Origin of the sequence: Dactylosporangium sp. NPDC005555 (assembly GCF_040605635.1) — a bacterium.
In the GTDB taxonomy this organism is placed as follows: domain Bacteria; phylum Actinomycetota; class Actinomycetes; order Mycobacteriales; family Micromonosporaceae; genus Dactylosporangium.
In genome coordinates this window covers 1-42,527 of sequence record NZ_JBEXDG010000077.1, presented here as the reverse complement: position 1 = coordinate 42,527, position 42,527 = coordinate 1, and the positions used below count along the sequence as shown (strand labels likewise).

The 42,527-nt window shown below is 74.0% G+C and carries 45 protein-coding genes and 5 pseudogenes; 19 read left to right on the top strand and 31 right to left on the bottom strand.

What is annotated here, in order from left to right; translation table 11 throughout:
- Positions 1 to 355 precede the first annotated feature (355 nt).
- Complete coding sequence (locus ABZS58_RS45825; RefSeq protein ID WP_354790571.1) at positions 356 to 664, bottom strand: transposase; 309 nt, start codon at positions 662 to 664, stop codon at positions 356 to 358.
- 126 nt (positions 665 to 790) lie between these two features.
- On the opposite strand from ABZS58_RS45825, the gene ABZS58_RS45820 reads away from it, so the two are divergent.
- Positions 791 to 1,288 (top strand): DUF3995 domain-containing protein, encoded by a 498-nt coding sequence (locus ABZS58_RS45820; RefSeq protein ID WP_354790569.1) that lies wholly within the window; start codon positions 791 to 793, stop codon positions 1,286 to 1,288.
- A gap of 156 nt (positions 1,289 to 1,444) precedes the next feature.
- On the opposite strand, the gene ABZS58_RS45815 is transcribed toward ABZS58_RS45820, so the two are convergent.
- Positions 1,445 to 1,642: a site-specific integrase gene (locus ABZS58_RS45815; RefSeq protein WP_354790567.1), complete on the bottom strand. Its 198-nt coding sequence runs from the start codon at positions 1,640 to 1,642 to the stop codon at positions 1,445 to 1,447.
- On the opposite strand from ABZS58_RS45815, the gene ABZS58_RS45810 reads away from it, so the two are divergent.
- Positions 1,628 to 1,930 (top strand): hypothetical protein, encoded by a 303-nt coding sequence (locus ABZS58_RS45810; RefSeq protein WP_354790565.1) that lies wholly within the window; start codon positions 1,628 to 1,630, stop codon positions 1,928 to 1,930. The two genes, ABZS58_RS45815 and ABZS58_RS45810, sit on opposite strands and share 15 nt — an antisense overlap.
- Before the next feature lie 63 nt (positions 1,931 to 1,993).
- Here the strand turns inward: ABZS58_RS45810 and gap are convergent, their stop codons facing one another.
- Positions 1,994 to 3,013: a type I glyceraldehyde-3-phosphate dehydrogenase gene (gap, locus tag ABZS58_RS45805; RefSeq protein WP_354790563.1), complete on the bottom strand. Its 1,020-nt coding sequence runs from the start codon at positions 3,011 to 3,013 to the stop codon at positions 1,994 to 1,996.
- A gap of 223 nt (positions 3,014 to 3,236) precedes the next feature.
- Here gap and ABZS58_RS45800 point away from each other — a divergent pair, with 223 nt between their 5' ends.
- Positions 3,237 to 3,614, top strand: coding sequence for a hypothetical protein (locus ABZS58_RS45800; protein ID WP_354790562.1), 378 nt, complete (start codon positions 3,237 to 3,239; stop codon positions 3,612 to 3,614).
- On the top strand, positions 3,572 to 3,781 hold the full coding sequence (locus ABZS58_RS45795) for a hypothetical protein (protein WP_354790560.1): 210 nt from the start codon (positions 3,572 to 3,574) through the stop codon (positions 3,779 to 3,781). Before ABZS58_RS45800 ends, ABZS58_RS45795 begins: the two co-directional genes overlap by 43 nt.
- A gap of 243 nt (positions 3,782 to 4,024) precedes the next feature.
- Here the strand turns inward: ABZS58_RS45795 and ABZS58_RS45790 are convergent, their stop codons facing one another.
- Entirely contained in the window at positions 4,025 to 4,243 is a 219-nt protein-coding gene (locus ABZS58_RS45790; protein WP_354790559.1) for a three-helix bundle dimerization domain-containing protein, read from the bottom strand.
- Positions 4,244 to 4,481: 238 nt separating this feature from the next.
- Here ABZS58_RS45790 and ABZS58_RS45785 point away from each other — a divergent pair, with 238 nt between their 5' ends.
- Positions 4,482 to 5,120 (top strand): hypothetical protein, encoded by a 639-nt coding sequence (locus ABZS58_RS45785; RefSeq protein WP_354790558.1) that lies wholly within the window; start codon positions 4,482 to 4,484, stop codon positions 5,118 to 5,120.
- Positions 5,121 to 5,661: 541 nt separating this feature from the next.
- Positions 5,662 to 5,910, top strand: a complete 249-nt coding sequence (locus ABZS58_RS45780) for an SHOCT domain-containing protein (RefSeq protein ID WP_354790576.1) — start codon at positions 5,662 to 5,664, stop codon at positions 5,908 to 5,910.
- 1,021 nt (positions 5,911 to 6,931) lie between these two features.
- On the opposite strand, the pseudogene ABZS58_RS45775 reads toward ABZS58_RS45780, so the two are convergent.
- The 12 genes and pseudogenes from ABZS58_RS45775 to ABZS58_RS45720 form a co-directional block, all read right to left on the bottom strand.
- Positions 6,932 to 7,057, bottom strand: a pseudogene (locus ABZS58_RS45775) (DUF4389 domain-containing protein); the annotation flags it as partial.
- Positions 7,058 to 7,173: 116 nt separating this feature from the next.
- Positions 7,174 to 7,500, bottom strand: a pseudogene (locus ABZS58_RS45770) (polysaccharide deacetylase family protein); the annotation flags it as partial.
- A gap of 56 nt (positions 7,501 to 7,556) precedes the next feature.
- Complete coding sequence (locus tag ABZS58_RS45765; RefSeq protein ID WP_354790556.1) at positions 7,557 to 8,024, bottom strand: cyclic nucleotide-binding domain-containing protein; 468 nt, start codon at positions 8,022 to 8,024, stop codon at positions 7,557 to 7,559.
- A gap of 118 nt (positions 8,025 to 8,142) precedes the next feature.
- Positions 8,143 to 8,607, bottom strand: a complete 465-nt coding sequence (locus tag ABZS58_RS45760; protein ID WP_354790554.1) for a universal stress protein — start codon at positions 8,605 to 8,607, stop codon at positions 8,143 to 8,145.
- A 46-nt stretch (positions 8,608 to 8,653) separates the two neighbouring features.
- Positions 8,654 to 9,640: a nitroreductase family protein gene (locus tag ABZS58_RS45755; RefSeq protein ID WP_354790553.1), complete on the bottom strand. Its 987-nt coding sequence runs from the start codon at positions 9,638 to 9,640 to the stop codon at positions 8,654 to 8,656.
- On the bottom strand, positions 9,640 to 10,251 hold the full coding sequence (locus tag ABZS58_RS45750) for a V-type ATP synthase subunit D (protein WP_354790552.1): 612 nt from the start codon (positions 10,249 to 10,251) through the stop codon (positions 9,640 to 9,642). The genes ABZS58_RS45755 and ABZS58_RS45750 overlap by 1 nt, the downstream gene beginning before the upstream one ends.
- Entirely contained in the window at positions 10,248 to 11,150 is a 903-nt protein-coding gene (locus ABZS58_RS45745) for a universal stress protein (RefSeq protein WP_354790551.1), read from the bottom strand. Before ABZS58_RS45745 ends, ABZS58_RS45750 begins: the two co-directional genes overlap by 4 nt.
- Positions 11,151 to 11,176: 26 nt before the next feature.
- Positions 11,177 to 11,608, bottom strand: a complete 432-nt coding sequence (locus ABZS58_RS45740; protein WP_354790549.1) for a universal stress protein — start codon at positions 11,606 to 11,608, stop codon at positions 11,177 to 11,179.
- A 157-nt stretch (positions 11,609 to 11,765) separates the two neighbouring features.
- Positions 11,766 to 12,161, bottom strand: a complete 396-nt coding sequence (locus ABZS58_RS45735) for a nitroreductase/quinone reductase family protein (RefSeq protein ID WP_354790548.1) — start codon at positions 12,159 to 12,161, stop codon at positions 11,766 to 11,768.
- Positions 12,158 to 12,913 (bottom strand): SDR family NAD(P)-dependent oxidoreductase, encoded by a 756-nt coding sequence (locus ABZS58_RS45730; protein ID WP_354790547.1) that lies wholly within the window; start codon positions 12,911 to 12,913, stop codon positions 12,158 to 12,160. The genes ABZS58_RS45735 and ABZS58_RS45730 overlap by 4 nt, the downstream gene beginning before the upstream one ends.
- Before the next feature lie 304 nt (positions 12,914 to 13,217).
- Positions 13,218 to 13,643 carry an Hsp20/alpha crystallin family protein gene (locus ABZS58_RS45725; protein ID WP_354790545.1) on the bottom strand — a complete coding sequence of 142 codons (426 nt, stop codon included), beginning with the start codon at positions 13,641 to 13,643 and terminating at the stop codon, positions 13,218 to 13,220.
- A 26-nt stretch (positions 13,644 to 13,669) separates the two neighbouring features.
- Positions 13,670 to 14,047 carry a hypothetical protein gene (locus tag ABZS58_RS45720; protein ID WP_354790544.1) on the bottom strand — a complete coding sequence of 126 codons (378 nt, stop codon included), beginning with the start codon at positions 14,045 to 14,047 and terminating at the stop codon, positions 13,670 to 13,672.
- A gap of 186 nt (positions 14,048 to 14,233) precedes the next feature.
- Between ABZS58_RS45720 and ABZS58_RS45715 the strand changes: the two genes are divergently transcribed.
- The 3 genes and pseudogenes from ABZS58_RS45715 to ABZS58_RS45705 all read left to right on the top strand — a co-directional run bounded on the left by ABZS58_RS45715 (position 14,234) and on the right by ABZS58_RS45705 (position 15,702).
- Positions 14,234 to 14,554, top strand: coding sequence for an HPF/RaiA family ribosome-associated protein (locus tag ABZS58_RS45715; RefSeq protein ID WP_354790542.1), 321 nt, complete (start codon positions 14,234 to 14,236; stop codon positions 14,552 to 14,554).
- A 98-nt stretch (positions 14,555 to 14,652) separates the two neighbouring features.
- Complete coding sequence (locus ABZS58_RS45710; RefSeq protein WP_354790540.1) at positions 14,653 to 15,420, top strand: sigma 54 modulation/S30EA ribosomal C-terminal domain-containing protein; 768 nt, start codon at positions 14,653 to 14,655, stop codon at positions 15,418 to 15,420.
- A 28-nt stretch (positions 15,421 to 15,448) separates the two neighbouring features.
- Positions 15,449 to 15,702 (top strand): annotated as a pseudogene (locus tag ABZS58_RS45705) (cytochrome ubiquinol oxidase subunit I).
- Between the two features lie 202 nt (positions 15,703 to 15,904).
- On the opposite strand, the gene ABZS58_RS45700 reads toward ABZS58_RS45705, so the two are convergent.
- The 3 genes from ABZS58_RS45700 to ABZS58_RS45690 all read right to left on the bottom strand — a co-directional run bounded on the left by ABZS58_RS45700 (position 15,905) and on the right by ABZS58_RS45690 (position 18,398).
- Positions 15,905 to 16,180 (bottom strand): hypothetical protein, encoded by a 276-nt coding sequence (locus ABZS58_RS45700; protein WP_354790538.1) that lies wholly within the window; start codon positions 16,178 to 16,180, stop codon positions 15,905 to 15,907.
- A 17-nt stretch (positions 16,181 to 16,197) separates the two neighbouring features.
- Entirely contained in the window at positions 16,198 to 17,061 is an 864-nt protein-coding gene (locus ABZS58_RS45695) for a universal stress protein (RefSeq protein WP_354790536.1), read from the bottom strand.
- Positions 17,062 to 17,165: 104 nt separating this feature from the next.
- Positions 17,166 to 18,398 carry an acetyl-CoA hydrolase/transferase C-terminal domain-containing protein gene (locus ABZS58_RS45690; protein ID WP_354790535.1) on the bottom strand — a complete coding sequence of 411 codons (1,233 nt, stop codon included), beginning with the start codon at positions 18,396 to 18,398 and terminating at the stop codon, positions 17,166 to 17,168.
- A 204-nt stretch (positions 18,399 to 18,602) separates the two neighbouring features.
- Between ABZS58_RS45690 and ABZS58_RS45685 the strand changes: the two genes are divergently transcribed.
- Positions 18,603 to 19,007 (top strand): pyridoxamine 5'-phosphate oxidase family protein, encoded by a 405-nt coding sequence (locus tag ABZS58_RS45685; RefSeq protein ID WP_354790533.1) that lies wholly within the window; start codon positions 18,603 to 18,605, stop codon positions 19,005 to 19,007.
- On the opposite strand, the gene ABZS58_RS45680 is transcribed toward ABZS58_RS45685, so the two are convergent.
- The 3 genes from ABZS58_RS45680 to ABZS58_RS45670 all read right to left on the bottom strand — a co-directional run bounded on the left by ABZS58_RS45680 (position 18,979) and on the right by ABZS58_RS45670 (position 20,889).
- The gene (locus ABZS58_RS45680; RefSeq protein WP_354790532.1) at positions 18,979 to 19,899 is read right to left on the bottom strand and encodes a hypothetical protein; all 921 of its coding nucleotides are present in this window, start codon (positions 19,897 to 19,899) and stop codon (positions 18,979 to 18,981) included. The genes ABZS58_RS45685 and ABZS58_RS45680 overlap by 29 nt on opposite strands.
- Positions 19,900 to 20,245: 346 nt before the next feature.
- Positions 20,246 to 20,413: a hypothetical protein gene (locus tag ABZS58_RS45675; protein WP_354790531.1), complete on the bottom strand. Its 168-nt coding sequence runs from the start codon at positions 20,411 to 20,413 to the stop codon at positions 20,246 to 20,248.
- Between the two features lie 8 nt (positions 20,414 to 20,421).
- A complete protein-coding gene (locus ABZS58_RS45670) occupies positions 20,422 to 20,889 on the bottom strand; it encodes a hemerythrin domain-containing protein (protein ID WP_354790530.1) in 468 nt (155 codons plus the stop codon).
- 304 nt (positions 20,890 to 21,193) lie between these two features.
- Between ABZS58_RS45670 and ABZS58_RS45665 the strand changes: the two genes are divergently transcribed.
- The 7 genes from ABZS58_RS45665 to ABZS58_RS45635 all read left to right on the top strand — a co-directional run bounded on the left by ABZS58_RS45665 (position 21,194) and on the right by ABZS58_RS45635 (position 30,474).
- Positions 21,194 to 21,883 carry a CBS domain-containing protein gene (locus ABZS58_RS45665; RefSeq protein ID WP_354790528.1) on the top strand — a complete coding sequence of 230 codons (690 nt, stop codon included), beginning with the start codon at positions 21,194 to 21,196 and terminating at the stop codon, positions 21,881 to 21,883.
- Between the two features lie 49 nt (positions 21,884 to 21,932).
- Positions 21,933 to 22,874 (top strand): universal stress protein, encoded by a 942-nt coding sequence (locus tag ABZS58_RS45660; protein WP_354790526.1) that lies wholly within the window; start codon positions 21,933 to 21,935, stop codon positions 22,872 to 22,874.
- 50 nt (positions 22,875 to 22,924) lie between these two features.
- Positions 22,925 to 25,576: a bifunctional acetaldehyde-CoA/alcohol dehydrogenase gene (gene adhE, locus ABZS58_RS45655; protein WP_354790525.1), complete on the top strand. Its 2,652-nt coding sequence runs from the start codon at positions 22,925 to 22,927 to the stop codon at positions 25,574 to 25,576.
- On the top strand, positions 25,573 to 25,932 hold the full coding sequence (locus ABZS58_RS45650) for a hypothetical protein (protein ID WP_354790523.1): 360 nt from the start codon (positions 25,573 to 25,575) through the stop codon (positions 25,930 to 25,932). Before adhE ends, ABZS58_RS45650 begins: the two co-directional genes overlap by 4 nt.
- Positions 25,933 to 25,942: 10 nt before the next feature.
- Positions 25,943 to 26,926 (top strand): nitroreductase, encoded by a 984-nt coding sequence (locus ABZS58_RS45645; protein WP_354790521.1) that lies wholly within the window; start codon positions 25,943 to 25,945, stop codon positions 26,924 to 26,926.
- A 100-nt stretch (positions 26,927 to 27,026) separates the two neighbouring features.
- A complete protein-coding gene (locus ABZS58_RS45640) occupies positions 27,027 to 29,447 on the top strand; it encodes a phosphoketolase family protein (RefSeq protein ID WP_354790520.1) in 2,421 nt (806 codons plus the stop codon).
- A 67-nt stretch (positions 29,448 to 29,514) separates the two neighbouring features.
- Positions 29,515 to 30,474 (top strand): nitroreductase, encoded by a 960-nt coding sequence (locus ABZS58_RS45635; RefSeq protein WP_354790519.1) that lies wholly within the window; start codon positions 29,515 to 29,517, stop codon positions 30,472 to 30,474.
- A gap of 175 nt (positions 30,475 to 30,649) precedes the next feature.
- Here ABZS58_RS45635 and ABZS58_RS45630 read toward each other — a convergent pair whose 3' ends face one another.
- From ABZS58_RS45630 to ppdK, 5 genes and pseudogenes are all read right to left on the bottom strand, one after another.
- Positions 30,650 to 30,937 carry a hypothetical protein gene (locus ABZS58_RS45630; protein ID WP_354790518.1) on the bottom strand — a complete coding sequence of 96 codons (288 nt, stop codon included), beginning with the start codon at positions 30,935 to 30,937 and terminating at the stop codon, positions 30,650 to 30,652.
- Between the two features lie 56 nt (positions 30,938 to 30,993).
- Positions 30,994 to 33,492: a cation-translocating P-type ATPase gene (locus ABZS58_RS45625; RefSeq protein ID WP_354790517.1), complete on the bottom strand. Its 2,499-nt coding sequence runs from the start codon at positions 33,490 to 33,492 to the stop codon at positions 30,994 to 30,996.
- Between the two features lie 15 nt (positions 33,493 to 33,507).
- Positions 33,508 to 33,792 carry a universal stress protein gene (locus ABZS58_RS45620; protein ID WP_354790575.1) on the bottom strand — a complete coding sequence of 95 codons (285 nt, stop codon included), beginning with the start codon at positions 33,790 to 33,792 and terminating at the stop codon, positions 33,508 to 33,510.
- Between the two features lie 68 nt (positions 33,793 to 33,860).
- A pseudogene (locus tag ABZS58_RS45615) lies at positions 33,861 to 34,415 on the bottom strand (universal stress protein); the annotation flags it as partial.
- Positions 34,416 to 34,430: 15 nt separating this feature from the next.
- Positions 34,431 to 37,082 (bottom strand): annotated as a pseudogene (gene ppdK, locus ABZS58_RS45610) (pyruvate, phosphate dikinase); the annotation flags it as partial.
- Between the two features lie 215 nt (positions 37,083 to 37,297).
- Between ppdK and ABZS58_RS45605 the strand changes: the two are divergent.
- Positions 37,298 to 37,477, top strand: a complete 180-nt coding sequence (locus ABZS58_RS45605) for a hypothetical protein (protein WP_354790573.1) — start codon at positions 37,298 to 37,300, stop codon at positions 37,475 to 37,477.
- A gap of 104 nt (positions 37,478 to 37,581) precedes the next feature.
- On the opposite strand, the gene ABZS58_RS45600 is transcribed toward ABZS58_RS45605, so the two are convergent.
- The 4 genes from ABZS58_RS45600 to ABZS58_RS45585 form a co-directional block, all read right to left on the bottom strand.
- Positions 37,582 to 39,945, bottom strand: a complete 2,364-nt coding sequence (locus ABZS58_RS45600; protein WP_354790516.1) for a GNAT family N-acetyltransferase — start codon at positions 39,943 to 39,945, stop codon at positions 37,582 to 37,584.
- A 73-nt stretch (positions 39,946 to 40,018) separates the two neighbouring features.
- Complete coding sequence (locus ABZS58_RS45595) at positions 40,019 to 40,303, bottom strand: hypothetical protein (protein WP_354790515.1); 285 nt, start codon at positions 40,301 to 40,303, stop codon at positions 40,019 to 40,021.
- A gap of 16 nt (positions 40,304 to 40,319) precedes the next feature.
- On the bottom strand, positions 40,320 to 40,940 hold the full coding sequence (locus ABZS58_RS45590; RefSeq protein ID WP_354790514.1) for a vitamin K epoxide reductase family protein: 621 nt from the start codon (positions 40,938 to 40,940) through the stop codon (positions 40,320 to 40,322).
- Positions 40,937 to 41,689, bottom strand: coding sequence for a thioredoxin domain-containing protein (locus tag ABZS58_RS45585; protein ID WP_354790512.1), 753 nt, complete (start codon positions 41,687 to 41,689; stop codon positions 40,937 to 40,939). Before ABZS58_RS45585 ends, ABZS58_RS45590 begins: the two co-directional genes overlap by 4 nt.
- A 224-nt stretch (positions 41,690 to 41,913) precedes the next feature.
- Here ABZS58_RS45585 and ABZS58_RS45580 point away from each other — a divergent pair, with 224 nt between their 5' ends.
- Entirely contained in the window at positions 41,914 to 42,453 is a 540-nt protein-coding gene (locus ABZS58_RS45580) for a hypothetical protein (RefSeq protein WP_354790511.1), read from the top strand.
- Positions 42,454 to 42,527 lie beyond the last annotated feature (74 nt).

Sequence of the window (42,527 nt, the reverse complement as noted above, 5' to 3'; positions counted from 1 at the left end):
ATACGACCGACGCTTACCAGCAGGCACGACGGACATCCTCCCAGCAGAACCACAGTCCTGCTAACTCGGTGTCCACTCCCCGGGGGGAACCTCAGCCGAGGTCATCGACCGCGACGAGAGTATGTGTCTTCTTGTGAGCGTCGACGCCGACGACCGGCATGTCACCATCCCTACCTGCCCGAGGATCATTGACCGCGACCCGGACCAGGGGGCATGCCTTATTCGAGCGTGAGCAGGCTCCTATCAAGCCACTCCCGGTTCGGGCGCGGGCGTCCGGCAGGGCCGCACATCAAGGACAAGCCACCAGCCACCAGCCAGAGCAGCGAAGAAATGAGCGAACCCCACCGGACGTCGATCATCTTTGCAATAACGCGAAGAAAGCCGTGGCCCGTTTGAGGATCTCCACATCCTCGGTCAGGCGCCGGTTCTCCCGCCGCAACCGGGTCAACTCCTCGCGTTCCGCGCTGGTCAACCCGTCGGTGCGGGTTCCGGTGTCGAGGTCGGCCTGCTTGACCCAGTCCCGGACCGCGGTCTCGGTCAGGTCGAAGTCCCGTGCGACCTGCCGGACGCTGCGGTCCCCGCGTCGGCAGACCTCGACGATCTCGGCCTTGAACTCCGCCGTGAACGCTCGGCGAGGCCGCGGCTGTTTGCCCATGCCTTCCATGATGAACATCCTCTCGCGGGCACGCAGCCCACAGATCTTGGATGTCCGTCAAAACGGGTCAGGCCCACTGCCAGCCTCGTAACCTCGTCGGGGTCGAACCCCATATCACGTGCGTAGCATCGAGCCATGCCAGACAAGCCCGCGGAAGCCCGGCTCCTCATGGGAGCCGCAGCCGCGGGCCTCATACATGCCGGGTTCAGTCTCTACTGGGCGCTTGGTGGTCGCTGGCTGCTTCCAACGGTTGGCCAGTGGGCAGTGAGCGTTGCGCGGGAAGCGCCAGTCACTGCTGGCTTGTTGCTGGTCACCGTCGCTGCGGTGAAATGCATGGTCGTGGTCGTTCCCCTGGTAACCAGCAGAAGGCCGCTCCCTCGCCCGGGCGCGTGGCGAGCGTTCGCGTGGCTGGCCGCCATCGTGCTCACCGGATACGGGGCGTTGAATTCCATCGCGGCCTGGCTCGTTCTGGGTGGTGTGCTGCGACCGGAGGGTGGCTTCGATCGACAAGCGATGATCGGCCACGCTTACCTATGGGATCCGCTATTCCTCGTGTGGGGTCTGCTCCTCGGAGCTGGCCTGCTCATTGGTGGCAATGACCGGCGAAGTCGTGCGCGGCCAAGCGTGTGGTAGGCCTGCGGCTGTGCCACGGCACGTGGGCGCGAACGAGATCGTCTGCGCAACAGATGCAGGGACTGAGCGCCCGAGGCATTGGGTGATCCTGCTGGACGAGAGACGCAACCTGCCGCGCGTGGCCGCGCGGCTCATTGCCAGTGTCGAGCGCGTTGGCTACGTGCCGGATGCCATGTAGGCGGCGAGGATGTAGTTGGGGTGTCGGTCGAGGTTGTTGCGGGCTCGGTCGTAGCGCATGGTGGTTCGCGGGTCGGCGTGGCGGGCCGCGATCTGGACGTCGCGGAGGCTGACGCCGGCGTCAAGCATGGTGGTGACGAATGTGTGGCGCAGCATATGGGGGTGCGTCCGCGGCATCCGTATGCCGGCGGCCGCGGCCAGGTACTTGATCTGCTTACCGACGCCGGCCTGCCGGTCACACTGCGCGCGCCCGCCGCCGCGGCGCCGCGCCCGCTGCTGCTGATCGCGGCCGGCGACGTTCCCGACGAGCTGCACGCCGCCCGCCACATCCAGTGGGGCAACGCCTACGTGCAGGTGTGGCAGGTACCCGGCGCCGGGCACACCAGAGGGTTGAGCACGGCGCCGGAGCAGTGGGAGCGCCGGGTCGTCGCGTTCCTCACCGGCGCGCTCGGCACCGCCGGCTGACGCCCGCGTCGACGGACCCGGGGCGGGCGCGCCGACCCGGGGTCCGTCCGTGCCGGGCGCCGGTTAGCGGGCCTGCGCGAACATCGCCGCGAGGTCCACCAGCCGATTCGTGTAGCCCCACTCGTTGTCGTACCAGCCGAACACCTTCACCAGCCGCCCGTCCGCGGCGGTCAGGCCGGCGTCGAAGACGCACGAGGACGGGTCGCCGATGATGTCGCGGGAGACCAGCGGCGCCTCGCTGTACCGCAGGACACCGGCGAGCGGGCCGGCCGCGGCGGCGGCGAACGCCGCGTTGATCTGCTCGACCGTCGCCGGCTGCGCCAGCCGGACGGTCAGGTCGGTCATCGAGCCGTTCTCCACCGGCACCCGCAGCGCGACACCGCCGAGCTTGCCGGCCAGATCGGGCAGGACCAGCCCGATGGCCTTCGCCGCGCCGGTGCTGGTGGGGATGATGTTGACCGCTGCGGTGCGGGCGCGCCGAAGGTCCTTGTGCGGCGCGTCGAGGACCATCTGGTCGTTGGTGTACGCGTGCACGGTGGTGAGGTAGCCCTGCTCGATGCCGAACGCCTCGTGCAGCACTTGCGCCATGGGTGCGGCGCAGTTGGTGGTGCACGACGCGGCGGACACGACGTCGTGCTGCGCGGCGTCGTAGGCGCCGGTGTTGACGCCCAGGACGATGGTGGCGTCGACGTCCTTGCCCGGTGCCGAGATGAGGACCTTACGGGCGCCGGCCTTGAGGTGGGCCGCGGCGTCGTCGCGGGAGCGGAACCTGCCGGTTGCCTCGATGACGAGGTCGACGTCGAGGTCCGCCCAGGGCAGGAACAGCGGATCCCGCTGGCGGAAGACCTCGATGTACTGCCCGCCGACGGTCATGCCGCCACCGGACAGGTCGACGTCCACCGTGGCGCGCAGCCGGCCGAACGTCGAGTCGTGCTCCAGCAGATGGGCGAGCGTCGCCGCGTCGTACTGGTCGTTGACCGCCACGACGGTGGCGTTGCCACCGAGCATGCCGCGGTCGACGAGGCACCGGATGAAGTCCCGGCCGATCCGGCCGAACCCGTTGATGGCAATCCGGTATGTCATGGCGTCCTCCTGAGACCCCTGCCGTGAGGCCGCGTCAGCCCCATCCGTCCCACCATCACCCCTGGGCGGCGGGCCGGCACGGGCCGAATGTCATCACCCGGCAGGGCGATCGGCTCGACCCCGCCGGTCACCCCCTGAACAGGACTTTTGCCCCTGCCGTTCGGGCCGGTCCCTCAACGACCGTAGCGGCAGATGACACCGGACAATCGAGGAGCGCGCCCTGGTGGCGATCCACTACACCGGCCGTGGCGTCGCGACGGTCTCCGGAACGGCCAGCCGGTCGCTGACCCAGGCGACGTTCGCCGCGCTGAACGCGCCATCGGTGCAGCAGACGCAGCCGTGGCGGTGGCGCGTCGGCCGGGACCGCCTCGAGCTGTTCGCCGACTGGGACCGGCAGCTGGCCGACGTCGACCCCGACGGGCGGCTGCCCCTGATCAGCTGCGGCGCGGCGCTGCACCACGCCCGGGTGGCCCTCGCAGCCGCTGCCGTCGGCCACGGCGACGTCGCAGTGCACCTGACCCCGGACCATCCCCGGCCGGCGAGGTCCGGGCCGGCCTGGTGCTGCAGCACCTGCTGCTGCTCGCCGCCGACCTCGGGCTGACCGCGGCGATGTATTCGCAGCCGATCGAGGTCCCGGCCGTGCGGGAGGAGCTGCGCCTGGCCCTGCGCCGCGCGCACGACCCGCAGCTCGTGCTGCGCTTCGGATACGCACCAGCGACGTGCTTCACCAACCGCAGGCCGGTCGCCGACGTCATCGACGAGCGCTGACCGGCGCTGACCGGTGCCGCCGGGTGCCGCCGGGTGCAGTCAGAGCGGCACGTGCCAGCTGACCCTGGTGCCGGGCGAGGCCGGTTCGACGGTGCAGCGGAGGCCGAACCGCACGACCTCATGGTCGTCGAGCAGATACACCCGGATCACGCGTCCATTGCCGCCCCGGCCCGGCCGGCGCGGACGGGCCGAAGGCCCTGGAATGTCCGGGGCCTCGGCATCGTTGCCACCGCGGGCGGTGCCCTATTCGGCCGCCTCGTCCAGGATGCGCCGGGCGTCGCGCTCGACGAGCACCGGGACGAACGCGTACACCTCGGCGGTCGCGTACAGGTCGGTCACCTGGTTGACGGTCTGCCGGACCACTTCCGGGTCGTGGCGGCCGGCGTACCGGCGGATCAGCCGCTCGGTCGCGTGCTCGATGGCGTGCCGCTCAACCTTCGTCTTTGCCTCAGCGGCGAACATGGTCCCCGCTCCCTTCCGCGATGGTATCGATCCCGTGCCGACCCTCGCCGATCACCACCCCGCCGCGACAGAGACCTTCGTCCCGCATCCGTCACACCGTGCCGCCGCCGGAGGTCCCGCGGAGGGCCGGGACGTAGGTCCTGCGGGCAAGGGTGGTTGTCCTCTGCCCCGTCACGTGCCGGTGCCCGACGCTCATGGCATCACACAGCAACGCCAGCCAAGCCCCGGAGGGTATGCCATGAAGCGCAAGACGCTCGACATCCTGGTCGGTCTGGGCCTCGTGGTCCTGGCCGGGCTCCTGCTGGTCGCCGGGCTCGTCCTGACCAGCAACGCGAACTTCGCCAACAATTACGTCAAGGACCAGCTCGGGCAGCAGCAGATCTCGTTCAAACCCGCCGACAAGCTCACGGCCGAGGAGAAGCAGTCGGCGTGCCTGGTCAAGTACGCGGGGCAGCAGCTGACTACGGGCAAGCAGGCGGAGTGCTACGCGAACGAGTTCATCGGCCTGCACCTGAAGTCGACCGCCGGCGGCAAGACCTACGCGCAGCTCGGTGACGTGCAGACCGGTCTGCGGGCGCAGATCGAGGCGCTGCCGAAGGACGACCCGGCGGCGGCGGACCTGCAGAAGCAGCTGACGGACACGACCACCGCCCGGGAGACGGTGTTCAAGGGTGAGACGCTGCGAGGGCTGCTGCTGACCTCGTACGGGTTCAGCGAGTTCGGGGTGAAGGCCGGCCAGGCCGCGCTGGTCGCCTACGGCGCCGCTGGTCTGCTGCTCCTGCTGGGTGCCGCCGGCCTGATCCACGCCGCGGCCACCCCCGCCTCGAAGGGCTTCGCGGTCCCCGAGACCACCGGCAGGGAAACCGTCGACGCCTGACCCACCACCGCGACCCATCACCGCGCCACCGACCCGGCCCGGGCCTCGCAACGAGGCCCGGGCCGGGCGCGTGCACCTCGGCACGTCGGAGGCCCGTCAGGACGGGCCGACCGGCCCTGCCGGCGCGACCGGCCGGCGGCGCAGGGGCGGACCGGGACCCGTACACGGAAGGGACGACATCGTGGTGATCGACATGGAACAGCGCCGGGTGTGCACCCCGCGAGCCCCTACCAGCTGCGCGCGGTGGACCTGGACGCCCGGCCCGCGGCGGTGATCCGCGCGTGCCCACCGCCCGCGGGACTTGCCGCGTGGCTGCCCGCGGTGGTCCGGCGGCTCGACCGCGAGCTGGACCGGCAGCGGGTGGCCGCGATCAGGCCGCTCTTCGTCCGGCGCCGCACCACCGCGGCGGGTGCCCAGCTGGAGGTGGGCTACCTGGTGAGCGAGCCGATCGAGGACGGCGCCGAGGTCATCGCGTCCGGCCTGCCCGGCGGGCCCGCGATCATGGCGGTCGGCGTGCGGCCCGACGAGGTCGGCGCCGCCCGTGTGGTGCTGCGCGACTGGCTTTCCGCGCGCGGCTTCCGTCCCTCCGGCGCCGGCTGGCAGTGTGGTGCTGGTCCGGTCCGTCGACCGCGGCGGATCGCCGGTGCACGCGGCCGCACCGCAAGCCACGGCACCCCGGGCGGCCGCGCCGCAGGAGGTGCTCGCCGACCGGTTCGCCCGCGGCGAGATCGACGAGGAGGAGTACACGCGGTGCCTGCGGGTGCTGCACACGACCCCTGGCGGCACCTGACCGCACGACCGCGGCAGGCGGGCGAGTCGCCATGACCCGCCCGTCGGCCGCGACGTTGCGCCCGGCGCCCGCTCACGGACCCGCGCCCGGCGCGGCCTTCGCGGGTGCGCCGGGACTCGGTGCCGGCCGCCGTCATCGTGCCGGGCGCCGTCGTGCCGGGCGGGCCCACGGGTGGCGGGCCCACGGCAGACGGCCCGCCGTGGTGGCGGCCCAGGCCCGAGGCTCCGCCGTACACCAGCACAAACCCGACGAGGATCAGCACCGCCGCGGTGACCAGCAGGCCACCACCCAGCGGCACGAGCGCCGGAACGCTGACGCCCAGCCGGGTCCCGGCGGTGACCGACCGGGAGCCGTCGGCATTCGCCAGCACGACGACGTAGTCGCCGGTGGCGGCGAGCGCGTCCCACTCCAGCCGGATCGTGCCGGTGCCGCTGACGGCGGTCACCCAGAACGTCTCCCCGGCCGGTGCGCCCACGGTCCGCGCGTCCCCGCCGACCCGGCGGTACGTCGCGGCGCCGCCCTGGTCCCACGCCCCGACGAGCTCGTCGCGGGCGGTGCCGGCCAGCCAGCGGTGCACGTCCGCGGCGCGCGCGACGCCGAGGAACAGCGGGGTCTGACCCTGCCCGGTCGCGGTGACCCGGACCGTGCCGAAGTCGCCGCGGCGGCGCAGCCGCCACGTGTCGGTACCGTCGATGGTCATTGCCGGGCTCGTCACGGCCGCGGTCGGCGTGGACAGCGTCACCGTGCGGGTGGTGGCGTACCCGTCGGCGTCGCGGTTCGCGTCCACGGCGAGCAGGACACCACCGCCGAGGCCGGCGGCGAGGCCGGTCAGCAGCAGCGCCACGCCGGCGGCCAGCGCCACGACCCGCAGCACCGTGGCGCCCGGACCGGGCGGCGACGCGGGCGGTGGCAGCGGCGCGGCCGGCGAGATCCACGGCGCGACCGTGCCGGTCCCGGCCGGTGGCGGCGCGTCCGGGTCCACCGGCTCGTCGCCACCCTGGTCGAGGCGGAACGGCGGATATCGACCGGTCAGCAGCGCCACGTAGGCGATCACCCGCAGGCTCCAGCGGGCGACGCCGGTCAGCAGGTCGTACAGGCCGCGCGGGTACCTGCCCGTGACCGCCAGGCCGATGGCCGCGATGAGCACGATCTCGCCGGCCCGGGCGCCGGCGAGCGCCCGGTCGACGACCGTCTGCGCCGTGATGCCTGCGCTGGTGCCCTTCCAGCCGAGGTGTCGACGCTCCAGCGCACGGCGACGTACCCTGCCGCGTTGACCGCCGCGATGGTGCGCTCGTCGCGATCGCCGAACGGGAGCCGGAACCGCGGCCGGGGATCCGTGCCGCCCGCAGCGGCGATCCGGCGTTCGCCGCCGGCGAGCTCGGTGCCGATGGCGCCGGCCGGCAGCCGCGTGAAGTACGGATGCGTGGCCGAATGATTGCCCAGCCGGTGCCCGGCCGCCGCGATCTCGCGCCACGACGGTGAGCGTCGTGCCCAGCACGATGGCGAGCACGCCGGCGACGGGCCAGATCGGACCCATGACGACCTCCCGGTGCGGGCGCGCGGCCCGCGGGCGGCGCGCCGCTGCACCATCACGATGCCGCCGGTCGGGTGCGACACGGTAGGGCCGGACGGCACGTGCGGCCCGGTCAGTCCTCGGCGGGCGGCCGGTACAGGTCGAGCATGCGCATCCGGGTCGCCTGCATGCGCTCCACGACCACCTCGACGAAGCGCCGGGTCAGCTCGTAGCCGAGTTCCGGCTCCGCGGCGCACATTGCCCGGATGCCGGCGCCGTCGAAGCTGATCGCCAGGACGGAGGTGTCGGCGGTGGCGCCGAAGTGCCAGCGGTAGGGCGGGAACATCCAGGACCAGCCGAGCACCTGCCCGGGGCCGATGGTCTCGACGACGACGGTGCCGCGGCCGGGCAGGTGCGTGTCGAGGCTCACCAGGCCGTCGCGGATGAGCCAGAAGCGTTCCGCGCGGCCGTTCTCGCTGAACAGGCGGGTGCCGGGGTGGACCGTGACCCGGTGTGAGTAGTGCCCCATGCGGTTCAGGAAATGGTCCGGTACACCGGCCAAGAACGGATGCGCGACGAGCAGATCGTGTGCGGTGATCATTGATCTCACCTCAACCGTGGTGTGGTCCCTGCATCCAGAGAACCGGTCCTGGCCCGGGTACCGGTAGAGCCGCGGGGCCCGCTGGTGCGGGACCTACGGCCCTTCGCCCAGCGGTTTGTCAGGCGTCCCCGTGCGCCCCGGTGTCAGCGGGCGCCGGCCCGTGCACGATCAGCACCGGGCACTCGGCGTGGTGCATGAGCTGCTGGCCGACGGAGCCCAGCAGCAGCCCGGCGAAGCCACCGTGCCCGCGGCTGCCCACGACCACCAGCTGGCCGGTGCGGGTGGCGCCGACGAGCACCTGCGCCGTGCGGCCGTTCACCAGCAGGGTCTGCAGCCGCACGGTGGGGTACTTCTCCTTCCACCCGGCCACCGTCGCCTCCAGCAGCTGGCGTTCGGTCGTCTCGATCACCGAGTAGGGCAGCGCGGTGACGGCGGCCGGCACGTATGCCCGGATCGCCAGCACCCCGGTGCCGCGCAGCCGCGCGGCCTCGAACGCGACGCCCAGCGCGGCGTCGGAGCTCGGTGATCCGTCGGCGCCGACCACGACCGGGCCGCCGGCCGCGTCGTGCCGGCCGCGCACCACGACCGTCCACCGCCGGCGTCCCGGAAGGGCTGATGGTCCCGGACCGTCATGCCGCCGCGGCGGCCCGGCGTCGCTGCCACGGCTTGGGCACCAGGCAGGCGGACACCGGCCGGCGGGGACTGCCCGGCACCGGCACGCCGTAGCCGATGCGCAGGATCATCTGCGGCCACCACCCGCCGTCCGCGGCGGTGAGCTGCCGGCGCAGGTCCGGCACCTCCAGCGCCTGCGTCATCGGCTGGACCGCCACACCCCGCACGGTGGCCGTCAGCAGCACCCGCTGCAGCGCCTGCCCGGCGCGCAGCCACGCCGCCCGGTCGTCGCCCCGGCTGCACAGCATCAGCAGCTGCGGCTCGGCCTCGAAGCGGGCCGCCGCCCGCGCGTCCGGCGGCAGGCCCAGCCCGAAGTCGCGCACGGCGACCGCCGACATCGCCGGCCGCGGCCCGAACGTGTCCAGGGCCACGCCGTCGTACCGGAAACCGGTCGGCGCGGTCCACGCGAGGATCTCCCGCCGGTACGCCGGATCCATGCGCTGCAACGTGTCGGCCGTCCAGGTCAGCCCGAGCACGACCTTGCGCCGGACCGGGTCCAGCGCGGTGATTGCCGCGCCGGCGCCCGTCGCCGCCGCGCACAGCTCGCCGACGGTGCCGGCTGGGACCAGCGCCGCCCGGAACGGCCGCCGGTTGGTGTGCCGGCGGTGTATCGCCGCGGACAGCAGCCGGGTGCCCTCCGCGGGCATCCGGCGGGGACCGAACTCGACCCGCGCGACGTGGTCCGCACCGGCCGGCGCCAGCACCGGCGTGCGACCCGCCGCCGCCAGCACCAGCCGCAGGTTGAACACGGCCGCGCCGAGGCTCAGGTGCAGGGCCCGCCGCTGCGGATCGACGACGTCCAGCGCCTTGTCATGGTCCGCCAGGACGTCGAACCCACCGTCGCGGATCCGGAACCGCCACGGCTGCGTGTTGTGGATGGACGGCGCGGCGACCGCGGCGTTCAGACCGGCCGCGATCAACCGGTCCGTCAGTGGTCCGCTCATCAGGGACACTCCGACCTTTCGGGGGGCACGTTCGTGATCACCGTTGTCCAGCCAGCCGCCCGCGGGTAGGGCCGGAGGTCCCGTCGGCCCGGGAAGCGGCCGGGCCGTCCGCGCCGGCGTTCTGACCATGTGCGCGGGGAGTGCCGGTGGCGGCTCGCCCGTCCGCGCCGGCGTTGACCATGTGCGGCGGCAGCGCCGGCGGCGGCTCGCCCGCCAGGGCCGGCGGCGCCACCGGTGGCGCGGCGGCTCGCCGCCTCCCCGGCCTCCAGCTCGGCAAGTTGCAGGACCACCGCGGCGAGTGCCGCCTCGAGGCGCGGGACCCAGTGCCGTTCGACCGCCCGCACCCGCCGCCTGGTCCTGGCCAGCTCGTCCCCGACCGCGCGCAGTGCCGCCGCGGCGGCCGCATGGCGGGCCGCCGCGAGCGCCGCCGCACGGTAGGCCGCGGTCGCCTCGGCGAGCGCCGCGCCGCCGGTCGGCGCCCACCCCGGCGGCTGCAGGCGGACGTCGGGCGGCTGCGCGCAACGCACCCCCATCACCAGCGTCGTCAGCGCGTCGACCGCCGACACCCCGGTGATGACGGGGTCGGCCGGGCAACGGGCCGGTCGGTTCACCGCGACCGGCGGATCACGGCGACCGGGCAGTGCGCGTGGTGGAGCGCGGCCTGGCTGACCGAGCCGAGCAGCAGCCCGGTGAAGCCGCCGTGCCCGCGGGCGCCGACGACCAGCAGCTCCGCGCCGGCGGAGGCGTCGGCGAGCGCCCCGCCCGCGCGGCCGATGACGACGTCGGACCGCACGTCGACCTGGGGGTACTTCTCCCGCCACCCGGCGAGCGACTCGGCGAGCACCCGCCGCGCGCTGGCCTGTGTGTCCTGCTCGCCGTACACGGGTGGGGCGATGCCATCGGGCTGCCCGGCCACGTGCCACTGGGCGGCGGTGATCGCGGTGAGGCCGGTGGCCCGGAAGGCCGCCTGCTCGAACGCGAAGCCGAGGGCGAGTTCCGCGCCGTGCGAGCCGTCGACGCCGACCACGATCCGGCCGGCGTCCGGCCCGGCGGGACGGTCATCGTCCCGGACGATGACCACCGGGCAGCCGGCGTGCGCGGCGAGCTCGACCCCGGTCGCGCCGACCAGCAGGGCGGCGAAGCCGCCGAGCCCGCGGCTGCCGACCACGACGAGCGCCGCCTGCCGTGAGGCGGCCATCAGGGCGGGCACGCACAGCCGGGTCGAGGTCTCGGTGGTGATGTTCAGGGTGGCGCTGACCTCGCGGGCCAGCGCGGCGGCGTCGGTGAGGACCCGTTCCGCCGCCGCCCGGACATCGGTCTCGTAGGCGACCGGCAGTGCCATCCCCGCCGTCGGGTAGGCCAGCTCAGGCCAGTTGTGCGCGTGCAGCAGGTGCAGCGGCCGGTGCCGCCGGGCGGCGTCGGCCGCGGCCCAGCGCACCGCCAGCGTGCTGCCGGCGGAGCCGTCGACACCGACGACGACGGCGGTGGCTGCGATGGATGACGTGCTCATGACCACTCCTCGGACAGCTTCCGCGGTCAGCGGACCACCGCGACCGGGCAGGATGCGTGATGGATCATTGCCTGGCTCACCGAGCCGAGCAGCAGCCCGGTGAAGCCGCCGCGCCCGCGCGAGCCGACCACGACGACGTCGGCCCGCTCGGCGGCGCCGAGCAGCGCGGCCGCCGCCAGCTGAAACGGTTTCGCGGTTGTGACCGGCACCTGCGGCGCGACCGAGCGGGCGCGGGCCACGGCGTCGTCCACGATGGTCGTGGCGGCCTCCCGGACCAGCTTGTCCAGCGCGGCGGTGCGGTGGGTGCCCAGCGGCTGGTAGACCACGGGCCACGCGTAGGCGTGCACGATGTGCAGCCGGCGGTGCCGCCGGGCCGCGTCCGAGGCCGCCCATTCCACCGCCGACAGGCTCTCCGGTGAGCCGTCGACACCGACGACGACGTCGAACTGGTTGTCCATGACGGACTCCTTCCAAAGACGCTCCGGCGTCTTCAGCGTCCTGCGGCCGGACCCGCCGTGACCAGGGCCGAAGGGCACTGGCCGGGACCCGGGGGACGGGACCGGGCGGTCCGTCGTCGCGGCGACGCCAGCGGACCGCCCGATCGGCCGGTGCTGCTCAGGTGTCCAGCAGCCGGATCACCACCAGGCGGTGGTCCGGGTCCTGCGGTGCCTTGCGGTGGCGCTTGTACGAGGCCAGTTGCAGGGCGTAGCCCGGGTCGCCGGGGGCGATCGCGACGGCGTGCGCGTCGTGGACCCGCCGGCCCACGGTGACCGTCAGGGTGCGCCCGGCGCCGGTGAAGTTGCGCCACCAGCGTTTCGAGGCGGCCCGGGCGGCGAGGACGAGCAGCCGGTCGCCGTCGGCGGCGTACTCGACCGGCAGCGACCGGTGCACGCCGGTGACGGCGCCGGTGTATTCCAGCTTGCAGATGTGGCCGCTCAGCAGCGCGTGCAGCGGCGAGTCCAGGATCCGCAGGACCAGGTTGCCGCTGCGGGCAGGCGCGCCGGCGGTCATGCCGTCCACCCGCCGTCCGCGCTGATGACCGCGCCGTTGACGTTGATCGCCTCGGCGCAGCCGAGCCAGGCGATGAGCGCGGCGATCTCCTCGGGCTCCGCCGTGCGGGTGGCCCGCGCGAAGGAGTTCTCCAGCCGCTCGTACGCCCAGCGCGACCTGACGGCCGCGGTCCTGCCGATGTTGGTGCGCACGCCGCCGGGGCAGACGGCGTTGGTGCGCACGCCGTCCGGGCCGTACAGGTACGCCAGCGAGCGCGTCAGCCCGATCAGCCCGTGCTTGGCCGACGTGTACGCCGTGCCGGCCACGGAACCGGTCAGGCCGCCGATCGAGGAGACATTGACGACGGCGCCGCCGGCCGCGCGCATCGCGGGGATGACCGCCCGGCACAGCCGCATCGGGCCGGTCAGGTTCACCGCGATGACCCGGTCCCACACCGCGTCGTCGAGGTCGGTGACGGGCAGGAAGTGGTCCATGATGCCGGCCACGTTCGCCAGGAGGTCCACCGGCGCGCCCTGCAGCGCCGCGACGACCCGGTCGACGTCGGCCTGCTCGGTGATGTCGGCGGTGACCAGCTCGGCCTGGAGCCCTTCCACGGCGAGCAGCTTGCCCGTCGCCTCGAGGCCGGCCGCGTCGACGTCGCAGCCGACGATGATGGCGCCCTCGGCCGCCAGTCGCAGGACGGTCGCCTGCCCGATGCCGGAACCCGCACCGGTGATGAGGGCGACCCGCCCGGTGTACCGCTGATTCGTCATGTCGATCCTCCGGGAGTCGGGCGCGGCGGTCGCCACGCGGCTGATGCGCTCAGCGTCACCCGCCGGCACCGGCGTGAGCAGGGCCGAACGTCCCGGTGCGGCGGGCCGGGACGGCCGGGGCTGCCCGGCGTTCAGCCCACCAGCGACCGCACCGAGGCGATGATGTCGGTCAGCCCATGCTTGGCGTCGGCGAACAGCATGCCGGTGCGCGGGTCGTGGAGCTGCGCCGGGAGCACGGTGCGCTGGCCGCGGTCGACGGGATCAGCGGGCCCCGGCGCACTGCCGGGGCCCGCCGCCGATCGGTTCAGCCGCTCTTCTTGACCGGCTTTGCGGCCTCGACGACGACCGGGATGTGCCGGCCGGTCGGGTGTGCCTCACCGATCGCGACGCTGATCTCGAGGATGCCGTCCTTGTACACCGCCGACAGCGTCTCGTCCTTCGCGCCGAGCGGCAGCGCGATCGTGCGGTGGAACGTGCCGTACCGGAACTCCGAGTGCCCCTTGTCCCGCTGTGACTCGACCCGGGTGACCGACAGGCGCAGGGTCCCGTCGGCGTACGTGATGTCGACGTCCTTCGCAGGGTCGATGCCCGGCAGTTCCGCTCGCACCGTGTAGCGGTCCTCATCGAGGTCGTCCTCGATCCGGATCGCCGGCTCCGTGAACGGGAACCAGGACGGGCCGTTGAGGTCGAACGACATGAGTGGAGTAGCGCGCAGCCTGGTGGCCAGCATGGTGATCCTCCTCCTTCTCCTCCCGCTCAGCACAGCACGCCGTCGCGCGCGGCCTGTAGGGCGTTGGTCCCGTCCGGCCGGTGCGAAGGGCACGTGAGGAGCTCGGCGCGGTCACGGCGAGGGCTTGCCGGTGCGGGCATGCCGTAGCCGATCCGCAGAATCATCTGGGGCGACCAGGGGTCGGCCGGGTCGGTGACGGCGCGGCGCAGCCGGGGAATCTCCAGCAACTGGGTCATCGGCTGGGTGTCCACGCCGCGCACCGTGGCGCTGAGCAGGACCCGTTGCAGCGCCTGACCGGCCCGGACGCGGGCGGCGCGGCTGCTGAGCACGACGAGCTGTGGATGCGGCTCGAACACCGCGGCCGGCCGCCGCGGATCCCGCGACAGCAGGCCGAAGTCGCGCAAGGGCAGCCTGCCGTGGACGTCACGCGGACCGATGGGATGGGTCGTTGGTCCCGTGTAGCGGGGTGGCACCGGGACGGGACTTCAGGCCCTGTGGGGCGCGACGAACGGCCCTGGAGCGGCCGCGGCCGCGGAGATCGAATGAGCTCAGGCGGTCGCAACCCCGCCCGTGGCCGAGGGAAGGACGAGATGATGTCCCGCACGCACGACGAGGTCGAGGTCCAGATTCAGCTCCAGGCCGGCATGGATCCGCAGCTGCAGGTGTACGCCCGCGACAAGCTCACCGCGGTGCTGGGGCACACGGGACGCCCCGTGCTCTACGCCAGGGTCCGCCTCGACCGGATCGCGAACCCCGCCGCCACCCGGCCCGTCACCGCCCGGGCCGAGATCGACCTCAACGGCCGGGTGCTGCACGCCGAGGTGTCCGCCGACGGGCCGTACGAGGCGGTCGACCTCCTCCAGGACCGGCTGCTGGGCCGGCTGGAGCACGAGAAGGCCGGATACCGCTGACGCACACATGGGTCCCGCCGGGACGGGACTTTCGGCACTGTGTCCTCCCGCCCGCCGCGGGTGACACTGGCCCGCGTCGCGATCCAGGAGGTGTTCCGGTGGCGCAGCTCGACGTGCCGGCGATCGGCCCCGCGGGTGACGTGGACGTGCTCAGCCGCGGGTCGATCGATCCCGCCCTGCGGGAGGCCGCGCGGGCGGCCATCGCGGCCGTGGTCGCGCGGCACCGCACGGCGGGTGCGGCCCGGCTGCGGCTGACCGCCGGGCACCACGCGGCCTGCCCGGCGGTGGTGCAGGTGAACCTACGGGTCGGCGGGGCGTCGGCCCGCATCCAGGTCGACGGCCCGACGTTGCCGGCGGCCGTCGCGGCCGCCATCACCCGGCTGGACCGCCAGATCATCCGGCTGGCGACCGCGTGGGCGCCGTGGCCGTGGCCGGACCCGCAGCGGCGCACGCTCGCCGTGCCCGGCCCGGCCCGGATCACCCGCCGCAAGGCGGTGCCGCTGCGGCCGCGCAGAGTCTGTCAGGCCGCGTCGATGCTCGCCGCGATGGACTACGACGTGTGCCTGTTCACCGACGCCGACACGGGTGAGGACGCGGTCGTCTACCGCGCCGGGCCCAGCGGCCTGCGCGTCGCCCGGCAGCGCAGCATGCGACCGGCCGGCACGCCGGGCACGCCCGCACCGACGGTCAACTCCCGCCGCACGCCGGTCCTCGCGCCGGAGGCGGCCGCGGCCCGCCTCGCCGAGGGCTGGCTGCCCTTCCTCTTCTTCACCGACCAGGACAGCGGCCGCGGCGGCCTCGTCCACCGCCGCTACGACGGCGGCGTCGGCCTGCTGACCCCGGCCGGCGCGGCGCCCGTCGGCTGAGCCGCCGCCGGGCAACCTACGGGCCGGTTTGGGCCGGCTGCAGAAACGCGTCCACCTGGCGGCAATCTGGCTGGCGTCGATCGGCACGATGCTGTCGGCGCACTTCATCGTCGCCGCCAACTCGTGGATGCAACTCCCGTCGGGTACACGGTCAACACCGAACGTGGTCGCGCCGAACCGACCGGCATCTGCGCCGTGCTGACCAACTTCACGACCCTCGTGACGTTCCCGCACACCATCGCGGCGTGCTTCCTCACCGCCGGCGCGCTCATGCTGCCGTAAGCACCTGGCACCTGTGCCGCCGCAACCAAGGTCGAATTTGGCGGCGGGGCAGCGGCGCGGCGATGGCGGAGCAAGGGATGGCGGCGGAGCGGTGCCGGCGGAGCGTCCGCCGGCCGTGATCCGATGGTCAACCGCGAGCGAGGCAACCGAAGGTCGGTGCGTGCGGCGGCTGAGCGCGGCCGCCGGCGTGGGCCGGTGGTCGTCACTCCCGCGGCACGCGGACCGGGTGGTCGGCGGAGTCTTGCACGGCCATGGCGGCCATGGCCGCGCGGTAGGAGGCGCGGTCCATGGAACCGGCCATCAGCCGCTGGGTCGCGTCGCTCTCGGCGCGACCGCGGCGGCGTTCCTCTGAGGTGGCGAGCCATCTCGCGATTCGCGGCCGGCACCGTGTGCCGTCCGGGGCGTCGCCGCGGACGGCCAGGACGTGCAGGGTGATCAGCACGATGTAGGCGGCGGCGGCGACCGTGGCCACGAGCATGACTGCCACCATTCGACTCACCCCTGCTGGTCCGCCGGGTGGGCGATCAGGACCGGGCACTCGGCGTGGTGCATGAGCTGCTGGCCGACGGAGCCCAGCAGCAGCCCGGCGAAGCCGCCGTGGCCGCGGCTGCCGACGACGACGAGCTGCGCCGTGTGCGACACGCCGATGAGGACCTTCGCGGCCCGGCCCACGGCCAGGAGCGCCTCGAGCTTCACCGACGGGTACTTCTCCTGCCAACCCGCCAGCGACGTCTCCAGGTCGGTGCGTTCCGCGGCCTCGATGGCGCTCAGCGAGAGCACGGACGGCGGCGGTGGGACGTAGGCCCTGATGGCCACGACGTGGGTGCCGCGCGCGGCGGCGGCGTCGAAGGCGAGGCCGAGCGCGGCGTCGGTGGCCGGTGAGCCGTCGACGCCGACGACGACGGGGCCGGCGGCGGTCGTCTCGGTGCGGCCGCGCACGACGGCGACCGGCACCCGGGCGTGGGTGGCGACCTGCTGGCTGACCGAGCCCATGAGGAGGTTCGCGATGCCGCCGGCGCCGCGGTTGCCGACGACGAGCAGCCGCGCCCCGCCGTGGGCGAAGTCGAGCAGGGTCGGGGCGGGCGCGCCGTGGACCAGGGTCGCGACGGCGTCGACGCCGGTGCCGCGGGCGCGGACGGCGGCGGCCGCACCCGTTGCCAGCTCCTCGGCGCGGCCGCGGAGCTCCTCCGCCTCCTGGGCGGTCGGGTGGTAGTGACTGCCCGTGGGCCAGCTCACCTGATACGCGTGCACGATCTGCAGCGGCGCGCCGGTCCGCTCGGCCTCGTCGGCGGCCCAGTCCACCGCCCGGCGCGACTCGTCGGAACCGTCGTATCCGACGACGATCCTGGTCCTGTCCATGGTCTCCTCCTACGCGGTTCGTGCCTTCGGCACCAGCGTCGGCCGCCGCGCGCGGACCCGGCAGAGGCATACGGATCGGCCGGTGCGGGACGTTGGTCCCGCCGTCAGCGCAGGGGCAGGCCGAACGTGCGACCGGCCGCGCGCAGCTCGTCGCGGGCGGCCGGGTGCGCGGCCCGGTCGACGATCTCCTGCGCCTGCTCGACCGAGTCCCGGCCCCAGATCCTCGCGGTGCCCTGCTCGGTGACGATGTAGCTGTGCTGGAACGACGTGACCGGGCCGGACACCAGCGGCACGACCGATGACACGTCGGCCTTCGGGTGCCAGGAGCGCAGCGCGATGACGGCGTGCCCGCCGGGGGAGTGCATGGCGCCGACGATGAAGTCCGTCTGACCGCCGAAGCCGGAGTGGGTGCGGTTACCGACGCGGGTCGCGTTGGCCTGGGCGAACAGGTCGACCTGCAGGGCGCTGTTGACGCTCATGAGGTTGGGGTGTGCGGCGATCGTGCCCGGGTCGTTGGTCTTCTCGGTGCGGAGCATGCGGATCCGCGGGTTGTGGTCGACCCAGTCGTACAGCTCCGCCGAGCCGAAGCAGAAGGACGCGGTGACCGGCGTGTCCCGGTCCAGGCAGCCGGCCTTCTCCAGGGCGAGCGCGCCGTCGCTGAACATCTCCGACCAGATCCGCAGCTCGCGGCGCTCCAGCAGCGCGTCGAGGGTCGCGTCGGGGATGGCGCCGATGCCGAGCTGCAGCGTGGCCCGCTGCGGCACCAGCGCGGCGACCCGCCCGCCGATGGCGGCCGACATCGCGTCGGGTGCCGCGACGGCGTGGGTGGCCAGGGGCTCGTCGACCTCGAGGAGGTAGTCCACCGCTTCGAGAGGCACCATGGCGTCGCCGTGGGTGACGGGCATCGCCGCGTTTGCCTGGGCGACGACGATGCCGCCGCGGGCGCGGACCGCCTCGATCGCCGCGGGCAGGACGTTGACCTCGACGCCGAGGCTGACCGCGCCGTCCTCGGGCGGGGAGGTGTGCAGCAGCACGACGTCGGGCGCGAGCCGCTGCCGGAACAGCTGCGGCACCAGCGACAGCCGGCACGGGAAGTAGTGCAGGCGCGGGTGTCCGCGCATACCGGGGCCGACGAACGCGGACTCGTAGACGACGCCCTCCCGGTCGGGCAGGCCACGCTGGGCGTTGAGCATGAACAGGCGGAACTCCGCGACGGCGGCGTCGGCGACGGCGATCAGCCGGCGTGGGGCGGCGTAGTTGCCGCTCGCGACGATCCGCGGGATGCCCGGCAACGCGCTGAGAATCCGCGCGAGTTCCGGCTCTGTCACTGTTCGCATGCCGTGCTCCTCGTCGAAGGTTGCCCGTGGATCATGCTAGGCGGCCGCCGAGAGCCGGGGCAGGGCCGGACGGCACCGATCGTGGCGGCCCATCGGCCTGTCGCGCAGCGGGAAGCAGGACCGGTGCCGGCCGGGGAGAAGGGCCCGCCGAGGAGGGGCCGTTGTGCCCTGGCCGGGCCGGGCACCGCCGGGGAGAGTGGACCGATGGCATCGATGCGCGCCCTGAGCCGCGAGCACTGCCTCGAGCTACTGGCCTCGGTGCCAGTGGGCCGGGTCGTGTTCAGCATGCGGGCGCTGCCGGCGATCCGGCCGGTCAACCACCTCGTCGACGGCGACACCGTCGTCATCCGCAGCAACCTCGCGGGTGCCCTGGCCTCCGCCGCCACGCAGAGCGGCGCGGTCGTCGTCGCGTACGAGGCGGACACCCTCGACCTGGACAGCCACACCGGCTGGACCGTGATCGTCACCGGCACCGCCCGGCTGATCCTCGACGCGGCTCGCCAGGCCCGCTACGAAGGGCTGCTGCGCCCGTGGGTGGACGAGCCCATGAACTGCGTGATCGGCATCGACTGCGACCTCGTCACCGGGTACGAGCTGACACCCGCCTGAAATGCGGCTCAGCGTGCCGGCGGGCGGCCGGACGCGGCCGGGGTCGCTCCGGATCTCTCAGCGCCCCGATGAGGACCTGCGCGGCGAACCCGGCCAGCAGCGGGACGAGGACGGCGCCGAACCGGTCGGCGGCCGCGGCCGGGGATCCGGCGCGCAGCAGGGCCCACGCGTCGACGCAGAGTGCGATGAGCAGCCAGCCGCCCGCGGCGGCGATCGACCAGGTGGCGAACGACGACGGTGGCCGCTGCCCGGCGGTGCGTGCCGCGGTGGCGGCGGTGCGCAGGGCCGCGGCGGCGAAGACGGCGAGCCCGGCGGCGGCGAGCACCGGCCACCAGGCGAGCACCCCGGCGCCCGGCAGGGCCAGCCCGGTCACGGCCGTGGGCAGCGCGGTGCGGGCCGCGCGGGCGGCGCCGTCGACCATACGGGTGCGCAGCACCGTGGGCCACAGCGTGAGCAGAGTGCCCAGGACGGTAAACGTGACCCAGCCGAGCAGGTTGACGTGGGCGTGGAAGAGCAGCAGCCGCGGGCGCAGCGCGTCGTCGGTCACCAGCATCCACGCGCCGACGGGGACGCCGGTGAGAAGGGCGATGGACGCGGCGAGGTAGTAGTGCGCGGTGACGGCGAAGCGGGCCGGCAGCGCGGTGCGGACCTGCCGCGCCAGCCAGGCGAGGTGCGCGGCGCTGGCGGCGAAGACGGCGCCGGCCCCGGCGACGCCGACCCACGGCAGGTCGGCGGCGCCGCCGGCGTTGAGCAGGGCGAGCCGCGCCGCCTCGGCGCGGCGGTGGGCCGGGACCGGGGTGCGCAGGACCGCGGCGGTGAAGCGGGCGCTCCACACGACGATCGCGTTGGTGACGGCGCCGAGCAGGAGCAGGTGGATGGCAGCCACCGCCATTGCGGCAGCAACGGGTGCGCGACCCCGGTTGCGACGAGGCCGCCGAGGTGGACCAGGGGGAGCGCCCCGGCCCGGCGGTGCCAGGCAGCCCGGCCGGTGGGTGCCGCGGCGACGGCGGTCATGACAGGACCAGCCCCGCCGCGGGTGCGGGCCGCCGCAGGAGACGGGCCAGCGCGACGCAGAGCGCGAAGGCCGGCACGGCAACGACATTGGCGACGCCGGCCCAGCAGGAGCTTGCCCGCCAGGCTCGGGCCGGTCACGAGCAGCGTCAGCGCGCCGAGCCCGGAGCAGCCGGGCGCGAGCAGCGCCCACCGGGTGCCGAGCGTGACGGCCCGCTCCAGCGCGATCACCGGCCGGCGAAACCGAGGACCATCAGCGGCCCGTGCACCGCCTCGAGGGGCACCGGCGGCGCGGGCAGGGACGTGCCGAGCAGGAGCAGGGCGCCATACAGCCCGGCCAGCAGCGCGCACCCACCTGCGGGGCCCTGTATGGCATCCCAAGCTTCGCTGAGCACGGCGGCGGTCACGGCTGCGGCAGCAGCGTGCCCACCCTGGCCCGGACGGCCTCCACGGCGTCCCAGTCCGTGGCGTCCAGGGCGATCAGCGCCGCGGGGAACACCCCGTCCTGCTCCTTGAGGATGTGCTCACGCAACAGCTCCAGGGTGTCCATGAGCCGCGCGGGCCATCCCGGATCGGCCGGCGTGCCGTCGGCGGCCTGCGCGAGCACCGCCTCGATCGTGCGGTGCTCCGCCTCCAGCGCGGCCACCTGGCCGGGGAACTCGCCGGTCAGGAACGCGAACAGGCCGCGCTCCTCGACCTCGGTGTGCGGGCCGAGGATGGCGGCGATCCCGCGGGCCAGCTCGGCCATCCGCCCGGCGTCACCGATGGCGAGCGCGGCGCGGACCTCCCCGATCAGGTTCACCACCATGTCGTGCTCGCGGGTCAGCTCGTCGATCGTCGCCAGCGACTGGCAGCCGCAGTATTCACACATGTCCGTGCCTTTCGCCCGTGGCCGCGTCATGTGGCCCGTGCTCCAGCGTCCTGCAGCCCTGACCAGGCCTGACAGGGTCTTTCGTCCCGACCTTGGGGGAGCGGCACCGTGCCGCGGACCGCACCGGGCGGGCCCGTCACCGGAAGACCCGGGACCGCGGCAGCACCGCCGTGGTCCCGGGCCGGCCGCGTGCCCCGGTGGTGGGTCATGGGCCCGCGTTGTGGGGACTTTCGGCCCGTGCGCCGCGACCCGGCCCGGATCAGGGTGGGAAGGAGAGCAACGCCCCACGGAAGGGAGCAGGTCGATGCGTGCGCTGTTGGTACGTGACGTGATGAGCACCGGTGTGGTCACCGTCGCACCGGATCTCGGCTACAAACAGATCGTCGACCTCCTCGTGGAGTTCGGCGTCAGCGCCGTTCCGGTCGTCGACGACCGCCGGCGGGTGCTCGGTGTGGTGTCCGAGGCGGATCTGCTGCACAAGGTCGAGTTCAACGGTGCCGAGGTGCACGCCAGGCTGTTCGAGCGCCGCCGCCGGCGGCTGGCCAAGGAGAAGGCCGCCGGCGAGAACGCCGAGTCGCTGATGACCGCACCCGCGGTCATCGTCGCCGCGACGGCGACCCTCACCGACGCCGCCCGGCTCATGGAGCAGCGCAACGTGAAGCGGCTCCCCGTGGTGGACGACAGCGGCAACCTCGTCGGCATCGTCTCGCGCCGGGACCTGCTGCGGCGGTATCTGCGTGAGGACGCCACGATCAGGGTAGACGTCATCGAGTCCGTGCTGCGCGGCATCATGTGGATCGACCCGGTCGAGGTCGACGTCGCCGTCTCCGGCGGGCACGTCACGCTCGCCGGGAAGATCGACCGGCGCAGCAGCGCCCGGATCGCCGTCCGCCTGATCCGCGGCCTCGACGGTGTCGTCGGCGTCACCGACGACGACCTCAAATGGGGCTTCGACGACACGACGACCCGGCTCAGCCACACCTTCGACGCCTGATGCCCACCGGCGTCCGGTGCGGCACCGCTCAGCACTGACGGAGGACGACATGGCATCACGCATCCGGATCGTCGTGGGGTTCGACGGCTCCGCGGACTCGTGGACCGCGGCGCGGTTCGCGGTCGCGGAGGCCGCCGCCGACAACGGCGTGGTCCGTGTCCTGCACTCGCTGCTGGACCGGTTGGCGTACACCACGCTGCTGCCGCCCGACCTGACCGCCGACGAGCAGACCGTGGCGCACCGGCTGGTCGACGCCGCCCGCGACGAACTCGCGCGGGCGGCGCCCGGCGTCGACGTGCAGACGATGGTCGTGCAGCGGGCGCCCGCCGCCGCGCTGGTCCGCATCTCGCGATCGGCGGACCTCATCGTGCTCGGCCGGCACGGCCACGGCAGGGCACCCGCCGGCGGCGGGTTCCACCGGGTGCACGCCGGCGCCGTCGCGACCCACGTGATGGCCTACGCCTCGTGTCCGGTCGTCGCCGTCGGCCCCGGCCCGGCCGGCGATGCCGGTGGGCACGTGGTCCTGGGGCTGGACGCCGCGGCGCCGTCCGCGGCGGCGATCGCCTTCGCCTTCGAGGCGGCGCAGCGCCGCGGCACCGGCGTCCGTGTCTGCTCCGTCATGACGCTCGGCGGCCGGTTCGACGAGCCCCGCCACGACGCCGAGTCCCGCCTCGCCCTCAGCGAGGCCCTCGCCGGCTGGCGGGCCGCGTTCCCCGACGTGCCCGTCGCGCTGGACGTTCTGCACGGCGTCGACCCCGCGGCCCGCCTGCTCGACGCGGCCGGCGGGGCCGCGCTCGTCGTCGTCGGCGCCCGGGAACGCACGGGCCCGCCGCGTGGCGGTGCCGACGCCGTGCCCGACACGCTCGTGCGCAACGCGACCTGCCCGGTGGCGGTCGTGCGTACACAACGCCGGGACGCAGGCGCGGGACCTTGGTCATCTCCGGCCGGGCCGTCGGGCACTGGGCTCGACGTCGTGCCCGCCGAAGGATGAAGGTGTGGGCCGGCACGGTCCGCATCCGCCTCCGGAAGGAAGTGATGACGGTGACCGGGACCCTCGCCCCGCCGCTCGCCGAGCAGTTCGACGTGCCCGTCGAAGGCGCAGCACCAGCCGTTGACCGGCTGGTCGCCAGGGCGCAGCGGGCGCTTGCGGGCTACGCCGGACTGGGCCAGGAGCAGGTCGACCACATCGTGAAGAAGGCCTCCGTCGCGGCGCTCAGCCAGCACGGCCGCCTCGCCGAGCTGGCGATCGAGGAGACCGGGCGCGGCGTGTTCGAGGACAAGGCGGTCAAGAACGTCTTCGCGTCCGAGCACATCGCGCACAGCCTCGCCGGGCTGCGCAGCGTCGGGATCGTGGCCCGCGACGAGATCAACGGCATCGTCGAGATCGCCGAGCCGGTCGGCGTCGTGTGCGCCGTCACGCCGGTCACCAACCCGACGTCGACGACGGTGTTCAAGGCGCTGATCGCGCTGAAGACCCGCAACCCGGTCGTGTTCGCCTTCCACCCCGCCGCCCAGCGATGCAGCGCCGAGGCCGCCCGGGTCGTGCGCGACGCCGCGGTCGCCGCGGGTGCACCGCGCGACTGCATCCAGTGGGTCGAGGCGCCGTCGATCGAGGCGACCCAGACGCTCATGCAGCACCCCGGGGTGGCCGTCATCCTCGCCACCGGCGGCGGCGGCATGGTCCGCGCCGCCTACTCGGCCGGCAAGCCGGCACTGGGCGTCGGGCCCGGCAACGTCCCCGCGTACGTCGAACGCAGCGCCGACGTGGTGCGGGCCGTGCACGACATCGTGGTCTCCAAGACCTTCGACAACGGCATGATCTGCGCCTCCGAGCAGGCCGTCATCCTGGACGAGGCGATCGCCGAGCAGGCCCTGGCGCAGTTCGAGCGGCTGCACGCGCACGTCGCGACGCCGCACGAGAAGCAGCTGCTGGAGCAGTTCATCTTCGGCGTGGCGGGCGGCGCCAACTGCGCCGGCGCGAAGCTCAACCCGGACGTGGTGGGCCGCACCGCCGCCTGGATCGCCGCCGGCGCCGGCTTCGAGGTGCCCGCCGACACGTCGGTGATCCTGGTCCCCGTCGCCGGCGTGGGCCCGGACGAGCCGCTGACCCGGGAGAAGCTCTGCCCCGTCCTCGCCCTGCTGCGCGCCGACACGACGGACGAGGGGTTCCGCCTCGCCGAGCAGATGGTCGAGCTCGACGGGCTCGGGCACAGCGCGGTCATCCACACCGCCGGCGCCGCGACCGCGGAGGCCTACGGGCAGCGGGTCAAGGCCGTGCGGATCATCTGGAACTCGCCCTCGTCGCAGGGCGGCATCGGCGACGTGTACAACGCCTTCCTGCCCTCGCTGACCCTGGGTTGCGGCAGCTACGGTCGCAACTCGGTGTCCGGCAACGTGTCCGCGGTCAACCTGCTCAACATCAAGCGCATCGGCCGGCGGACCAACAACCTGCAGTGGTTCAAGATACCGCCGAAGATCTACTTCGAGCCCAACGCCATCCGGTACCTGTCGGACATGCCCGACGTCCACCGCGTCACCATCGTCACCGACCCGACGATGACCAGGCTCGGCTACGTCGACCGCATCCGCGGCGTCCTGCGCGCCAGCACCAACCCGGTCACCGTGCAGATCCTCGACAACGTCGAACCCGAGCCGACGATGGCCACCGTCGAACGCGGCGCCGAGCTCATGCGCTCCTTCCGCCCGGACACGATCATCGCGCTGGGCGGCGGCTCGCCGATGGATGCCGCGAAGGTGATGTGGCTGCTGTACGAGCACCCGGGCGTCGAGTTCACCGACATGCGGGAGAAGTTCTTCGACATCCGCAAGCGGGCCTTCACCTTCCCCACCCTGGGCGGCCTGGCGCGACTCGTGTGCATCCCCACGACGTCCGGCACCGGCGCGGAGATCACGCCGTTCGCCGTCATCACCGACACCACGACCGGCATGAAGTACCCGCTGGCCGACTACGCGCTCACCCCGAGCGTCGCCATCATCGACCCGGTGCTGACCGCCGACCTGCCACCGGACGTCACCGCCGACAGCGGCTTCGACGCCCTCACCCACGCCACCGAGGCGTTCGTCTCCGTCTACGCCAACGACTACACCGACGGCCTGGCCCTGCACGCGATCAAGCTCATCTTCGAGCACCTGCCCGCCGCGGTCCACCACGGCAGCACCGACCCGACGGCGCGGGAGAAGATGCACAACGCCGGGTCGATCGCCGGAATGGCCTTCGGCAACGCCTTCCTCGGCATGGTCCACGCCCTCGCGCACACCCTGGGCGCCACCTTCCACATCGCGCACGGACGCACCAACGCGATCCTGCTGCCGCACGTGATCCGCCACAACGGCACGGTCCCGGTGAAGCTGACCGCCTGGCCGAAGTACGAGCGGTACGTGGCACCGGAGCGCTTCCAGCAGATCGCGCAGGCGCTGGGGCTACCGGCCCGCACGCCGGAGGAGGGCGTGGAGTCCTACGCCGCCGCGGTCGAACGCCTGCGCGCCGAGGTCGGCATCGAGGGCTCGTTCCAGGCCGTGGGCGTGGACGAGCAGACGTTCCTGGACGCGCTGCCGCAGCAGGCGATGAACGCCTACCTGGACCAGTGCGCCCCGGCGAACCCGCGGATGCCGATGCTGGAGGACCTCCGCGAGATCATGCGGACCGCCTACTACGGCACCGCCCGGCCATGATCAGGGTGCGGTGGTGGCGCTGGACGGTCATGACGACCGCCGGGGAGCTCGCCGGCTTCACCGTCCCGGCCGCGGCCGGCGCCACCTCCGCGACCCTCGCCTGGCCGGCGGGCGCGTCCTATGCAGCACTGCTCGCCGCCGGCTTCGTCGAGGGTGCGGTGCTCGGATACTCGCAGGCGACGGTCCTGCGCCGGGCGCTGCCCGCCCTGCGGGTACGCCGGTTCTGGGCGGCGACCGGCGCGGCGCTCACGGGCCTCGCCGCGACCCGGATCGTCCCGGAAGGCCCGTCAGGACGGGACCACCGGCCCTGCCGCCCGTCCCGCGCCCAGACGATCGTTGACGCGAGCCACTTCTAGGGAGCCTGCCATGACACAGCACCCGCGAGCCGAGATCGACCAGGTCGCCGAGGCCTCGATCGCGGCGCTGCGCGCACCCTCGATCCTCAACACACAGCCGTGGCGGTGGCGCCTCGCCGGCAACCACGCGGAGCTGTGGGCCGACCGGTCCCGCCAGCTCGACGGCCTCGACGCCGACGGCAGGCTCCTGCTGATCAGCTGCGGCACCGCGCTGCACCACGTGACCGTGGCGCTGCTCGCGGCCGGCATCGCCGCCGACATCACCCGGCTGCCCGATCCGGCCCGCCCCGACCTGGTCGCCCGGATCCGGCAAGGGCAGCCCTGCCCCGCCGACAGCACCCTGTACCGCGCGATCTACCAGCGGCGCACCGACCGCCGCCCGTTCGGCGACGCCAGGCCCGCAGACGCGGTCGTCGACGAGCTGCGCGCCGCCGCCGAGCGGCACGGCGTGCACCTGCATGTCGTCCGCGACGACCAGGTGACCGCGTTCGCCTCGGCGGTCGCGCACGCCGGCGAGGTGGAGCGCGACGACCCCCGCTTCCGCGACGACCTGCTCGCCTGGACGACCCGGACCCGCGGCGAGCGCGACGGGGTGTCCCCGCGCAGCACCGTCGGGCCCACGCCCCGCACGATCGCACCGCGCGACTTCAACATCGCCCGGCCCGCGGCGCTCGATCCCGGCAGCGGCTCGGACCGCGGCACCCTGTACACCATCCTCACCGTCGACGACGAGGAACCGGCCGACTGGGTCGCCGCTGGTGAGGCGTTGTCCGACGTCTGGCTCACCCTGACCGACCGAGGGCTGGCAGCCTCGCCGATCAGCGAGGTCGTGGAGGTCGCGGCGGTGCGGGTGGCGCTGCGGCGGCTGCTCGGCGGCGTCGGGCACCCGGCGATCGCGATGCGGATCGGCACGCCCGTCGACGGCACGGAACCCGTCCCCGCCTCCATCCGCCGGTCCGGCACCGACACCATCGGACTGCCCGGACAGCCGTAGATGGCGGCCCGCTTCGGAGTAGTCTCGGGCAGGTATGCCCGGGACGACTGTTGACCTGAAAACCACAGCCTGAACACGCATATCGCAGAGAGGACGTCCGGTGACCACTGTCGCGGACCGCACCACAGACGAGAAGCTGACCGAGGTGCTCGCCCAGCCGACCGGCGACGAGGTCGCTCAGCTGGATGCCTGGTGGCGGGCGAACAACTACCTCACCGTCGGGCAGATCTACCTGCAGGGCAATCCGCTGCTGCGCCGCCCGCTCACCCCGGAGGACATCAAGCCCCGTCTGCTCGGCCACTGGGGCACCAGCCCGGGCCTGTCGCTGATCTACGCGCACGTGTCCCGGCTGATCCGGCTCACCGGCCAGGAGGCGATCTACCTCGCCGGTCCCGGCCACGGCGGCCCCGCGCTCGTCGCGGCCGGCTACCTGGAAGGCACCTACAGCGAGATCTACCCGGCGGTGTCCCAGGACGAGGAGGGGCTGCTGCGGCTCTTCCGGCAGTTCTCCAGCCCCGGCGGCATCCCCAGCCACGTCTCCGTGACGACGCCCGGCTCCATCCACGAGGGCGGCGAGCTCGGCTACGTCCTGGTCCACGCGTTCGGCTCGGTCATGGACAACCCGGACCTGCTGACCGTCGCGGTCGTCGGCGACGGCGAGGCCGAGACCGGCCCCCTGGAGGGCTCCTGGAAGGGCGTCTCGTTCATCAACCCGGCCCGCGACGGCGCCGTCCTGCCGATCCTGCACCTCAACGACGCGAAGATCGCCGGGCCGACCGTCCTGGGCCGCAAGGACCCGGCCGAGGTCCGTTCGCTGCTGGAGGGCCACGGCTACGAGGTCCTCGAGGTCGGCGGCGACGACCTGCCCGGTATGCACCACCGCTTCGCCGCCACTCTCGCCGAGGCCTGGGGGAAGATCCGGGGGATCCAGCGCGCCGCCCGCGACGGCGACTGGGACGGCACCCGGCCGCGCTGGCCGATGATCGTCCTGCGCTCGCCGAAGGGCTGGACCGGACCCGAGCAGGTCGACGGCATCCAGGTCACCGGCTCGTGGCGGTCGCACCAGGTGCCGCTGTCGGGGGTCAAGGACAACCCCGAGCACCTGGCGATCCTGGAGCGGTGGCTGCGGTCCTACCGGCCGGACGAGCTCTTCGCCCGCTCCGGCGCGCCCGTCGACCTGGTCCGCGGTCTTCCCCCCGAAGGCGACCTGCGGATGAGCGCCAGCCCGCACGCCAACGGTGGCCTGCTCACCCGGGACCTGGACATTCCCGACTTCCGCAGGTACGCCGTCGACGTCCAGATGCCCGGCGTGTCCCGCGCGGAGTCGACCCGGCGGCTCGGTGAGGTCCTGCGCGACATCTACAGCGGCAACCCGGACAACTTCCGGCTGTTCTGCCCCGACGAGACCAACAGCAACCGGCTCGGTGCCGTCTTCGAGGTCTCCGACCGTGCGTTCATGGAGCGGGTCACGGACGCCGACGTCGCGCTCGGCCGCGACGGGCGGGTCATGGAGGTGCTGTCCGAGCACAACTGCCACGGCTGGCTGGAGGGCTACACCCTCACCGGCCGGCACGGCATGTTCGCCACCTACGAGGCGTTCGCGATGGTGTCCGCGTCGCAGACCGTCCAGCACGGCAAGTGGCTGCAGGAGGCGAAGCGGCTGGACTGGCGGGCGAAGGTGCCCAGCCTCAACGTCCTGCTCACCTCCACCGCCTGGCGTAACGACCACAACGGCTTCTCCCACCAGGGACCAGGTCTCATCCAGGTCGTGCTGACCCAACGCGGTGACGTCGCCCGGGTGTATCTGCCGCCGGACGCCAACACCCTGCTGTCCGTCGCCGACCACTGCCTGCGGTCCCGCTCGTACATCAACCTCATCGTCATCGACAAGCAGCCGCAGTTGCAGTGGCTGAACATGGACGAGGCGGTCGAGCACTGTGCGCGGGGCGCGGGGATCTGGGACTGGGCCGGCACCGACGACGGGACGACCGACCCCGACATCGTCCTGGCCTGCGCCGGCGACGTCGTCACCATGGAGACCGTCGCCGCGGCGCGCATCCTGCGGGAGCGGCTGCCGAAGCTCAAGGTGCGGGTCGTCAACGTCGTGGACCTGATGACGCTGCCCCGGCCGAAGGACCACCCGCACGGGATGAGCCCGACCCGCTTCACCGAGCTGTTCACCGACACCGTCGACGTCGTCTTCGCCTTCCACGGCTACCCGGGCGCGATCCACCAGCTCGTGCATGGACGCCCGGACGCCGACCGGTTCCGGGTCCGCGGCTTCATCGAGGAGGGAACGACCACGACCCCGTTCGACATGACGGTCCGCAACCGCGCGTCGCGCTACCACCTCGTCATGGACGCCATCAACAACGCCAAGCGGCTGCCGCGCGGCGCCACGGAGCTCAAGGCCTGGTGCGAGCAGAAGCTCGCCGAGCATGAGGCGTACGTCGTGGAACACCTCGAGGACATGCCCGAGGTCCGCGACTGGACCCTCGGCGACTGGGCCGAGAAGGGATGAGCGTGCCGGAGCTTGGCGGAGGCTGTGCCGCTGCAGGCCGGCGCCGCAGCGTGGCGGAGGGGGCGGCATGAGCGGGGCGACCGAGGTGCTGGCCCGGGCGGCGGACACCGCCCGGCTGGCACCCTCCGTGCACAACACCCAGCCGTGGCGGTGGACCGTCAGCGGCGACCGGCTCGAGCTGCACGCGGTGACCGACCGGCAGCTGCGCGAGCAGGACCCGGCCGGTCGGCTGATGCTCGTCAGCTGCGGTGCCGCGCTGCACCACGCGCGGGTCGCGCTGACCGCCGAAGGCTGGGCCCACCGGGTGGAGCGGCCGGCCGGGGAACCCCTCGCCGTCATCCACGCCGACGCTCCCGGGCCCGCGGACCCGCACGCGATGCACCGCCTGCAGCTGCTGCAGGTCCGGCGCACCGACCGGCGGGCGGTCAGCGACGAGCCGGTGACCCCCGAGGTCCGCGAGGCACTCAGCGCCGCCGCCGGGCGGGAAGGGGCCCGGCTGCACCTGCTCACCCGCGACCAGGTCCTGCAGCTCGCCGTCGTCATCGAGCACGCCGACGACGCCGAGCGCCACGACGACCGGATGCGGGCCGAGACCGCCGCGTGGGTCGGCGGCGACCGCCCCACCGGCACGGGCCTGCCCGACACCGTCATTCCGGTGGAGCTGCCCCTCACCACCGTCGCCGAACGCGACTTCGGGGTGAGCGGCACCCTGCGGGCGGGCGCAGGGCACGACGAGGCCGCCGCCTACGCGGTCCTCTACGGCGACGGCGACGAGCCCGCCGACTGGCTGCGCGCCGGTGAGGCACTCAGCGAACTCTGGCTCACCGCAACCGGCCACGGCACCACCGTCCTGCCGCTGAGCAGCCCGGTCGAGCTCGACTTCACCCGGCAGGCGCTGCGCCGGATGCTCAGCGAGCTCGGCTACCCGTATCTGGTCCTGCGCCTGGGCGCCAGCGACCCGGACCACGCCGGCCCGGCCCACACCCCGCGCCTGCCGGTCGAGCAGGTCATCGAGATCGTGGACTGACCGCGGCGCCGCCCTGCGACGGGACCTCCGACACCTGCCGTGCACCACGTCAGAGGTCCCGCCGCCCGGGGCGGGCGGTCGCCTCGCGTGCGGCCCGGCGGTTCGGCAGCGCCCGCATCTACCTGGTGGCGGACGTCGCGGCCGCCCCGTTCGTGCTGTTGCTGCCGCTCGGTGCTCACGGCTGGCGGCTGGCGCTGTTCGCGGCGGGCTCGTTCGTCGCGCTGGCCGGGGCGACGACGCCGAACGTGATGACCATGACGTTCCGCGGCACCTTCGTGCCGGCGCACCTGCTGGGCCGGGTCACGGCGGCGTCGCGGATCTTCGTGTTCGGCGTCGTTCCGTTCGGGGCGGCGACCGCCGGGCTGCTGGCCCCTCGACGCTGGGCATCCGGGCTGCCATGTGGGTGCTCGCCGCCCTCTATGTCGGTCGCCCCGCTGCCGCTGCTTGCCACCGGGCCCCGCACGCCGCGCGACCTGCCGGCCGGCGCGCCCCGGGACGCACCGCGGACACCAGCGTGGGTCAGCGGCGGCGGCCGCGCAGGAACGTCACCAGGCCCGGTAGCGCGGCGACCGCGGCGCAGCCGGCGATCTGCGGCAGGGTGAGCGGTTCGGTGCCCAGCAGCGACCGCAGCGGGGCGAGCCACACGGCGCCGAGCTGCAGGGCGAGCGAGAGCGCGACGGCGGCGTCCAGGCTCCAGTTGCGGTGGCCGGTGCCGCGGGCCCGCAGGGCCAGGGCCACGCCGAGCTGGGCGAGGCCCAGCACCACGAACAGCACGCTCTGCCACGGCCCGCCGGTGTGGCTGGTCCACAGGGCGGCGGCGAGGGCTGTGGCGGTGATGAGGGCGGCGGTGAGCGCGATCGGTGCGGCCAGGCCGCCGAGGATGGCCTGATCGGGGCGGCGCGGCGGGCGGCGCATGAGACCCGGGGCGGCGGGTTCGCCGCCGAGCGCGACGCCGGGCAGGCCGTGCGTGATCATGTTGATCCAGAGGATCTGCGCGGGCAGCAGCGGGACCGGCAGGCCGAGCCATGGGCCGGCGAGCATGATGAGCACCTCGGCGGCGCCGCCGGAGAGCCCGTAGACCAGGAAGCGGCGGATGTTGGCGTAGATGCGCCGGCCCTCCCGCACGGCGGTGGCGACGGTGGCGAGGTTGTCGTCGGCGAGGACGAGGTCGGCCGCCTGCCGGGCCGCCTCGGTGCCGCCGCGGCCCATCGCGACGCCGATGTCGGCGCGGCGCAGCGCGGGTGCGTCGTTGACGCCGTCGCCGGTCATGGCCACGACGGCGCCGTCGTGCTGGAGCGCCTCGACGATCGTGAGCTTGCGTTCCGGGCTGGTGCGGGCGTACACGGCCGGTGTTTCGCCGGGAACCACCGGATCGTCGCCGAGCGCGACCGTGCCGCCCGCTGCGGTGAGGCCGACCCGCTCGGCGATCGCGGCCGCCGTCGCCGGGTGGTCGCCGGTGATGAGGATGAGCTTGATGCCGGCGTCCTGGAACGCGGCGACCGCGGCCGGTGCGGCCGGCCGGATCGGGTCGATGAGGGCGACCAGGCCCAGCAGCCGCAGCCCGTGCTCGGCGTCCTCCGGGCGCGGCACGACGGTGCGGTGCGCGGCGGCGACGGCGAGGACCCGGTATCCGTCACCGGCCAGCCGGGCCGCGGCGCCGGTCGCCCAACTGCGGGTCTCGTCGTCGATGTCGACAGGCCCGTCCGGGGCGAGCAGCCCGTCCGGGGCGCCCTTGCAGACGACCAGGTGTCCGCCGTCCGGGTCGGCGTGGATGGTGGTCATCCGGCGGCGGTCCGCGTCGAACGGCAGCTCGTCGACGCGGGGGAACCGCTGCCGCGTCTCCACGCCGGTCCCGCACCGGCCGGCGGCGGTGAGCAGCGCGGCCTCCATCGGATCGCCGACCGGCGCCCACGTGGTCCGTTCGCCGCCTGGGGCGACCAGGTCGGCGTCGTTGCACAGCACCAGGGCCCGGGCGAGGGCGTGCCCGGCGGCGCCGGGTGCGGGGGTCGCGACCCCGGCCGGGTCGTAGCCGGTGCCCGCGAGGGCGATGTCGGTGCGGTCGGGCAGCAGGAGCCGCTCGACGCTCATCAGCCCTTCGGTGAGGGTGCCGGTCTTGTCGGTGGCGAGGACCGTGACGGAGCCGAGGGTCTCCACGGCGGGCAGCCGCCGCACGATCGCGGAGCGCCGCGCCATGCGGTGCGCGCCGAGCGCCAGCGCCAGGGTGACGACCGCGGGCAGCGACTCGGGCACGGCGGCGACGGTCAGGCTGACCGCGGCCAGGAGCATCTCGGTGACCGGCTGGCCGCGCAGCACACCGACGAGGAACACCACGGCCGACAGCGCGACCGCGGTCACGGCGAGGACCTTGCCGAGCCCGACGAGCCGGCGCTGCAGTGGCGTCCGCCGCCTCGGCTGGCCGGACACCAGCGCGGCGATGCGGCCGAGGGCGCTGTGCGGGCCGATGCGCACGACGACGCCGGTGGCGCGGCCGGTGGCGGTGACCGTCCCGGCGGACACCTCGTCCCCGGTGTCGCGGGACACCGTCATCGACTCGCCGGTGAGCGCCGACTCGTCGAGCGCCAGTCGTACCGAATCCACCACCCGCAGATCGGCGGGGACGATGTCGCCGGCCTCGATCCGCACCAGATCGCCGGGGACCAGGTCGCCGGCCGGGACCGACACGTCGGTGCCGTCGCGGTGCACGCGGGCCGAGGGTGCGGCCATGCTGCGCAGCGCCGCGACGGCCCGGTCGGCGCGCAGCTCCTGCACGACACCGACGGTGGTGTTGAGGACGACCACCAGTGCGATGACGATCAGGTCACTGACGTCCCGCAGGGCGGCGGTCACCACCATGGCGAGGAGCAGCACGACGATCAGCGGGTCGCGCAGCTGGCCACCGACGCGGGCCAGGACCGATGGCGGGGCGGCGGCCGGCAGTTCGTTGCGCCCGTGCTGTTCCCGCAGGGTGCCGACCTCGGCCGAGGTGAGCCCGACCGGGTCCGTCGTCACAGTGGCCATGACTCGACCGTCGCATCATCGGGGCGCCACGCCCAGCGGCGAAGGTCCCGCCGCGGCGGGACCCTCACCGTTTCGCCCGGCGGCCGGTGCGTGGGCGATCAGCACGGGGCACTCGGCGTAGTGCATGAGCTGCCGGCCGACGGAGCCCAGCAGCAGCCCCGCGAAGCCGCCGTGCCCGCGGCTGCCGACCACGACGAGCTGCGCCGTGTGCGACATGCCGATGAGCACCTTGGCGGCGCGGCCGGCGGCGACGAGCGCCTCGACCTTGACGCCGGGGTACCGCTCCCGCCAGCCGGCCAGCGACGACTCCAGCGCGGCCCGTTCCGCGGCCTCGGCCGCCTCGCGGGGACGAGCACCGGCGACGGCGGCAGGTAGGCGCGGACCGCGACGACCTCCGCGCCGCGCAGCGCGGCGGCCTCGAACGCGAGCCGCAGCGCCGTCTGCGCGGAGGCGGAGCCGTCCACCCCGACGACGACCGGTCCGGTGTACGCGTCGCTGTGGCCGCGCACGACGGCGACCGGCGTGCGGGCGTGGGTGGCGACCTGCTGACTCACCGAGCCGAGCAGCAGGTTGCTGAAGCCGCCGGCGCCGCGGTTGCCCACGACGAGCAGAGCCGCGGTCTCGCTGAGGTCGAGCAGGGTCGACGCGCCCGGGGCGTGGACCGCGGCACCGACGACGTCGAGCCCGTCGTGGTGGGCGTGGACGCGGGCGACGGCCTCGGCGACGAGCTGCTCGCCGACGTGTTCCGCAGCCTCGATGAGCTCGGCGCTGACGTCGTAGTACACACCTGGCCAGGCGACGTGGTACCCGTGCACGATCTGCAGCCGCGCGTGGGTCCGGGCGGCCTCGGCGGCGGCCCAGTCGACGGCGTCGCGGGCCTCGTCGGACCCGTCGTAGCCGACGACGATCCGTCGGTTGCTCATGGCAGCCTCCTGCCAGCGGGTGTCGGATCCGGTCGCGGCGACCGCCGACCTGCCTGCCTCCAGCCGTGCCACCGGCACGCGGAACGGTGAGCAGGACACGTAGTCGAGGCCGGCGTCGTGGAAGAAGTGGATGGACTCGGGGTCGCCGCCGTGCTCGCCGCACACCCCGATGTGCAGCTCCGGCCGGGTGCGGCGGCCCTCCTCCACGGCGATGCGCACCAGCCGGCCCACCCCGTCGCGGTCGATCGACTCGAACGGGGAGACGCCGAAGATGCCGAGCTCCAGGTAGCGGGTGAAGAACGCGCCCTCGACGTCGTCGCGGGAGAAGCCCCAGCCCATCTGGGTGAGGTCGTTGGTGCCGAAGGAGAAGAAGTCGGCGGCGCGGGCGATCTCGCCGGCGGTGAGCGCGGCCCGTGGCACCTCGATCATGGTGCCGACGCGGGCCTGCACGCCGAGCGATGCCAGCAGGCGCTGCGCCTCGTCGCGGACGGCCTCGAGCTCCTGCACCGCGCCGACAAGGGGCACCATGATCTCCGGCCGGACGGTGACCCCGCGGTCGCGGCAGGCGAGGGTCGCCTCGGCCACGGCGCGGATCTGCATCGCGAACAGCCCGGGCACGACCAGGCCGAGCCGGACGCCGCGCAGGCCGAGCATCGGGTTCTCCTCGTGCATGCGGTGGACCGCGTCGAGCAGTGCCCGGTCGTGCCCGTCGGGTTCGCCGCGGGACTCGGCCAGAGCGACCTTCACCGACAGCTCCTCCAGCGGCGGCAGGAACTCGTGCAGCGGCGGGTCGATCAGCCGGATGGTCACCGGCAGCCCGTTCATCGCCGCGAACAGCCGCTCGAAGTCGGCGCGCTGCAGCGGCAGCAGAGCGGCCAGCGCGGTGTCGCGTTCCGCGTCGGTCCGGGCCAGGATGAGCCGCTCGACCAGCGGCCGCCGCTCACCGAGGAACATGTGCTCGGTGCGGCACAGCCCGATGCCCTGCGCGCCGAACCGGCGGGCGCGGGCGGCGTCCTCGGCGGTGTCGGCGTTGGCCCGCACGCCGAGCCGCCGGACCTTGTCGGCGTGGCTGAGGATGCGGTCGACGGCCGCGACGAGCGGGTCGGCGCCGGGGGAGAGCGTGCCCTCGAAATACCGCACGACCGGTGACGGCTGCACGGGCACGGCGCCGAGGTACACGTGGCCGGTGCTGCCGTCGATGGACACGACGTCACCCTCGGCCACCGTGTGACCGTCCACAGTGAAGTGTCCGTCGTGGACCTCGATGGTCTCGGCGCCGCAGACGCAGGTCTTGCCCATGCCGCGGGCGACGACGGCCGCGTGGGAGGTCTTGCCGCCACGGCTGGTCAGGATCCCCTGCGCGGCGATCATGCCGGGCAGGTCGTCGGGGTTGGTCTCCCGGCGCACCAGGATGACCTGCTCGCCGCGCTCGGCCAGCGCAGCCGCCCGGCCGGCGGCGAACACCACCTTGCCGACCGCCGCGCCGGGGGACGCGGCGACGCCCCTGGCCAGCTGCTCCGGCGCCTGGGACAGGTCGAACGCCGGGAACATCAGCTGCGCCAGCTGCGCGCCCGTCACCCGGCTCAGCGCCTCGTCGGCGTCGATGACCCCCTCGTCGACCAGTTGTGCGGCGATGATGAACGCCGCCGCCGCGGTGCGCTTGCCGACCCGGGTCTGCAGCATCCACAGCTTGCCGCGCTCGACGGTGAACTCGATGTCGCACAGGTCCCGGTAGTGCGCCTCCAGCCGGGCCATGATGGCCAGCAGCTCGTCGTACGCGCCCCGGTTGATGCCGGCGAGCGCCTGCAGCGGCACGGTGTTGCGGATGCCGGCGACGACGTCCTCGCCCTGGGCGTCGGCGAGGTAGTCGCCGTAGACGCCGGGCGCGCCGGTGGCCGGGTCGCGGGTGAACGCCACGCCGGTGCCGGAGTCCGGACCGAGGTTGCCGAAGACCATGGCGACGATGTTGACGGCGGTGCCGAGGTCGGCCGGGATGTGTTCCTGGCGGCGGTACAGCACGGCGCGTTCGGCGTTCCATGAGTTGAACACGGCGCGGATCGACTGGTCGAGCTGCTCGCGCGGGTCCTGCGGGAACGGCCGGCCGGTGTGTGCGGTGAAGATGTCCTTGTACACCACGACGAGCGCGCGCAGGTCATCGGCGGCGAGGTCCTCGGTCCCCTTGGCGGCCCGCGCCGCCTCCAGGGCCTGCTCGAAGCGCTCGCCGGGCACGTCGCACACGGTCCTGCCGAACATCTGGATCAGCCGCCGGTAGGAGTCCCAGGCGAAGCGCTCGTCGCCGCCGGCCTGCGCGGCGAGGCCGGCGACGGTGGCGTCGCCGAGGCCGACGTCGAGGATCGTCTCCATCATGCCGGGCATGGAGAACTTGGCGCCGGAGCGCACCGACACCAGCAGCGGGTCGGCCGGGTCTCCGAACCGCCGGCCGGCCTGCCGCTCCAGCCGCTCCAGGTGCAGGCCGATCTCGTCGGCGAGCCCGAACGGCTCGGCGCCGGTGCGCAGGAACGCCCGGCACGCGTCGGTCGTGACGGTGAAGCCCGGCGGCACCGGCAGCCCGAGGTTGGCCATTTCAGCGAGGTTGCCGCCCTTGCCCCCCAACAGGTCGTTGAGCTCCTTGCTGCCCTCGACGAAGTCGTACACGTACTTGGTCACGGCGCACCTCCACGGGTTGCTTTCGACGCTAGGCACGCTTTCCGGGCGGTGGCAGGGCCGTTGGACCCGGACTCGCGGGCCGGTCCAACGGCACCCGCGAAAGTGCCGTTGGGCACTGCTGCGGGGTGTTCGGCGCGCCATGCCGTCGGCGCATCGGACAAGGAACGGGATGAGCAGGAGGCAGGGCCATGGGACGGTGGAACGTCGCCGACGTGATGACGATCGGCGCGATTTCCGTGCAGGAGGACACGCCGTTCAAGGAGATCGTCGACCTCCTGGACGCGCATGAGATCAATGCCGTGCCGGTGGTGGACGCCCGGCCGCGCTGCTCGCCGAGGAGCTGGACGCCCCCGTGGTGTGCTTCGGCACCGGCCTGCCCAGGACCGGTGTCATGACAGCGACGAACGGGCCGGCCTCGACGTCCTCATCGCCGGCGCCACGACCCTGGCCCGCCTTTCTGGTCCCGCCTCGCAGCCGGCGGCTGACGCCGGTCGGGGTCTCAGACGGCGTCCGCGTCGCCGGCCGGGCGGATGAGCAGATCGCGCAGGTACGGGTCGGGTTCGGGGCCGACCGCGCACAGGCGCAGCCGCACGCCGCCGGTGCTGCATCCCGCGGGGCCGGCGATGACCGGGTCGAGTTCGAGCGCTGCCACCTCCGGCAGGTCCTCGGCCAGCCGGCCCAGGCGCAGCAGGAGGTCCTCGAGCGCTGCGGTGTCCGCGGTGTCCAGCAGCGCCGCGCCGCGCAGCGCCCGCCACATGCCGGCGGCGTCGCGGGCGGTGAGCGGCAGCAGCCGCTGCACCGGGTCGCCGCGCAGCTCGGGGTGGCCGCCGAAGCGCAACGTCACCAGCGAGCCGAACAGGGGGTCGTGCGCGATACCCGCGAAGAGGGCGAGCGCCGCGTCTGGCGGGGGTACGTGCGCCGGGTCCGGTGCACCGGTGATGCCGTACAGCCGCAGCAGCTGCCGTCCGGTGCCGAGCGGCTGCCACCCGTCGCCGGTGCGCAGCGCCGCATGGACCAGGGCCCGCGCGGCGGCGCGGTCGACACCGTCGAGGGCGGGCCGTTCGCCGAGCGGTTCCCGGCGCCACGCGGCATACCTGGCGACCCGGGCGAGGGCGTGCACGGCGGGCTCCGGCAGCCGGTACACCGGGACCCGCCTGCGGCCGAGGGTGGTCGCGGCGTGCGTCCCACCGACCACGACGGCGGCGACCGGCAGGTCGGGCAGGCCGTCGACCGCGTCCGCGATGGCCTGCCACGTCCCGGCGGTGTCGTTGGTACGGGTCGCGGCGCAGGCGACGACGAGCATGTCCGCGTCGCGGGCCGCGGCGCGGACCGCACCGGCCATGGCGTCCGGGGTGGCGTGCGTGCCGAGCTCCACCGATCGTGCGGTGAGCCCGGCTCCGGTGGCCGCCGCCGCGGCCAGGACGTTGAGCCCGTGCGTGTTGCCGACGACGGCGAGCCGGTCGCCGGCCGGCAGCGGCTGGGGGGCGGCACCGTTGACCAGGAGTCTGGCCGTGTCCAGCAGCTCGCCGAGCGTGCCGGTCCGGATGACGCCCGCTTGGGCGAACAGCGCGTCGACGGCGTCGCCGTGGCAGCCGGCGACGGCGAGGACCGGTTTGCGGCGGCCAATCGCCCGGGCGACGACGGCGAAGCGGCGCGGGTTGCCGAACGACTCGAGGTACAGCGCGACCGCGCGGGTGGCCGGGTCGTCGTGCCAGTATGCGAGCAGGTCGTTGCCGCTGACGTCGGCCTTGTCGCCGAGGGACACGAAGCTGGAGACGCCGATGCCGTCCCGCGCGGCGGCCTGCAGGATCGCCGCGCCGATCGCGCCGGACTGGGAGGCGACGGCGAGACCGCCGGGCGGGGGGACCGTCGCGGCGTACGTGGCGGTGAGCCGCACGGCGGGATCGGTGTTGAGCACGCCGAGGCTGTCCGGGCCGACGAGCCGCATGCCGTGCCGGCGGGCCGTGCGGACCAGGTCGGCGTGCCCGCCGCCGGTCACCTCCGAGGCCAGGACGACGGCGCGCACCCCGGCGGCCGCGCAGTCGCGCAGCAACTCCGGGACCGCGGCGGGTGGCACGGCCACGACGGCCAGGTCGAGCGGCTCGCCGACGAGCCCGACCGACGGCAGGGCGGGCAGGCCGCAGACGTCGCGGGCACGGGGGTTGACCACGTACAGGTCGCCGTCGTAGCCGCCGGCCACGAGCGCGGCGAGGATCTCGTGCCCGGCGCCGCCGGGTCGCCGGCCGGCCCCGATCACAGCGACGGACGCGGGTGCGAGCAGCGGCCTGAGCGATCGGTGCGCGGCGGTGCGGTCCCGTTCGCCGACGGCGGCAAGGGCCGCCTCGTCCGGCAGCGTCGGGATCCGCACGCGCACGACGCCGGGGTCGCCGAACGTGCGCGGAATCCCCGGCGCGAGCCCGCCGCTGACCCGCAGCATCGCCCGGTTGTCGGCCAGGACGTCGCCGACGAGCTCCGTGACGCCCCGCCGGCGGGCGGCCGCGGCGAGGTGCTCCAGCAGCAGCGTGCCGAGCCCTTCGCTGTGGTGCGCGTCCTGGACGAGCAGCGCGAAGTCGGCCTGCTCGGCGTCGACCCGCTCGTAGGACCCGGCGGCCACGACGGTGTCGCCATGCACGACCAGCAGCGCGAGGTGCTCGTCGTCCGGCGGTCTGGTCAGCCGCCGGACCTCCGCGTCCAGCGCGGCGCCCGCGCTGAAGAACCTCAGGTAGCGGTTGTGCGCGGACGTCCCCTCGTGCAGGGCCAGCAGCGCGGGCCCGTCCGCGGCCGTCACCGCCCGGACCCGGACGACCCTGCCGTCCGCGGTCAGGCACTCGGCCGCGATCCCGCCGCTCGTCAGGTCCTGCATGAGTCCACCCCCTTCACCGCTCACCGTGCCCCTCACCGTGCTCCGTCGCGGTGCCGGGTGGATGGGCCGAACGTCACCTCCCGGCGGGTCCCTCGTCCTGCCGGGGCGGTCCGGGGGTGATGAGCGGGTGCTCGGCGGCGTCGCGGGCGGCGAGCGCGGCCATGGTCCGGCGGTACGCGGCCGGGTCGAGCTCACCGGCGAACACCCGCCGGGCCGCGTCGGCCTCCGCCCGCCCGAGCCGGTCGTTGCCAGCAGACACGGCCGCGTCGTCGCTCGCCCGGTAGATCACCAGTACCGCGACGGCGGCCGACCCGTACACCAGCAGCACGACGACGGTCACGATCAACGTGTGTGTCATGTCGGCTCCATCCTGGCTACGCGACCAGCGCGCTGCCGTGTTCGACGACGACGAGCAGCGCAAGGATCAGCAGCCAGATGGCGACCGCGACGGCGTCGAGGTCGGCGTCGATGGCGGCGCGCAGGGCCGGCCCGGCGCGGCGGGGCAGCGGCAGGTGGCCGTCGCGGATGTTGACGTGGGTCAGGGTGGCGAACACGAGGGTCGTGGAGACGGTGACCAGCAGGCACCACGGGCACAGGGCGCCGATGACGTACGACGACTGGTAGAACAGCCAGTAGGCGAAGACGACGCCGAGGGTGTACACGGACTGCGCGGCGATCATGAACCACCGGGGGAACCGGACCCCACCGAGCGCGGCGACCGCGACCGTGATGACCACGGGCTCGGCGATGAGGCCGAAGAACGCGTTCGGGAAGCCGAACAGCTGCGCCTGCCACGAGCGCCCGACCGTCCCGCAGGACACGACCGCGTTGATGTTGCAGGTCAGGTCGGCCGCGGGGTCGGCGGCGAGGCGGACCGCGTCGACGGACAGGACGAACGAGGCGAGCAGGCTCAGCAGGGCCGACACCAGCATCGTGCCGTAGATCCAGCCGTTGCTGTGCCGCAGCCGCCGGGCCCGCTCCAGCACGCCGGTCATGACGCGGCCGTGATCGCCGCGGTCAGCGGGCCGGCCTTGTACAGGTCACCCTCGAACACCTTGCCGTTGATGTGCACCGTCGGGGTGCCGGTGATGCCGCCGCTCTGGAAGGCCCGGTTGGTGGCGGCGGCGACCCAGTGCTCGAACCGGCGTTCGGTGAACGTGGCCGCGACGTCGGCGGGGACCCCCGCGCCGGTGGCGATCGACACGATCTGCGCGTCGGTCAGTCCGGGGCCGCCCTCGGCGGGCTGCTGGGTGAACAGCGCGGCGTTGAACGCGAGCAGCGAGGCCGGGGCGCGGTCGGCGACGGTCGCGACGGCGTTGGCGGTGCGGGTGGAGTACCGGGTGCCCTCGGACGCCTTGTCGAGGAAGGCCAGCGGGTGCAGCTCCAGCCGGACCGTGCCGGCGGCGACGAGACGCTCGAGCTCGCCGCTGTTGGCCCGCTCGAACTTGCCGCAGAACGGGCACAGGTAGTCCAGGTAGATCGCCACCGTCACCGGCCCGGTGCCGACCACGAAGGCGCCGATGGCGGTCGCGCCCGCCGGCACGGCCGTGGACTGCGCCGCGGGCGGCGGGGGAGCCTCGTCGCCGGCGGCCCGCACGAGGACGAAGCCGATCGCGGCCAGCAGCGCCAGGATGACGATCCCGCCGCCGACGGCCACGTTCCGGTGCCGCCGCCTGGTGCGTCGCTGCGCCTCGGCGCGGGCGCTCTGCACCCGTCGCGACACCGCGCGTGTCTGTGTACCCATGTCGTCCGGCCCCCTGTCGGCTGTGCGTGCCCTGTCAGCCTGTCGGCGCGGTACGCGGCGGCGGATGAGGCGGACGCCCCGTCCCGTCCGGGACCTTCGCCCCGGGAGGACCTTCGTCCCGGCGGTCCGGTCCGGGTGGCACTGCTGACCCGCGTCGATCCGCGCGAGCCTGGACTCGTCAGCAGAACAGGGCCGATACCTCTCCCCGAAGGGAAGCGAGAACAATGGCCACGCTCACCCGCACCGCCACCACCGCACCGGCGGCGAACGGCACCACAGCCATCGCAGGGCGGTACGTCTTCGCCGGGGTGCGCATCGCCCTGGGCTGGACCTTCCTGTGGGCGTTCCTCGACAAGCTGTTCGGGCTCGGCCACGAGACCGCCGAGAAGGCCGCCTGGATCAACGGTGGCAGCCCCACCAACGGCTTCCTCGGCCGCGCCGCGGCGGGCCCGTTCAAGGGCTTCTACAACGGCATCGCCGGCGCTGGCTGGGCCGACTGGCTCTTCATGCTAGGCCTGCTGGGCATCGGTGTCGCGCTGATCCTCGGCATCGGCATGCGGGTCGCGGCGGTCGCCGGCGCGCTGCTGCTGGTGCTCATGTGGACCGCGGTGCTGCCGCCCGCGAACAACCCGTTCATGGACGACCACCTGATCTACGCCGGCACCATCGTCGGCCTCGCCCTGACCCAGGCCGGTGACACGCTCGGCCTCGGCAGGTGGTGGGGGCAGACGGCGCTGGTCAGGAAGGCGCCTTGGCTGAGGTGACGGGCGACCCGGAGGCGGGGGGGGCGCAAGTTCTGGGGCGCGCCCCGGGGGCCCGGCCCCCCCGTGGGGGCACA

Coding starts and splice junctions, on each gene's coding strand:
- ABZS58_RS45755 (WP_354790553.1), bottom strand. CDS start 9,640: ATGAGCGGACCACTGACGGACCGGTTGATCGCGGCCGGTCTGAACGCC.
- ABZS58_RS45715 (WP_354790542.1), top strand. CDS start 14,234: ATGATGTCCCGCACGCACGACGAGGTCGAGGTCCAGATTCAGCTCCAG.
- ABZS58_RS45785 (WP_354790558.1), top strand. CDS start 4,482: ATGAAGCGCAAGACGCTCGACATCCTGGTCGGTCTGGGCCTCGTGGTC.
- ABZS58_RS45580 (WP_354790511.1), top strand. CDS start 41,914: ATGGCCACGCTCACCCGCACCGCCACCACCGCACCGGCGGCGAACGGC.
- ABZS58_RS45660 (WP_354790526.1), top strand. CDS start 21,933: ATGGCATCACGCATCCGGATCGTCGTGGGGTTCGACGGCTCCGCGGAC.
- gap (WP_354790563.1), bottom strand. CDS start 3,013: ATGACATACCGGATTGCCATCAACGGGTTCGGCCGGATCGGCCGGGAC.
- ABZS58_RS45745 (WP_354790551.1), bottom strand. CDS start 11,150: ATGAGCACGTCATCCATCGCAGCCACCGCCGTCGTCGTCGGTGTCGAC.
- ABZS58_RS45590 (WP_354790514.1), bottom strand. CDS start 40,940: ATGACCGGCGTGCTGGAGCGGGCCCGGCGGCTGCGGCACAGCAACGGC.
- ABZS58_RS45680 (WP_354790532.1), bottom strand. CDS start 19,899: ATGGCGGTGGCTGCCATCCACCTGCTCCTGCTCGGCGCCGTCACCAAC.
- ABZS58_RS45820 (WP_354790569.1), top strand. CDS start 791: ATGCCAGACAAGCCCGCGGAAGCCCGGCTCCTCATGGGAGCCGCAGCC.
- ABZS58_RS45650 (WP_354790523.1), top strand. CDS start 25,573: ATGATCAGGGTGCGGTGGTGGCGCTGGACGGTCATGACGACCGCCGGG.
- ABZS58_RS45695 (WP_354790536.1), bottom strand. CDS start 17,061: ATGGACAGGACCAGGATCGTCGTCGGATACGACGGTTCCGACGAGTCG.
- ABZS58_RS45605 (WP_354790573.1), top strand. CDS start 37,298: ATGACGATCGGCGCGATTTCCGTGCAGGAGGACACGCCGTTCAAGGAG.
- ABZS58_RS45735 (WP_354790548.1), bottom strand. CDS start 12,161: ATGACCGCCGGCGCGCCTGCCCGCAGCGGCAACCTGGTCCTGCGGATC.
- ABZS58_RS45700 (WP_354790538.1), bottom strand. CDS start 16,180: ATGCTCGTGGCCACGGTCGCCGCCGCCGCCTACATCGTGCTGATCACC.
- ABZS58_RS45765 (WP_354790556.1), bottom strand. CDS start 8,024: ATGATCACCGCACACGATCTGCTCGTCGCGCATCCGTTCTTGGCCGGT.
- ABZS58_RS45665 (WP_354790528.1), top strand. CDS start 21,194: ATGCGTGCGCTGTTGGTACGTGACGTGATGAGCACCGGTGTGGTCACC.
- ABZS58_RS45645 (WP_354790521.1), top strand. CDS start 25,943: ATGACACAGCACCCGCGAGCCGAGATCGACCAGGTCGCCGAGGCCTCG.
- ABZS58_RS45690 (WP_354790535.1), bottom strand. CDS start 18,398: ATGCGAACAGTGACAGAGCCGGAACTCGCGCGGATTCTCAGCGCGTTG.
- ABZS58_RS45815 (WP_354790567.1), bottom strand. CDS start 1,642: ATGCCGCGGACGCACCCCCATATGCTGCGCCACACATTCGTCACCACC.
- ABZS58_RS45670 (WP_354790530.1), bottom strand. CDS start 20,889: ATGTGTGAATACTGCGGCTGCCAGTCGCTGGCGACGATCGACGAGCTG.
- ABZS58_RS45725 (WP_354790545.1), bottom strand. CDS start 13,643: ATGCTGGCCACCAGGCTGCGCGCTACTCCACTCATGTCGTTCGACCTC.
- ABZS58_RS45790 (WP_354790559.1), bottom strand. CDS start 4,243: ATGTTCGCCGCTGAGGCAAAGACGAAGGTTGAGCGGCACGCCATCGAG.
- ABZS58_RS45595 (WP_354790515.1), bottom strand. CDS start 40,303: ATGACACACACGTTGATCGTGACCGTCGTCGTGCTGCTGGTGTACGGG.
- ABZS58_RS45730 (WP_354790547.1), bottom strand. CDS start 12,913: ATGACGAATCAGCGGTACACCGGGCGGGTCGCCCTCATCACCGGTGCG.
- ABZS58_RS45600 (WP_354790516.1), bottom strand. CDS start 39,945: ATGCAGGACCTGACGAGCGGCGGGATCGCGGCCGAGTGCCTGACCGCG.
- ABZS58_RS45585 (WP_354790512.1), bottom strand. CDS start 41,689: ATGGGTACACAGACACGCGCGGTGTCGCGACGGGTGCAGAGCGCCCGC.
- ABZS58_RS45635 (WP_354790519.1), top strand. CDS start 29,515: ATGAGCGGGGCGACCGAGGTGCTGGCCCGGGCGGCGGACACCGCCCGG.
- ABZS58_RS45825 (WP_354790571.1), bottom strand. CDS start 664: ATGGAAGGCATGGGCAAACAGCCGCGGCCTCGCCGAGCGTTCACGGCG.
- ABZS58_RS45740 (WP_354790549.1), bottom strand. CDS start 11,608: ATGGACAACCAGTTCGACGTCGTCGTCGGTGTCGACGGCTCACCGGAG.
- ABZS58_RS45685 (WP_354790533.1), top strand. CDS start 18,603: ATGGCATCGATGCGCGCCCTGAGCCGCGAGCACTGCCTCGAGCTACTG.
- ABZS58_RS45625 (WP_354790517.1), bottom strand. CDS start 33,492: ATGGCCACTGTGACGACGGACCCGGTCGGGCTCACCTCGGCCGAGGTC.